General features: G+C 69.4%; 60 protein-coding genes and 1 pseudogene (2 of these 61 cut by a window edge). 21 read left to right on the top strand and 40 right to left on the bottom strand.

The window, feature by feature from the left end; all coding sequences use genetic code 11:
- From ACWGE0_RS16705 to ACWGE0_RS16695, 3 genes are all read left to right on the top strand, one after another.
- A protein-coding gene (locus tag ACWGE0_RS16705; protein ID WP_452261762.1) for a hypothetical protein crosses the window boundary here: on the top strand, positions 1-11 show its end. It extends 733 nt beyond the left edge of the window; 11 of the gene's 744 nt are visible here — the last part of the coding sequence; its start codon lies beyond the left edge, outside the window; it ends in the stop codon at positions 9-11.
- Positions 12-60: 49 nt separating this feature from the next.
- Positions 61-2,586: an AfsR/SARP family transcriptional regulator gene (locus ACWGE0_RS16700; protein ID WP_452261761.1), complete on the top strand. Its 2,526-nt coding sequence runs from the start codon at positions 61-63 to the stop codon at positions 2,584-2,586.
- A 66-nt stretch (positions 2,587-2,652) separates the two neighbouring features.
- Positions 2,653-3,150 carry a calcium-binding protein gene (locus tag ACWGE0_RS16695; protein ID WP_452261760.1) on the top strand — a complete coding sequence of 166 codons (498 nt, stop codon included), beginning with the start codon at positions 2,653-2,655 and terminating at the stop codon, positions 3,148-3,150.
- Here ACWGE0_RS16695 and ACWGE0_RS16690 read toward each other — a convergent pair.
- Together ACWGE0_RS16690 and ACWGE0_RS16685 are read right to left on the bottom strand one after the other, a co-directional pair.
- Complete coding sequence (locus ACWGE0_RS16690) at positions 3,140-6,037, bottom strand: hypothetical protein (RefSeq protein WP_452261759.1); 2,898 nt, start codon at positions 6,035-6,037, stop codon at positions 3,140-3,142. The genes ACWGE0_RS16695 and ACWGE0_RS16690 overlap by 11 nt on opposite strands.
- Positions 6,038-6,059: 22 nt before the next feature.
- Complete coding sequence (locus tag ACWGE0_RS16685; RefSeq protein ID WP_452261758.1) at positions 6,060-9,113, bottom strand: BTAD domain-containing putative transcriptional regulator; 3,054 nt, start codon at positions 9,111-9,113, stop codon at positions 6,060-6,062.
- Between the two features lie 102 nt (positions 9,114-9,215).
- Here ACWGE0_RS16685 and ACWGE0_RS16680 point away from each other — a divergent pair, with 102 nt between their 5' ends.
- Entirely contained in the window at positions 9,216-9,728 is a 513-nt protein-coding gene (locus tag ACWGE0_RS16680) for an RICIN domain-containing protein (RefSeq protein ID WP_452261757.1), read from the top strand.
- Positions 9,729-9,785: 57 nt separating this feature from the next.
- Here ACWGE0_RS16680 and metK read toward each other — a convergent pair whose 3' ends face one another.
- The 12 genes from metK to pyrR all read right to left on the bottom strand — a co-directional run bounded on the left by metK (position 9,786) and on the right by pyrR (position 22,262).
- Positions 9,786-10,988, bottom strand: coding sequence for a methionine adenosyltransferase (gene metK / locus ACWGE0_RS16675; protein ID WP_452261756.1), 1,203 nt, complete (start codon positions 10,986-10,988; stop codon positions 9,786-9,788).
- A gap of 37 nt (positions 10,989-11,025) precedes the next feature.
- Positions 11,026-12,276 (bottom strand): bifunctional phosphopantothenoylcysteine decarboxylase/phosphopantothenate--cysteine ligase CoaBC, encoded by a 1,251-nt coding sequence (coaBC, locus tag ACWGE0_RS16670; RefSeq protein WP_452261755.1) that lies wholly within the window; start codon positions 12,274-12,276, stop codon positions 11,026-11,028.
- A complete protein-coding gene (gene rpoZ / locus ACWGE0_RS16665) occupies positions 12,273-12,551 on the bottom strand; it encodes a DNA-directed RNA polymerase subunit omega (RefSeq protein ID WP_045313812.1) in 279 nt (92 codons plus the stop codon). Before rpoZ ends, coaBC begins: the two co-directional genes overlap by 4 nt.
- 3 nt (positions 12,552-12,554) lie before the next feature.
- Positions 12,555-13,151: a guanylate kinase gene (gene gmk / locus ACWGE0_RS16660; protein WP_319966607.1), complete on the bottom strand. Its 597-nt coding sequence runs from the start codon at positions 13,149-13,151 to the stop codon at positions 12,555-12,557.
- Positions 13,148-13,465 carry an integration host factor, actinobacterial type gene (mihF, locus tag ACWGE0_RS16655; protein ID WP_030471603.1) on the bottom strand — a complete coding sequence of 106 codons (318 nt, stop codon included), beginning with the start codon at positions 13,463-13,465 and terminating at the stop codon, positions 13,148-13,150. The genes gmk and mihF overlap by 4 nt, the downstream gene beginning before the upstream one ends.
- 293 nt (positions 13,466-13,758) lie before the next feature.
- Complete coding sequence (gene pyrF / locus ACWGE0_RS16650) at positions 13,759-14,571, bottom strand: orotidine-5'-phosphate decarboxylase (protein WP_452261754.1); 813 nt, start codon at positions 14,569-14,571, stop codon at positions 13,759-13,761.
- Entirely contained in the window at positions 14,568-17,870 is a 3,303-nt protein-coding gene (carB, locus tag ACWGE0_RS16645) for a carbamoyl-phosphate synthase large subunit (RefSeq protein WP_452261753.1), read from the bottom strand. The genes pyrF and carB overlap by 4 nt, the downstream gene beginning before the upstream one ends.
- 1 nt (position 17,871) lies before the next feature.
- Positions 17,872-19,032 carry a glutamine-hydrolyzing carbamoyl-phosphate synthase small subunit gene (gene carA / locus ACWGE0_RS16640; RefSeq protein ID WP_452261752.1) on the bottom strand — a complete coding sequence of 387 codons (1,161 nt, stop codon included), beginning with the start codon at positions 19,030-19,032 and terminating at the stop codon, positions 17,872-17,874.
- Positions 18,981-19,487, bottom strand: a complete 507-nt coding sequence (locus tag ACWGE0_RS16635) for a PH-like domain-containing protein (RefSeq protein ID WP_452261751.1) — start codon at positions 19,485-19,487, stop codon at positions 18,981-18,983. The genes carA and ACWGE0_RS16635 overlap by 52 nt, the downstream gene beginning before the upstream one ends.
- A complete protein-coding gene (locus ACWGE0_RS16630; protein WP_452261750.1) occupies positions 19,484-20,764 on the bottom strand; it encodes a dihydroorotase in 1,281 nt (426 codons plus the stop codon). The genes ACWGE0_RS16635 and ACWGE0_RS16630 overlap by 4 nt, the downstream gene beginning before the upstream one ends.
- Positions 20,761-21,693 carry an aspartate carbamoyltransferase catalytic subunit gene (locus tag ACWGE0_RS16625; RefSeq protein WP_452261749.1) on the bottom strand — a complete coding sequence of 311 codons (933 nt, stop codon included), beginning with the start codon at positions 21,691-21,693 and terminating at the stop codon, positions 20,761-20,763. Before ACWGE0_RS16625 ends, ACWGE0_RS16630 begins: the two co-directional genes overlap by 4 nt.
- Entirely contained in the window at positions 21,690-22,262 is a 573-nt protein-coding gene (gene pyrR, locus ACWGE0_RS16620) for a bifunctional pyr operon transcriptional regulator/uracil phosphoribosyltransferase PyrR (protein ID WP_452261748.1), read from the bottom strand. Before pyrR ends, ACWGE0_RS16625 begins: the two co-directional genes overlap by 4 nt.
- A gap of 258 nt (positions 22,263-22,520) precedes the next feature.
- Here pyrR and bldD point away from each other — a divergent pair, with 258 nt between their 5' ends.
- Positions 22,521-23,009 (top strand): transcriptional regulator BldD, encoded by a 489-nt coding sequence (gene bldD / locus ACWGE0_RS16615; protein WP_030471611.1) that lies wholly within the window; start codon positions 22,521-22,523, stop codon positions 23,007-23,009.
- Between the two features lie 367 nt (positions 23,010-23,376).
- On the opposite strand, the gene ACWGE0_RS16610 is transcribed toward bldD, so the two are convergent.
- Entirely contained in the window at positions 23,377-24,126 is a 750-nt protein-coding gene (locus tag ACWGE0_RS16610; protein ID WP_452261747.1) for an RNA polymerase subunit sigma-70, read from the bottom strand.
- An 83-nt stretch (positions 24,127-24,209) separates the two neighbouring features.
- Entirely contained in the window at positions 24,210-25,019 is an 810-nt protein-coding gene (locus ACWGE0_RS16605; RefSeq protein WP_452261746.1) for a sigma-70 family RNA polymerase sigma factor, read from the bottom strand.
- Between the two features lie 88 nt (positions 25,020-25,107).
- On the opposite strand from ACWGE0_RS16605, the gene ACWGE0_RS16600 reads away from it, so the two are divergent.
- On the top strand, positions 25,108-25,812 hold the full coding sequence (locus tag ACWGE0_RS16600; protein ID WP_452261745.1) for an SDR family oxidoreductase: 705 nt from the start codon (positions 25,108-25,110) through the stop codon (positions 25,810-25,812).
- Positions 25,813-25,825: 13 nt separating this feature from the next.
- Here ACWGE0_RS16600 and ACWGE0_RS16595 read toward each other — a convergent pair whose 3' ends face one another.
- Positions 25,826-26,611, bottom strand: coding sequence for an SDR family NAD(P)-dependent oxidoreductase (locus tag ACWGE0_RS16595; RefSeq protein WP_452261744.1), 786 nt, complete (start codon positions 26,609-26,611; stop codon positions 25,826-25,828).
- Between the two features lie 14 nt (positions 26,612-26,625).
- Between ACWGE0_RS16595 and ACWGE0_RS16590 the strand changes: the two genes are divergently transcribed.
- Positions 26,626-26,802: a hypothetical protein gene (locus ACWGE0_RS16590; protein WP_452261743.1), complete on the top strand. Its 177-nt coding sequence runs from the start codon at positions 26,626-26,628 to the stop codon at positions 26,800-26,802.
- On the opposite strand, the gene ACWGE0_RS16585 is transcribed toward ACWGE0_RS16590, so the two are convergent.
- Positions 26,795-27,352: a hypothetical protein gene (locus ACWGE0_RS16585; RefSeq protein WP_452261742.1), complete on the bottom strand. Its 558-nt coding sequence runs from the start codon at positions 27,350-27,352 to the stop codon at positions 26,795-26,797. The two genes, ACWGE0_RS16590 and ACWGE0_RS16585, sit on opposite strands and share 8 nt — an antisense overlap.
- Before the next feature lie 96 nt (positions 27,353-27,448).
- On the opposite strand from ACWGE0_RS16585, the gene ACWGE0_RS16580 reads away from it, so the two are divergent.
- Positions 27,449-28,093, top strand: coding sequence for an HD domain-containing protein (locus ACWGE0_RS16580; protein WP_452261741.1), 645 nt, complete (start codon positions 27,449-27,451; stop codon positions 28,091-28,093).
- A 49-nt stretch (positions 28,094-28,142) separates the two neighbouring features.
- Here the strand turns inward: ACWGE0_RS16580 and nusB are convergent, their stop codons facing one another.
- From nusB to ACWGE0_RS16565, 3 genes are read right to left on the bottom strand one after another with little or no spacing between them, the layout of a single operon-like run.
- Complete coding sequence (nusB, locus tag ACWGE0_RS16575) at positions 28,143-28,562, bottom strand: transcription antitermination factor NusB (RefSeq protein WP_452261740.1); 420 nt, start codon at positions 28,560-28,562, stop codon at positions 28,143-28,145.
- Positions 28,562-29,131: an elongation factor P gene (gene efp / locus ACWGE0_RS16570; protein ID WP_319966622.1), complete on the bottom strand. Its 570-nt coding sequence runs from the start codon at positions 29,129-29,131 to the stop codon at positions 28,562-28,564. Before efp ends, nusB begins: the two co-directional genes overlap by 1 nt.
- 31 nt (positions 29,132-29,162) lie before the next feature.
- A complete protein-coding gene (locus ACWGE0_RS16565) occupies positions 29,163-30,236 on the bottom strand; it encodes a M24 family metallopeptidase (RefSeq protein ID WP_452261739.1) in 1,074 nt (357 codons plus the stop codon).
- Between the two features lie 35 nt (positions 30,237-30,271).
- On the opposite strand from ACWGE0_RS16565, the gene ACWGE0_RS16560 reads away from it, so the two are divergent.
- Positions 30,272-30,670 (top strand): B-4DMT family transporter, encoded by a 399-nt coding sequence (locus ACWGE0_RS16560; protein ID WP_319966624.1) that lies wholly within the window; start codon positions 30,272-30,274, stop codon positions 30,668-30,670.
- On the opposite strand, the gene ACWGE0_RS16555 is transcribed toward ACWGE0_RS16560, so the two are convergent.
- On the bottom strand, positions 30,667-31,290 hold the full coding sequence (locus ACWGE0_RS16555) for a hypothetical protein (RefSeq protein ID WP_452261738.1): 624 nt from the start codon (positions 31,288-31,290) through the stop codon (positions 30,667-30,669). The two genes, ACWGE0_RS16560 and ACWGE0_RS16555, sit on opposite strands and share 4 nt — an antisense overlap.
- A gap of 19 nt (positions 31,291-31,309) precedes the next feature.
- Positions 31,310-31,687: a VOC family protein gene (locus ACWGE0_RS16550; RefSeq protein WP_452261737.1), complete on the bottom strand. Its 378-nt coding sequence runs from the start codon at positions 31,685-31,687 to the stop codon at positions 31,310-31,312.
- 69 nt (positions 31,688-31,756) lie between these two features.
- Between ACWGE0_RS16550 and ACWGE0_RS16545 the strand changes: the two genes are divergently transcribed.
- The gene (locus tag ACWGE0_RS16545) at positions 31,757-32,701 is read left to right on the top strand and encodes a hypothetical protein (protein WP_452261736.1); all 945 of its coding nucleotides are present in this window, start codon (positions 31,757-31,759) and stop codon (positions 32,699-32,701) included.
- Here the strand turns inward: ACWGE0_RS16545 and aroQ are convergent.
- The 7 genes from aroQ to ACWGE0_RS16510 all read right to left on the bottom strand — a co-directional run bounded on the left by aroQ (position 32,685) and on the right by ACWGE0_RS16510 (position 37,200).
- On the bottom strand, positions 32,685-33,119 hold the full coding sequence (aroQ, locus tag ACWGE0_RS16540; protein ID WP_452261735.1) for a type II 3-dehydroquinate dehydratase: 435 nt from the start codon (positions 33,117-33,119) through the stop codon (positions 32,685-32,687). The genes ACWGE0_RS16545 and aroQ overlap by 17 nt on opposite strands.
- Positions 33,116-34,225, bottom strand: coding sequence for a 3-dehydroquinate synthase (gene aroB, locus ACWGE0_RS16535; protein ID WP_452261734.1), 1,110 nt, complete (start codon positions 34,223-34,225; stop codon positions 33,116-33,118). The genes aroQ and aroB overlap by 4 nt, the downstream gene beginning before the upstream one ends.
- On the bottom strand, positions 34,222-34,728 hold the full coding sequence (locus ACWGE0_RS16530) for a shikimate kinase (RefSeq protein WP_452261733.1): 507 nt from the start codon (positions 34,726-34,728) through the stop codon (positions 34,222-34,224). The genes aroB and ACWGE0_RS16530 overlap by 4 nt, the downstream gene beginning before the upstream one ends.
- Positions 34,725-35,924, bottom strand: coding sequence for a chorismate synthase (gene aroC, locus ACWGE0_RS16525; RefSeq protein ID WP_319966631.1), 1,200 nt, complete (start codon positions 35,922-35,924; stop codon positions 34,725-34,727). Before aroC ends, ACWGE0_RS16530 begins: the two co-directional genes overlap by 4 nt.
- Positions 35,925-35,937: 13 nt before the next feature.
- On the bottom strand, positions 35,938-36,390 hold the full coding sequence (locus tag ACWGE0_RS16520) for a prepilin peptidase (RefSeq protein WP_452261732.1): 453 nt from the start codon (positions 36,388-36,390) through the stop codon (positions 35,938-35,940).
- A 121-nt stretch (positions 36,391-36,511) separates the two neighbouring features.
- Positions 36,512-36,967 carry a PTS sugar transporter subunit IIA gene (locus tag ACWGE0_RS16515; RefSeq protein ID WP_452261731.1) on the bottom strand — a complete coding sequence of 152 codons (456 nt, stop codon included), beginning with the start codon at positions 36,965-36,967 and terminating at the stop codon, positions 36,512-36,514.
- Complete coding sequence (locus tag ACWGE0_RS16510) at positions 36,964-37,200, bottom strand: PTS glucose/sucrose transporter subunit IIB (RefSeq protein ID WP_319966634.1); 237 nt, start codon at positions 37,198-37,200, stop codon at positions 36,964-36,966. The genes ACWGE0_RS16515 and ACWGE0_RS16510 overlap by 4 nt, the downstream gene beginning before the upstream one ends.
- Before the next feature lie 112 nt (positions 37,201-37,312).
- Here ACWGE0_RS16510 and ACWGE0_RS16505 point away from each other — a divergent pair, with 112 nt between their 5' ends.
- Genes ACWGE0_RS16505 through ACWGE0_RS16495 form a run of 3 tightly spaced genes read left to right on the top strand, consistent with a single transcriptional unit; the run spans position 37,313 to position 39,661 of the window.
- A complete protein-coding gene (locus ACWGE0_RS16505) occupies positions 37,313-38,068 on the top strand; it encodes a GntR family transcriptional regulator (protein WP_452261730.1) in 756 nt (251 codons plus the stop codon).
- Positions 38,065-39,357 (top strand): PTS transporter subunit EIIC, encoded by a 1,293-nt coding sequence (locus tag ACWGE0_RS16500; protein WP_452261729.1) that lies wholly within the window; start codon positions 38,065-38,067, stop codon positions 39,355-39,357. Before ACWGE0_RS16505 ends, ACWGE0_RS16500 begins: the two co-directional genes overlap by 4 nt.
- Before the next feature lie 37 nt (positions 39,358-39,394).
- Positions 39,395-39,661, top strand: a complete 267-nt coding sequence (locus ACWGE0_RS16495) for an HPr family phosphocarrier protein (RefSeq protein ID WP_452261889.1) — start codon at positions 39,395-39,397, stop codon at positions 39,659-39,661.
- Positions 39,662-39,880: 219 nt separating this feature from the next.
- On the opposite strand, the pseudogene ACWGE0_RS16490 reads toward ACWGE0_RS16495, so the two are convergent.
- Positions 39,881-40,243: pseudogene (locus ACWGE0_RS16490) on the bottom strand (phosphatase PAP2 family protein); the annotation flags it as partial.
- A gap of 231 nt (positions 40,244-40,474) precedes the next feature.
- On the opposite strand from ACWGE0_RS16490, the gene ACWGE0_RS16485 reads away from it, so the two are divergent.
- Genes ACWGE0_RS16485 through ACWGE0_RS16475 form a run of 3 tightly spaced genes read left to right on the top strand, consistent with a single transcriptional unit; the run spans position 40,475 to position 42,878 of the window.
- The gene (locus tag ACWGE0_RS16485) at positions 40,475-41,149 is read left to right on the top strand and encodes a response regulator (RefSeq protein ID WP_452261728.1); all 675 of its coding nucleotides are present in this window, start codon (positions 40,475-40,477) and stop codon (positions 41,147-41,149) included.
- 32 nt (positions 41,150-41,181) lie between these two features.
- A complete protein-coding gene (locus ACWGE0_RS16480; protein WP_452261727.1) occupies positions 41,182-42,492 on the top strand; it encodes an ATP-binding protein in 1,311 nt (436 codons plus the stop codon).
- Positions 42,489-42,878: a hypothetical protein gene (locus ACWGE0_RS16475; RefSeq protein ID WP_452261726.1), complete on the top strand. Its 390-nt coding sequence runs from the start codon at positions 42,489-42,491 to the stop codon at positions 42,876-42,878. The genes ACWGE0_RS16480 and ACWGE0_RS16475 overlap by 4 nt, the downstream gene beginning before the upstream one ends.
- Before the next feature lie 401 nt (positions 42,879-43,279).
- On the opposite strand, the gene ACWGE0_RS16470 is transcribed toward ACWGE0_RS16475, so the two are convergent.
- The 7 genes from ACWGE0_RS16470 to ACWGE0_RS16440 all read right to left on the bottom strand — a co-directional run bounded on the left by ACWGE0_RS16470 (position 43,280) and on the right by ACWGE0_RS16440 (position 49,777).
- Positions 43,280-44,098 carry a shikimate dehydrogenase gene (locus ACWGE0_RS16470; RefSeq protein ID WP_452261725.1) on the bottom strand — a complete coding sequence of 273 codons (819 nt, stop codon included), beginning with the start codon at positions 44,096-44,098 and terminating at the stop codon, positions 43,280-43,282.
- The gene (mltG, locus tag ACWGE0_RS16465; RefSeq protein ID WP_452261724.1) at positions 44,098-45,306 is read right to left on the bottom strand and encodes an endolytic transglycosylase MltG; all 1,209 of its coding nucleotides are present in this window, start codon (positions 45,304-45,306) and stop codon (positions 44,098-44,100) included. The genes ACWGE0_RS16470 and mltG overlap by 1 nt, the downstream gene beginning before the upstream one ends.
- Entirely contained in the window at positions 45,303-45,791 is a 489-nt protein-coding gene (gene ruvX / locus ACWGE0_RS16460) for a Holliday junction resolvase RuvX (RefSeq protein ID WP_452261723.1), read from the bottom strand. The genes mltG and ruvX overlap by 4 nt, the downstream gene beginning before the upstream one ends.
- Positions 45,778-48,447: an alanine--tRNA ligase gene (alaS, locus tag ACWGE0_RS16455; RefSeq protein WP_452261722.1), complete on the bottom strand. Its 2,670-nt coding sequence runs from the start codon at positions 48,445-48,447 to the stop codon at positions 45,778-45,780. Before alaS ends, ruvX begins: the two co-directional genes overlap by 14 nt.
- A gap of 71 nt (positions 48,448-48,518) precedes the next feature.
- Positions 48,519-48,788, bottom strand: a complete 270-nt coding sequence (locus ACWGE0_RS16450) for a hypothetical protein (protein ID WP_166046713.1) — start codon at positions 48,786-48,788, stop codon at positions 48,519-48,521.
- The gene (locus ACWGE0_RS16445) at positions 48,785-49,189 is read right to left on the bottom strand and encodes a DUF948 domain-containing protein (protein WP_452261721.1); all 405 of its coding nucleotides are present in this window, start codon (positions 49,187-49,189) and stop codon (positions 48,785-48,787) included. The genes ACWGE0_RS16450 and ACWGE0_RS16445 overlap by 4 nt, the downstream gene beginning before the upstream one ends.
- A gap of 93 nt (positions 49,190-49,282) precedes the next feature.
- The gene (locus tag ACWGE0_RS16440; protein WP_452261720.1) at positions 49,283-49,777 is read right to left on the bottom strand and encodes a DinB family protein; all 495 of its coding nucleotides are present in this window, start codon (positions 49,775-49,777) and stop codon (positions 49,283-49,285) included.
- A gap of 137 nt (positions 49,778-49,914) precedes the next feature.
- Here ACWGE0_RS16440 and ACWGE0_RS16435 point away from each other — a divergent pair, with 137 nt between their 5' ends.
- Positions 49,915-50,493, top strand: coding sequence for a GNAT family N-acetyltransferase (locus ACWGE0_RS16435; protein ID WP_452261719.1), 579 nt, complete (start codon positions 49,915-49,917; stop codon positions 50,491-50,493).
- A 9-nt stretch (positions 50,494-50,502) separates the two neighbouring features.
- On the opposite strand, the gene ACWGE0_RS16430 is transcribed toward ACWGE0_RS16435, so the two are convergent.
- Both ACWGE0_RS16430 and ACWGE0_RS16425 read right to left on the bottom strand, forming a co-directional pair.
- Entirely contained in the window at positions 50,503-51,138 is a 636-nt protein-coding gene (locus ACWGE0_RS16430; protein ID WP_452261718.1) for a maleylpyruvate isomerase N-terminal domain-containing protein, read from the bottom strand.
- A 49-nt stretch (positions 51,139-51,187) separates the two neighbouring features.
- A complete protein-coding gene (locus ACWGE0_RS16425) occupies positions 51,188-52,537 on the bottom strand; it encodes a replication-associated recombination protein A (protein ID WP_452261717.1) in 1,350 nt (449 codons plus the stop codon).
- Between the two features lie 43 nt (positions 52,538-52,580).
- Between ACWGE0_RS16425 and ACWGE0_RS16420 the strand changes: the two genes are divergently transcribed.
- The 4 genes from ACWGE0_RS16420 to ACWGE0_RS16405 form a co-directional block, all read left to right on the top strand.
- Positions 52,581-53,153, top strand: coding sequence for a uridine kinase family protein (locus ACWGE0_RS16420; protein ID WP_452261888.1), 573 nt, complete (start codon positions 52,581-52,583; stop codon positions 53,151-53,153).
- 70 nt (positions 53,154-53,223) lie between these two features.
- Positions 53,224-54,228 carry a hypothetical protein gene (locus ACWGE0_RS16415; protein WP_452261716.1) on the top strand — a complete coding sequence of 335 codons (1,005 nt, stop codon included), beginning with the start codon at positions 53,224-53,226 and terminating at the stop codon, positions 54,226-54,228.
- A complete protein-coding gene (locus tag ACWGE0_RS16410) occupies positions 54,215-54,814 on the top strand; it encodes a DUF4129 domain-containing protein (protein ID WP_452261715.1) in 600 nt (199 codons plus the stop codon). Before ACWGE0_RS16415 ends, ACWGE0_RS16410 begins: the two co-directional genes overlap by 14 nt.
- Positions 54,811-55,787, top strand: partial view of a DUF4350 domain-containing protein gene (locus tag ACWGE0_RS16405; protein ID WP_452261714.1) — the 5' portion only. The gene runs 55 nt beyond the window's last position; only the first 977 of its 1,032 coding nucleotides appear in the window; its start codon is at positions 54,811-54,813; its stop codon lies beyond the right edge, outside the window. Before ACWGE0_RS16410 ends, ACWGE0_RS16405 begins: the two co-directional genes overlap by 4 nt.

Below are 55,787 nucleotides of genomic sequence, written 5' to 3'. Positions count from 1 at the left end.
GCGTTCAGTGAGTTCGCCCGGTTGATGTATCAGGGTCGGTCATGAGAACTCCGCTCGTGCGTGGACCAACTGAACGTCCGCCTGCTCGGACCCCTTGAAGTCACCGGGCCAGGCGGCGTGCTGCGCCTCGCCGGCACGCGCCAGCGCTCCCTCCTGGCGCTGCTGGCGTTGCGCGCACCCTCGGTGCTCCCCGCAACGCGTCTCATCGACGCGTTGTGGGGCACCGAGCCGCCGGCCACCGCGTTGCGCACGCTCCACAGCCACATCGCACGCGTCCGCTCGGCACTGACCGCGATCGGGCTCACCGACGTCCTGGTCACCACCAGCGCCGGTTATGCCTTGCGAATCGATCCTTCACACGTAGACGTCACACGCTTCGAGCGCGCGCCCTCACCCCGTGCGGCACTGACGCTGTGGCGCGGCGATCCCCTCTCCGACTGCGACGTCTCCGAGTGGGCCTCCGCCGAAATCACCCGGCTGCACGAGGCACGTCTCGCGACCGAAGAAGCGCTGGCACAACAAGACATCGGCCGCGGCGCCTACGGAACCGCCGCCGCTCAACTCGAACGGCTCGTCGTCAGCCATCCGCTGCGAGAACGCTTCTGGGAGCTGCTCGCCGACGCACAACTACGTGGCGGCCGACGCGCGGACGCGTTGAGCACGGTCCGACGTGCCCGCAACGTGCTCGTCGAGGAGCTCGGCGTCGACCCCGGACCTGGCCTGCGCGCGATCGAGGCCGCGGCGCTCGCCTGTCCCCCGCCGGACGAGAAAGCCGGTCTGGTCGGACGGCAGCGCGAAACCCAGGACATCATGCGGCTGCTGGACAAGACGTGGCTCGTGACGCTCACCGGACCGGCCGGTTGCGGCAAGTCGCGGCTCGCCCAGCACGTCACGCCGTCGTCCACGGTGGTCGATCTGACCTCGGCGAACAGCGTGGAGGACGCGGTCGCCGCGGCGTTCGCCATCACCACCCGAGAACTCGGCACACTCGGCAACACCTTGGTGGTGCTGGACAACTGCGAACGCCTAAGGGCGAAGTGCGCCGCGTTCGTCACAGCACACCCGAGGCTGCGTGTGCTCGCCACGAGCCGTGAACCTCTCAACGTCCCTGGCGAGACCGTGTACCCGATCCCGCCGCTCGCCGTGCCCGATCCCGACGTCCCACGCTCGTTGACCGAACTGGCCGCGTACGACGCCGTGCAGCTGTTCCTGGACCGCGCGGCCCATTCGTACACCGACGCCGACGCACCGGCGATCGCCCAGCTCTGCGCGGCACTGGACGGGCTCCCGCTGGCGCTGGAACTGGCCGCCGCCCGCACGTCCGTCCTCACGCCCGCCCAGATCGTGCGCCGGTTGCGCGACAGGTTCGGCCTGCTGGGACCACTCAGGGCGGCCATCGCGTGGAGCCACGACCTGCTGACGGCCTCGGAGCGCACGCTGTTCGCCGATCTCGCGGTGTGCGCGGGCGGATTCCCGGCAGACCTGGTGGAAGCGCTGGCCAGCTCACTCGACGCACTGACGGGTTTGGTCGCGAAGTCTCTCGTGCGGGTCTCACGGGTGGCAGGCGAAACCCGTTTCTCGATGCTGGAAACCGTGCACGCGTTCGCACTGGAACAGCAGTCGTCCGCACACGCCGGTGCTGCGGACTTCTTCTTACGTCTGGCCGAACGCGCCGAAGCCGACTCGACCGGCACGTTGCTCAACGAGTTACGTGTGGAGCACGCGAACCTGCAACGCACCATGGACTGGTTCACCGCAGCAGGCGACACGGACAAGATCCTGCGTCTGGTGGTCGCGCTGAACCGCTACTGGCACCGCACCGGCAACTACCACGAGGGCCGACGGTGGCTGCACATCGCACTGAGAGGCTCAGGACCGTTGCGCGGCAAGGCTTTGGCGTCCGCGGCAACGCTGGCGATGCTCGAATGCGACTACGCCGAGGCCGTCCGCTACGCTCGGGACGGACTGGAGGCCGACCCGACGCTCGCCGGCCGGCTGCACCGGCTGCTCGGCTCGGTCGCGCGAGAACGCGGCCACTACGAAACCGCGCTGCACCACTATCAAGAGGCCGCACGCGCGTCGAACCCCGTCCACGCCGCCTATGCCCGCCAGCTCGCCGGGGCGACGTCCTGGCTGGCAGGTGACTTCGCGGTCGCGGAGGCCGATCTTCAGGCATCACTGAAGTCACTGCGAGATTTGGGTGATCAACGCGGTGCCACCTCCTCGCTCGCCTACCTGGGCGCGGTCGCCTGGTACCGGGGCGACGCGGCGGAGGCCCGCGAACTGCTGGACGAGGCGCTGGACACGTTCGGCGAGCTGGAGTTCAAGGAGGGCATCGCCTGGGCGCTCAACCTGCTCGGTGTCGTCGAACAGGGCACCGGCAACGTGGTGGCCGCACGGTCGTTGCTGGAACGCAGCCTCATGCTGCACCGCGAACTCGGTGACCGCTGGCGCCAGGCCAGCGTGCTGGAGGCCTTGGCCGACGTCACGCAGAACCGGTCGTTGCGGGCCGAGGCGGCGGCGATCCGAACCGAGATCGGAGCGCCCGTGCCGACCGTGGAACTGGACATGGCGCGCTCTGGTTAGCGTTCGGGCAACGCACGGTTGTGACTCTTCTTCCGTAGGCATCACACGGACAAGGGGAGGACAACCATGAAGCTTCGCATCGCCGCCGCAGCACTCACCATCGGCCTGTGCACCGCCGGTGTCGCGTCAGCCGATGAGGTTCCGCCGGAGTTCCAGAACAGACCCACGGTCGCGGACTGCTACAACGCCGTTCCCACGATCATCGTCCCTGCTCCTGGAATGGTCACCTTCGGCGGCGTCGGCCCGGACGTGATCCTCGGCACCAACGGTCCGGACGTCATCTTCGGCCTGGGCGGCAACGACATCGTCCTCGGGCTCGGTGCCGACGACACGATCTTCGGCGGCGACGGCAACGACCTGGTCTGCGCCGGCTGGGGCCCCGACCAGGTCCAGGGCGGCGCCGACCACGACACCGTCTACGGCGAGGCAGGTGACGACAGGCTGCGCGGCGGTGACGGGATGGACCTGCTGTCCGGCGACTCCGACGTGAACAACGACGCGGGCGACGGCGAGGCCGGCTTCGACTTCTGCACGGCGTCCACGGAGGTTCAGGTCAGCTGCTGACCGACTGCCGCAACAGGATCTCCGTGGCAGGGTCGGGTCGTACCCCGAGCTGCCGCAACGAGTCCAGCACGCGCGCACGGGTCCGCAGAGTCCTTTGTGGATTCCGTGCGCGCATTGCGGCGGCGAGCGCCAGGCGGTGACCACGCGGCTCGAACGGTTCCAGCGCCAGCGCGCGATCGGCCAGCTGCCCGGCCTGAGCCGGATCGGCGCTGACAAGCCGAAGTTCGCCCAGCGCCAGCAGGTTGTGCACGTGCCGGGCCCTGATCCGGGCGATCTCGGCCTCGCACAGGTCGGCCAGGTCGGTGAGCGGCTCCCCTCGCCACAACCCGACCGCCTGGTCGAGCTGATCCGTGTCGCTGAGCTCGTGGAACGACCACAGGTCCACGCTCAGCATCTCGCTGCGGACGAGACGGATCGACTCGCCGTCGCTGCGCACGCAGTAGGTGGCCTCACCACCGGCGCGCTCAGGTTCCAGAAGCCGCCGGAGATGAGTCATGGTCACCCGCAGGTTCCTCGCGGCACTGGCGGAATCGAGCTCCGGCCAGAGCAGGTCCATCGCCTGGTCCCGGTTGAGCACCGGACTCAGCACGAGCAGGCCCAGCAGCTGGCGGACCCGCGCGCGCCGCAGCCCTGGTGCGTCCACGGCAACACCGTTGCGGGTCACGCGCATCGGGCCGAGGACCTCGATGCCGATCGGGTGGTCCGGCGGTGTGGGCACGGTGGCGAGCAGCTTGGCGGCACCGGCGGCGAGGTCCGGATCGTGGGCGAGATCGCGGAGTTTCTGGTGCACCGCGGCATGATCGGCCAGCCAGGCACCCAGCTTCGTCTTGCCTGTGGCGGCCAGTCGCACGGCCAGTTCGACCGACCACGGCAACGGCAGGAAGCACAACGCGTGCGCTTCCGGCAGATATAACGAGAGATCGCCTTGTCTGGCCCGCACGAACGCACGCCCCGCCGCTCGTGCCTTCTGATGTGACGGACCCAAGTCCGTGTTGTCCCAACGCTCTCTCAGCTCGTCGCTCAACACGTACCCCAGCGTCAGGAACCGGCGCAGGTGCCGTTCGGCGACCTTGATGTCCGCCGGCCACTTCGCCAGATGCCGCTTGTAGACATCACGGGCCACCTCCTCCTCTCCGCGCGTGACCGCGACCGCCGCTTGTGCCGCACACGCCAGCACTGCGTCGCGCGGGTTGTCCTTGTCGGCGGGATCGCCACACGGCAGTTCGGTCGTGGTGTCACCGAACGATGCGGCGATGACGGTGTGAAGGGCACGCGCCACGAACTCGTCGCGTGCCGTGCTGTCCACGCTGTCCGGTGTTGTCGTGGGTTCGCCGTCGAACCAGCGCGCCACGGCGGCGTGATGGCAGGCGAGGTCGTCCTCCAGCATCCGTTCGGCGAGCTCGGCGGCTTCGCGCCCGCGGCCGCACATCGACAGGCAATGGACGTGGAACCGCGTGGTGGACACGGAAAGCGCTTTGGGCACTTCGCCGGCCGGCGCCTGGGCGAGGTGGACGAGTGCCTGCTCCGGGTCGCCCGCGAGTTCGGCGAGCACCGCGTTCGCGCTGTGCCGCAACAACCTCAGCACGGGTGTGGACGCGTCGAGGCGCTGGGCCCGATGCGCGATCTCGGCCAGCCTGACCAGGTCTCCCCTGGAGTGCGCGGTGATCACGGCCTGGCCCAGCGCCACCGCTGCCGAGTCCTGGTCGCCCTGCTCCAGCATCTGTGCGCACGCCCGGTCGACCAGGCAGTCGATGGACGGGTCGGTGAAGTCACGTGCGTGCATCACCGCTGCCTTGAGCAACAGGAACGCCGGTTCCTCGCAGTGGTGGGCAGGCACCGCTTTCAGCCACCGCTGAGCGGTCGCGGCCGGCAACACCGACAACGTGGTCCGCACGAGCTCGACCGCGAGACGCGCCAGCAACGGCCAGTCGTGTGCGCGGCAGGCGATTCGCCCGGCCCCGGCCAGCTCACCGCGGGCGGCCAGCACCTCGACCGCCTTGGCGCGCAGGTGATCGGCGGGCACGATGCCGGCCCACAGGTCGTGCGCCCGGTATCGGCCGTCGTCGAGCCGGACGACCAACGGCACTTCGCGAGCGAGGCGTTCGAGATCGACGGGCGCGTCGGCGACCGTCCTCACCTCTTCCTCGGTCGCACACCCGAGCGTCACCAACGCGGCCAACGCCGTTCGCACCGGCTCGGCGAGCCGCTGGAGCACCTCCTCCGCGGCGTAGCGCCAGGACGCGGCGGGGCCGGCGCACAGCGACAACCTGATGAGCGCGGGCCAGCCGTGCAGGTCCTGGGTGAGCTCGCGGCCGAACCTCGTGGCCAGGGCGGCGGTTTCGGCGTCGGTGAAGGCCAGGTCCTCGGTGCTGAGCGCGGCCAGCTCGCCCGCGGCCTCCCGGCGGGCCAGCGGGAGGTCCGGCGTGCGGCGCCCCGACAACACCAGGTGTGCGGTGCCGGGCAGGGCACGCGCGACGGCGGCGAGCAGGGTCGCGCCCGGTGAGTCGCCGGGGATCTCGTGGACGTCGTCCAGCAGGAGACAGATGTCCAGCGGGGCTCGGCGCCGGAGGGCCTCGAGCACTTCCGGCGCACCGGGTTCGGGGCTGGGGACCGTGTTGAGGGCGGCCAGGATCGTGCGGGCCAGGTGGCTCGCGTTCTCGTGGTCGGGGCCGCAGGTGACCCAGGCGTCGATGCCGCGGGGTTCGAGGAGGTTCGCGCGGACGGCCTGCGCCAGTGCGGTGGTCTTGCCGAAGCCGGGGCCCGCGACGACCAGTGTGATCGGGCTGGTCCAGCGCTGGCGAAGGCGGTCGACCAGCCGCAACCGCGGCAGCTCGACGTCCAGCGGCCGCGGCACCCCGTGCAACGGCAGAACCCTGTTGTCCCCCACGCACTACGGAGTCGTCCAGCACCTAGGAGATACCGCGGGCGCGCACACGGGCCACGAGCGGTCGCGCACCGAGGCCCTCGAAGATCGCGAGCGCCTCGGTCAAGTCGCCGGGGTCGTCGCTCTCGACGAGGGCGACGGCGTACCAGTGATCGCACCCGGCCTGCTGCCACCTCTTGGCGGCCTCACGCCATCGGCCCGCCGCCAGCAGCGCGTGGGGATGGCAGGAATCGTCCGTGGACACCGGACGGCCCGCGATGCCCAGCCAGTAGGCCAGTTCCGCGGCCAGCGCCCGCACACCGAGCCGGCGCGCCTCCGCGTGCAGGGGTTCGAGCTCCGCGGCCACGACCTCGTCACCGCCCAGCCACGCCGCCTCGGCCCGAGCGATGGCGGCCGGGCCGATGTTCTGCAGTTCCCCGGTTCCCTGCGCGAGATCCCAGGCTTCCGCGAGCGCGTCCTGCGCACCGGGCAGACCCCGGCGCGCCCGCACCCTGCCCAGGGCGATGAGGGCGTGGCATCGGGTCGGCGGGTTGGCCGGCGGCCGCACTCCAGCCACCAGCTCCGCGTCCGCCATCGCCCGATCCCAGTCGCCCGTCTCCACCGCGACCGTCGCCCGGCACGAGTACATGCGGTTCAGGTACCGAAGCTCCTCCGCACCGTCCGCCATCTCGAGCGCCGTCGTGACACAGCCCATGGCCTCGTCGAGGCGGTACTCCCAGAGCAGGATCTCGACGACGTTGACGGTGAACCTGCAGAAGTCGCTGACCGAGCCGAACGCCAGCGTCGCCTGCCTGGCCTCCGCCAGCGTGGTCCACGCCTCCTCCAGGCCCAGGTCGGCCTGCGCGGTGCCGACGCTCGTCAACGCGTGGGCGAGGATCTCCTGGTCGCCGGCCGCGCGGGCGAGTACGACGGCGCGCTCACCCAGCGCCAGGCTCTCCTCGGTGCGGTAGAGGATCGCCAGCAGGCCGCTCCGGTGGGTCAGCGCACGGGCGAGCGCCCTGTCGTCGCCCGCGCTCTCCAGCAGCGTGACGGCCTCCTCCGCACTGCTGCTGTAGGCGAGCTCCGGCATACCGGCCCGCCAGCAGATCAGCGACAGCCACATCAGGTCGCGACCGAGCGCGCGGACGTCACCGAGATTGCGGCGCAGTGCGACCGCCTCCCGCTGAGCCTCCACGGCAGAGTCCAAGTCCCCGATGACGCTGTTCTCGATCGCGTAGCGGCCCAGCAGGTCGGCCTGCTGGGCCGGATCGAGCAGTTCTCGCTGCTGCAGCACGAGACGCAGGTGCGCCGCCGCCTCCAGGTGCGAGCCGGCCTTGCTCGCGGCCTCGGCGGCCTCGGGGCCGTAGCGCACGATCGCGCCGGTGTCACCGGCCTCGGCGGCGTGGTGCACGACGCGCGCCAGGTCCACACCGTCTCGTGCCACGAGCGCGGCGAGGACGTGGCGGTTCAGCTCGACCCGCCGGGCCACCGGCAACGCGTCCGCGACGGTGCGCCGGATGAGCTCGTGCCGGAACCCGGTGCTGGCCGGTGTCACGGTGAGCAACCCGTGCCGTTCCGCGGCCACCACGGCGGCGACCCCGTCCGGCAGCAGCGCGTCGAGCAGCCATCGCTCCACAGTGGACGGTACGACCGCGAGCCGTGCCAACGCCTCCCGACCGGCGTCGTCCAGCCCGTGCAGCCGCGCGAGCACCGCGTCGGCGACCGTCGGCGGGACGCGGTCGAGGTGTCCGGCCGCGAGGATCTCGGTGACGAAGAACGGGTTTCCCCCGGTCACCGCAAACACCTCGCGCGGGTCGAGCCCGCTCGCCGTGACCAGCCGTTCGACCGCCACGGCCGACAGCGGCGCCAGCTCGAACCGCCGCACCCGAGGCACCGCGGCCACCTGTCCGAGCAGGCGCTGCAGCAACGGCCCGGCGGTGCGGTAGGTCAGCATCAGCAGCACGGGCAGGGACGCCACCCGTCTGACCAAAAAGGACAGTGCGTCCACTGTGGCCTCATCGGCCCAGTGCACGTCCTCGATGACGAGAACCGCCGGCCGGGTCAGCTCGGCGAGCAGCACCTCGAACACCTCCTCCCGGTCCCCCGCGGCACGCAGCCGTGGACCGAGGAGGTCGCGGAACGGGCCGAGCGCGCGGGGCGTGGCCAGGTCGTCGCAACACCCGACGAGCAGCCGGGCCTGTCGCGGCACCATCCCCCGCACCGCGTCCGCCAGCGCCGACTTGCCGACGCCGGGCTCGCCGGACACCAGCACCACCGAGCCGTTCCCCGCGACCGCCTCCCGTGCTGCGGCGGCAAGTTCGGAGAGCTCGTGCTCGCGCTCCAGCAGAACACCGGCCGGCGACATGAGCACGACTCCCGGCAGGTCGAGCGCGGGGTCCTGGCGCAGGACGGCCGCCTCCAGCTCACGCAGCGCCGGGTTCGGGTCGATCCCCAGTTCCTCGCCGAGCGCGTGCCGCAGCCGCTGGTACACCGAGAGCGCCTCGGCCTGACGTCCGCAGCGGTACAGCGCGAGCATCAGCTGCCCGTGCACGTGCTCGCGGAACGGCTGCTCGCGGCTGCGCCATTCCAGCTCCGGCACCAGCATCGCGTGCTCGCCGAGCGCCAGCCGCACCTCGGTGAGCGCGTCCTCGGCCTCGGTCCTGAGCGCGGCGATGCGCTCGGCCTGCTCGTCCAGCCACGCGTGGCCGGTCACGTCCACCAGTGGCCGGTCCCGCCAGCACTCGAGCGCCGCCCGCAGGTGCACCGCCCGGCCGGCCGGATCGGGCTCGCGTTTGCTCTGGTCCATCAACCGTTGGACCTCAAGGAGATCCGTGTCGGCGCCGAGCACGTACCCCGGCGCACGCACCAAGATCGCCGCACGGTCGCCGAGCACGCCACGCAGATAGGACACGTGGTGCTGCAGCGTGTTCGCGGCTGTGCGGGGTGCACGGTCGCCCCACACCACCTCGGTCAGCCGATCGGTGCTCACGATCTCGCCTGCCCGCAGCGCCAGCACGGCGAGCACCGCCTTGCGGCGCGGGCCTCGCACCTCCCTCCGCGTGCCGTCCACCGTCACATCGACCGGTCCCAGAATCCGCACCTGCACACCAGGTAGTCGTCCGGCGACCCGCTGATGTCAGCCAGGAACGCCGTTTCCGTCAGATTTCCGTTCCGCGCCAGGCACGGCGGCCATGGTTCGGCCATGAACATTCGCAGAAAGATGCTCGTCGTGCTGGCGGCGCTCGGGCTGGCGCTCACCGCGAGCGGCGGGGTCGCGAACGCCGCCGGTGTCTTCAAACCCATCAGGAACGCCTGGACCGGCATGTGCCTGCAGCCCGAGGGCGGCAGCACGTTCGACGCGTGGATCGTGCAGGTGCCCTGCGTTCCGGGCAGCGCCATCCAGAACTGGCACTTCGACAAGGTCTCCGGCGACAAATACCAGATCATCAACGAGGTCAGCGGTCGCTGCTTCTACATGAACGGCCCGGTCCGGCGCGGATCGGGCGTCGCCCAGGTGGCGTGCCTGCCGCGGGTCACCAACCACGTGTGGAAGACCGTCCCGACGCCGTCGACCGACGCCGAGATCGAGTCGATGGCAGGCGGCGACCACAACCTGTGCCTCGACGTACCGGGCGGCCAGTCCATCAGCGGACTGATCATGCAGATCTGGTCCTGCAACAACAGCCCCGCGCAGCGCTTCATCATCGGTTTCTGACCACGAGAACGGCCCGCCTCCCCTGACGGGGAAGCGGGCCGTTTCGGTGTACGACGATCAGGCGCCTGCGGCCTTGCGCAGGTCTTCGGCGCGGTCCGTCGACTCCCACGGCAGGTCGACGTCGGTGCGGCCGAAGTGGCCGTACGCGGCGGTCGGGGCGTAGATCGGGCGGAGCAGGTCGAGGTCGCGGATGATCGCGGCGGGCCGGAGGTCGAACACCTCGGTGATGGCCTGCTGGATCTTCTGCGGGTCGACGGTCTCGGTGCCGAACGTCTCGACGAACAGGCCGACCGGGGCCGCCTTGCCGATGGCATAGGCGACCTGGACCTCGACGCGCGACGCGAGGCCGGCGGCGACGGTGTTCTTGGCGACCCAGCGCATGGCGTAGGCGGCGGAACGGTCGACCTTCGACGGGTCCTTGCCGGAGAAGGCGCCGCCACCGTGACGGGCCATGCCGCCGTAGGTGTCGACGATGATCTTGCGGCCGGTCAGGCCCGCGTCACCCATCGGGCCGCCGATGACGAAGCGGCCGGTCGGGTTGGTCAGCAGGCGGACGCCCGCGGTGTCCAGCGACAGCGCGTCGATCTCCGGCTGGACGACGTGCTCGCGCAGGTCGACGCCGAGCAGCTTCTCCAGGTCGATGCCGTCGGCGTGCTGGGTGGAGATGACGACGGTGTCGAGCCGGACCGGCTGGTCGCCCGCGTACTCGATGGTGACCTGGGTCTTGCCGTCCGGGCGCAGGTACGGGACGGTGCCGTCCTTGCGGACCGCGGTCAGGCGGCGCGACAGGCGGTGGGCCAGCGCGATCGGCAGCGGCATGAGCTCGGGCGTGTCGGTGCACGCGTAGCCGAACATCAGGCCCTGGTCGCCGGCGCCCTGCTTGTCGATCTCGTCGTCGGCACCCTCGACCCGGTTCTCGAACGCGGTGTCGACGCCCTGCGCGATGTCCGGGGACTGCGCGCCGATGGCGACGTTCACGCCGCACGAGTTGCCGTCGAAGCCCTTCTGCGACGAGTCGTAGCCGATCTCCAGGATCTTCTCGCGGACGATCGTGGGGATGTCCGCATACGCCTCGGTGGTGACCTCACCCGCGACGTGGACCTGCCCGGTGGTGACCAGCGTCTCCACCGCAACCCGGGAGCGCGGGTCCTTCGCCAGCAGCGCGTCGAGGATCGAGTCGCTGATCGCGTCGCAGATCTTGTCGGGGTGTCCCTCGGTCACCGACTCACTGGTGAACAGCCTGCTGCTGTGCTGGCTCACGGACACTCCTTATTAGCGGGTTGGACTGGAGAAAAGTCTACTGAGACTCAGTCAAGCGAACGGTAACTGCGTCCCACACCACGGACGCCACTTGTGTCTTGGGCCCGTGCGGTATAGGGGTTTCCGCGCCTTCGCGGGTCAGCAGCCAGCCGGCGTTGTCCTCCTGCTCGAACGCCTTGCCGTCGCCGACCGCGTTCACCACCAGCAGGTCACAACCCTTGCGTCGCAGCTTGGCGCGGCCGTAGTCGAGCACCGACGTCGTCTCGTCGCCGGTCTCCGCGGCGAACCCGACGATGACCTGACCCTCACGACGTGCGGAAACGAGCTCCACGAGGATGTCGGGGTTCTTCGTCAGCGCGATCGGGTCGGGGTCGGCGGAGGTCTTCTTGATCTTGTGGCCGGTCAGCGACAACGGCCGGAAATCAGCCACCGCCGCGGCCATCACGACCACGTCCGCGTCCGCCGCGACCTTGTGCATCGCCTCGCGCAGTTCGACCGCCGACCCCACCCTGACCAGGTCGACCCCGGCCGGCGTGGTCAGGTCCGCGGTGTTGCCCGCGACCAACGTCACCCGTGCACCGCGCTGGGCCGCCACCCGTGCGAGTGCATAGCCCTGCTTGCCGGACGAGCGGTTGCCGATGAACCGGACCGGATCGAGTGGTTCTCGCGTGCCACCGGCGGAGATCGCGACGTGCACACCTTCGAGTGTCCGCTGCAACGCCTGCGATTGCACCAGCAGCAGCCGGGCCAGTTCGACGATCTCGGCGGGGTCGGGCAGCCGGCCCTTGCCGGTGTCCTTGCCGGTCAACCGGCCGGACGCGGGTTCGGCGACGACGACACCGCGCGACCGCAGCAGCGCCACGTTGTGCTGGGTGGCCGGGTGCTCCCACATCTCGGTGTGCATCGCCGGCACCAGCAGGACCGGGCAGCGCGCGGTCAGCAGGGTGTTCGTCAGAAGATCGTCCGCGAGGCCGTGCGCGGCCTTCGCGATGAGGTTCGCGGTCGCCGGGGCGACCACCACGAGGTCGGCGTTCTGCCCGAGCTTGACGTGCGGCACCTCGTGCACGTCGTCGAACGGGTCAGCGGTCACGACCTGGCCGGACAGCGCCTCGAACGTGGCGGCTCCCACGAACTTCAGCGCGCCCTCGGTGGGGATGACCCGCACGGAGTGGCCGGACTCGGTCAGCCGCCGCAGGACCTCACAGGCCTTGTACGCGGCGATGCCCCCGCCAACCCCAAGAACGATCTTGGGGCGAACAGGGGCATCAGCGTCAGATGACGCCGTCACTCGCCCTCGGTGTGCTCAAGCAGACCCGCGTGGATCTCGCGAAGAGCAATCGAGAGGGGCTTCTCACGCGGGCCCGGCTCGACGAGCGGGCCGACGTACTCGAGCAGGCCCTCGCCGAGCTGCGCGTAGTAGTCGTTGATCTGGCGGGCACGCTTCGCGGCGTAGATCACCAACGCGTACTTCGAGCTCACCTGCTCAAGCAGGTCGTCGATCGGCGGGTTGGTGATGCCCTCCGGGGAACCGGTCAGGTGACCGAGCTCGGTGTGGGTGATCACTCGTCAATCTCCTGAAATTCGTGGTCCGACCATCAAGGATAGCAAGTCGGCCGCCGCGGACTTCACGTCGGCGTTCATCACCACCTCGTCGAACTCCTTTTCGGCCGCGAGCTCCTCACGGGCGATGTCGAGCCTGCGCTCGACCACCGCCGGATCCTCGGTGCCACGGCCGGTCAAACGCCTCACCAGGTGCTCCCACGACGGGGGCATCAACATCACGAGCTGGGCGTTCGGCATCGCGACGCGGACCTGGCGCGCGCCCTGCAGTTCGATCTCGAGCAGGGCGGGACGGCCGGAGGCCAGAGCCTCCTCGACGGGCCTGCGAGGAGTTCCGTAGCAGTTTCCCGCGAACTCGGCGTGTTCCAGGAACTCGCCGGCCTCGATCATCTGCTGGAACTTCTCGCGGTCCACGAAGTGGTAGTGCACTCCGTCGACCTCGCCCGGCCTCGGCTTCCTGGTGGTCGCCGAGACGGAAAAGTAGATATCGGGTTGCTGCCTGCGCAGCTCCGCCAGAACGCTGGATTTCCCCACGCCTGACGGCCCGGACAAGACGGTGAGGCGGGAGCGGGCAGAACCCGCCCCCGCCTCGGTGCCAATCACTCTCCGCTGAACTCGGAGAGCAGGGCCTTGCGCTGGCGGTCACCAAGACCGCGCAGGCGACGGCTGGGAGCGATCTCGAGGCGCTCCATGATCTGCTGCGCGCGAACCTTGCCGACGCCCGGGAGGGCCTCGAGCAGCGCGGACACCTTCATCTTGCCCAGGACCTCGTCGCTCTCGGCGGCCTTGAGCACGTCCGTCAGGGTCGTGCCGCCGCGCTTGAGGCGCTCCTTGAGCTCAGCCCGAGCGCGACGAGCGGCAGCAGCCTTCTCCAGCGCTGCGGCTCGCTGCTCCTCGGTAAGCTGGGGAAGAGCCACGATTTCCTCCGTGGTGTGGATTCTTTTCGGATCGGTGCCGCGACCGTACCGACCGCAATTGCCTGAGTACAACGTGACCCAGTCAGGTAAATCTTCAGCGGCCATGATTGCGGCGGGTGGTAGTAGTACCAACACCCTCCGGCGGCCTGATCACCGCCCTCCGGCAACTCGTCGCCCACTCTAGGTGTGCTATGAGGCCGGTGACCAGCGGGGCAGCCGGTGGGCTGGACCCTACCAACACATGTTTCCCCAGGTGAGCGCGCCACACCCCAAAAGTTGCGGCGCGCCCCTCCTCAGAGGCTCTCCTGAACCCTTCGCACGGCGCTGACCAGCGACGATACGTCCGGGCCATGCCGGAGAACATCTCGTGAAGAAGTCGGAAAAACGTTGCGCATGTCGGGCCCGAAGAGCCGTTTCAGATCGGCCACCGAGCCTCCCTGAGCGCCGAAACCGGGCGCCAGGATCGGTCCGTTGAACCCGGAGAGGTCCACATCCGTTTCACCGATCGTGGCACCCACGACGAGACCAACATCGCCGCACGGGGAAATGCCGGAATTCCGAGCGGTGGCGAAATCGATGATCGTCCGGGCCACAGTTCGCCCGTCCGGAGCAACCGCGCGCTGGACCTCGGCACCCTCGGGGTTCGACGTCAGCGCGAGCACGAACACGCCACGGCCGGTCGCCCGTGCCGTGTCGAGGGCCGGTTGCAGCGATCCGAAGCCGAGGAACGGCGACACCGTCACCGCGTCACCGGCCAGCGGCGAACCGTCGCCCAGGTACGCCTCGGCGTAGGCGGCCATGGTCGAACCGATGTCGCCGCGCTTGGCGTCCACCAGCACCAGCGTGCCGGAGTCGCGCAGGTCCGCGATCACCCGTTCCAGCACGGCGACCCCACGCGACCCGTAGGCCTCGAAGAACGCCGCCTGCGGCTTCACCATCGACACCTTGCCGCCGAAGGCCTCCACGGCCGTCAGAGCGAACCGTTCGAGGCCCTCCGCGGTCCGGGAGAGGCCCCAGGAGTCCAGCAGGCTCGGGTGGGGGTCGATGCCGACGCACAGAGGTCCGTGCGCGGCAACGGCTTTCGCCAGCTTTTCGCCGAACGTCATTTGTCCCCCCGCAACGCGGCCTGGAGCGCCTGCAGCGGCTGCACCCCGATGTCACCCTGGATCAGCGCCTCGATGCCGTGCACGGCCGCGGCGGCGCCCTGGATCGTGGTGACGCAGGGGATGTCCTTCGCCACAGCGGCGGTGCGGATCTCGTAGCCGTCGATGCGCGGGCCGCTGTTGCCGTACGGCGTGTTGAAGATCATGTCGATCTCGCCGGCCAGGATCATGTCGACGACGTTGCCGTCGCCCTCGAAGTGCTTGCGCACCTCGGTGCACGCGATCCCGTTGCGCTTGAGCACCTCCGCGGTGCCGGAGGTCGCGAGGATCTGGAACCCGAGGTCGGCCAGCCGCTTGACCGGGAAGATCATCGCGCGCTTGTCGCGGTTCGCGAACGACACGAACACCTTCCCGGACGTCGGCAGCGAGCCGTAGGAGGCCGTCTGCGACTTCGCGAACGCCTTGCCGAACGACGAGTCGATGCCCATGACCTCGCCGGTGGACTTCATCTCCGGGCCCAGCAACGAGTCGACGCCGTGGCCTTCCGGCGTGCGGAAGCGGTGGAACTGCATGACCGCTTCCTTGACCGCGACCGGCGCGTGCTCAGGCAGCCGGGCGCCGTCACCGGTGGCCGGCAGGATGCCTTCCACGCGCAGCTCCGCGATCGTGGCGCCCAGCATGACCCGCGAGGCGGCCTTGGCCATCGAGACCGCAGTCGCCTTGGACACGAACGGCACCGTGCGCGACGCACGCGGGTTTGCCTCCAGGACGTACAGCACGTCGTCCTTGAGCGCGTACTGGACGTTCAGGAGCCCCTTCACGCCGATGCCCTTGGCGATGGCCTCGGTGGAGCGGCGGACGTTCTCGATGTCGGAGGCGCCGAGCGTGATCGGCGGCAGCGCGCACGACGAGTCGCCGGAGTGCACACCGGCTTCCTCGATGTGCTCCATCACGCCGCCGATGAACACCTCCTCGCCGTCGCACAGCGCGTCGACGTCGATCTCGATGGCGTCGTCGAGGAACCGGTCGACCAGCACCGGGTGCTCCGGCGTCACCTCGGTCGCGCGGGCGATGTAGCCCGACAGCGACTCCTCGTCGTACACGATCTCCATGCCGCGCCCGCCGAGCACGTAGGACGGCCGCACGAGCACCGGGTAGCCGATCTCGTCCGCGATCTCCTTGGCCTCTTCGAACGACGTGGCGGTGCCGAACTTCGGCGCGGGCAGCCCGGCGTGGTTCAGCACCTTGCCGAACTGGCCGCGGTCCTCGGCGAGGTGGATCGCCTCGGGCGTGGTGCCCACGATCGGCACACCGGCGTCGGCCAGGCGCTGCGCCAGACCCAGCGGCGTCTGGCCGCCCAGCTGCACGATGACGCCCGCGACGGTGCCGGAACGCTGCTCGGAGTGCACGACCTCCAGCACGTCCTCGAACGTCAGCGGCTCGAAGTACAGGCGGTCGGACGTGTCGTAGTCCGTCGACACCGTCTCCGGGTTGCAGTTGACCATGACGGTCTCGTACCCGGCCGCCCGCAGCGCCATCGCCGCGTGCACGCACGAGTAGTCGAACTCGATGCCCTGCCCGATGCGGTTCGGGCCGGAGCCCAGGATCAGCACCTTCGGCTTCTCCCGCTGCTCCGCGACCTCGGACTCGGCGTTCGGGTCGAGCTCGTACGCGGAGTAGTGGTACGGCGTCTCGGACTTGAACTCCGCCGCGCACGTGTCGACCGTCTTGTAGACCGGACGCACGCCCAGACGGTGCCGCAGCCTGCGCACGCCGTCCTCGCCGGCGAGCTCCGACCGCAGCACGGCGATCTGGCGGTCCGACAGACCAGCCCGCTTCGCCTTGCGCAGCAACGGTTCGTCCAGCACCGGCGCGTCGAGCAGCTCCTGGCGCAGGGTGCCGAGCCACGCGATCTGCTCGATGAACCACGGGTCGATCCCCGAGGCGTTGTAGACGTCCTCAATGGACGCACCGAGCCGCAGCGCGCGCTCAACGGTGTAGAGGCGTCCGTCGTGACCGCGCTCCAGCTGCTTGAGCGTGGACTCGAGGGTCGCGTCCTCCGGGTCGGGCTGGGTCCAGAAACCGACGGCCTTGGTCTCCAGCGACCGCAGCGCCTTGCCCAGCGCCTCAACGAAGTTGCGGCCGATCGACATCGCCTCGCCGACCGACTTCATCGTGGTCGTCAGCGTGGGGTCCGCACCGGGGAACTTCTCGAAGGCGAACCGCGGCGCCTTCACGACCACGTAGTCGAGCGTCGGCTCGAACGACGCCGGCGTCTCCCCCGTGATGTCGTTGGTGATCTCGTCCAGCGTGTAGCCGATGGCGAGCTTCGCCGCGATCTTGGCGATCGGGAAGCCGGTCGCCTTCGAGGCCAGCGCGGAGGAACGCGACACCCGCGGGTTCATCTCGATGACGACCATCCGCCCGGTCTGCGGCTGGATCGCGAACTGGATGTTGCAGCCACCGGTGTCGACGCCGACCTCGCGGATCACGTCGATGCCGACGTCGCGCATGTGCTGGTACTCGCGGTCGGTCAGCGTCATCGCGGGCGCGACCGTCACCGAGTCGCCGGTGTGCACGCCCATCGGGTCGATGTTCTCGATCGAGCAGATGACGACGACGTTGTCGTTGCGGTCGCGCATCAGCTCGAGCTCGTACTCCTTCCACCCGAGCACGCTCTCCTCGATGAGCACCTCGGTGACCGGCGACTCCTCGAGACCGATGGACGCGAGCCGCTCCAGCTCCTCCTCGGTGTACGCCATGCCGGAACCCAGGCCGCCCATGGTGAACGACGGCCGGATGACCACGGGCAGCCCGAGGTCGGCGACGGTCTCGCGCACCTCGTCCATCGACTTGCAGACCGCCGACCGCGGGACCTCGGCGCCGATCCTGCGCACCAGGTCCTTGAAGATCTGCCGGTCCTCGCCGCGCTGGATGGCGTCGATGTCCGCGCCGATCAGCTCGACGTTGTACTTCTCCAGCACACCGCGCTCGTGCAGCGCGATGGCCGTGTTGAGCGCCGTCTGCCCGCCCAGCGTCGCCAGGATCGCGTCCGGGCGTTCCTGCGCGATGACCTTCTCCACGAACTCGGCCGTGATCGGCTCGATGTAGGTGGCGTCGGCGAACTCGGGGTCGGTCATGATCGTCGCCGGGTTGGAGTTCACCAGGCTGACCCTGATGCCCTCCTCCCGCAGCACCCGGCACGCCTGCGTGCCGGAGTAGTCGAACTCGCAGGCCTGACCGATGACGATCGGACCAGACCCGATGACCAGGATGTGCTTCAAGTCTTCGCGTTTGGGCATGTCAGCGGCCTTCGTTCATCAGGGTCACGAACTCGTCGAACAGCGGCGCGGCGTCGTGCGGGCCCGCCGCGGCCTCGGGGTGGTACTGCACGGAGAACGCCGGCGCCTCGAGCAGCCGGACGCCCTCGACGGTGCCGTCGTTGGGGCAGTAGTGCGACAGCACGGCGCGGCCGAACTCGGAGGAGAACTCCTCACCCGGCGTGCCCTCCAGCGCGAACCCGTGGTTCTGCGAGGTGATGGCGACCTTGCCGGTGGCCACGTCGATCACCGGGATGTTGATGCCGCGGTGGCCGTAGCGCATCTTGTACGTCCCGCGGCCGACCGCGCGGCCCAGGATCTGGTTGCCGAAGCAGATGCCGAACAGCGGCAGCTTGCGGCCCAGCGCCTCCTTGGTGAGCGCGATCGCGTGGTCCTGCGTGGCCGGGTCGCCCGGGCCGTTGCTCAGGAACAACCCGTCCGGGCTGACCTTCAGGATGTCCTCGAACGAACTGGTGAGCGGCAGCACGTGCACCTCGATGCCGCGCGCCGCCATCATCCGCGGGGTGTTCGACTTGATGCCCAGGTCGAGCGCCGCGACGGTGAACTTCTTCTCGCCGATGGCTTCCACCACGTACGGCTTGTCCGTGGTGACGTCGACCGCGAGGTTCGCGCCGAGCATCTCGGCCGATGCCTTGACCTGCTCGACCATCGACGCGTCGTCGGTGAGCTCGGAGCCGGAGAAGACACCGGCGCGCATCGCGCCCTGCTCACGGATGTGGCGCGTGAGCGTGCGGGTGTCGAGGCCCGCGATGCCGACGATGCCCTGGTTCGTCAGTTCCTCGTCCAGGCCGCGCTTGGACCGCCAGTTCGACGGCGTGCGCGCGGGGTCGCGGACGACGTACCCGGCGACCCAGATCCTGCTCGACTCGTCGTCCTCGTCGTTCCAGCCGGTGTTGCCGATCTGCGGTGCGGTCTGCACCACGATCTGGCGGTGGTAGGACGGGTCCGTCAGGGTTTCCTGGTACCCGGTCATGGCCGTGGAGAACACGACCTCGCCGAGCGAGACGCCGGTCGCTCCGTACGCCTCACCGCGGAAGACGCGACCGTCTTCCAGCACCAATGCCGCGTTCGTCACGCCTTGCCTCCCATGTTCAACTCTCCTTGGCTGAGAGCCGCAACCCATTCGTCGTACACGTCTTTGTCGTCACCGCGGAAACCGGTGTCGAACAGGTGGCCGTCGTTCTCCCACTGGACCACCAGAAGTCCCTCTTCGCTGAACATGACCTTCCCGGCGAGCCCGCGGTCGGTGCGGGCGTCCCGGATGGACCCGGCGGGGATGAAGATCGGCGAAGCGCCGGTCCGTTCGATCGCGATGCCTTCCGGCACAAGGCTCAGCGTCGCCTCCGCGCGGTGACCGATGTCGCCGACCTGGATCCGGTCCTGCCAGTTGCCCGCGTTCGTCGTTCCGATGTAGACACCCGTGGTGGCGAGCTTCGGCGCACCCAGGGTGTCCGGCGTCGAGGGGAACGCGGGGAGGTCGGTCTGCTTGCGCTGACGTCGCTTCCAGCCGTGCCACATGCCGTAGACGCACAGCGCGAAGAAGACCAAAACCGCCACGGAGAGAAGTACGCGGGTCATTCCGCAATCCTTCCCGCCAGTGCCGTGACACGGCCACGCAAGATGGTGGCCGTCACCGCGCCGGGCAGTTCCATGCCCTCGAACGGGGTGTTGCCCGCGATGCTCGCGAGCTGCGCACCGTTCACCGTCCACGTCGTGTCCGGGTCGACCAGCACGAGGTTCGCGGGCTCACCGACGGCGATCGGGCGGCCCTGGTCGGTCAGGCCGGCGATCTCGGCGGGCTTCTCGCTCATCACCCGTGCGACACCGCGCCAGTCCAGCAGACCGGTCCTCACCATCGTCTCGACGACGATGCCGAGCGCGGTCTGCAGGCCGAGCATGCCGGGGCGCGCGGCCGACCACTCGCAGTCCTTGTCCTGGATCGCGTGCGGGGCGTGGTCCGTGGCGACGCAGTCGATGGTGCCGTCCGCCAGGGCCTGCCGCAGCGCGTCGACGTCGTCCTGCGTACGCAGCGGCGGGTTGACCTTGTTGACCGGGTCGTAGGTGCTCAGCCGGTCGTCGGTCAGGATCAGGTGGTGAGGGGTGACCTCGGCGCTGACCTTGGTACCGCGCGCCTTCGCCCACTTCAGGACGTCCGCCGTGCCGGTGGTGCTGACGTGGCAGACGTGCAGCTTCGCGTCGACCTGCTTCGCGAGGATGCAGTCGCGGGCGACGATCGACTCCTCGGCCGCCGCCGGCCAGCCCTGCAGACCGAGCCGGGACGCGTTCTCGCCCTCGTGCGCCTGGGCGCCGATGGTGAGGCGCGGTTCCTCGGCGTGCTGGGCGATCACGGCGTTGAGGGCCTTCGAGTACTCGAGGGCACGGCGCATGATCAACGGGTCGTGCACGCAGTGGCCGTCGTCGGAGAAGATCTTCACGTTGGCCTTGGAGTTGGCCATCGTGCCGAGTTCGGCGAGCTTCTCGCCCTTGAGCCCGACGGTGACGGCGCCGACCGGGTGGACGTCGACGAGGCCGACCTCCTGGCCGCGGCGGGCGACGTGCTCGACGATCACGGCGTTGTCGGCGACCGGGTCGGTGTTGGCCATGGCGAACACCGCCGTGTAGCCACCGAGTGCGGCCGCACGCGAGCCCGTTTCGATGGTCTCGGTGTCCTCGCGGCCGGGCTCACGCAGGTGGGTGTGGAGGTCCACGAAACCGGGCAGCAGCACTGCCCCGTTGCCTTCGATGACTTCGGCGTTCTCGTCCGTACCTTCTGCGATCACGCCATCGCGGATCAGCAGATCGATCGGGTCCCCCTCGCCATAGGGCCTAACTCCCTTGAGAAGCAAGGGTTTCACGCGTTTTCCTCCTCGTGGGCAAGCAGGTGGTACAGCACGGCCATGCGCACGTGGACACCGTTGCGGACCTGCTCGGTGATGGCGGCCTGCGGGCTGTCGGCGACCACGGAGGCGATCTCCATGCCGCGCAGCATCGGGCCGGGGTGCAGCACGACGGCGTGCTCCGGCAGCAGTTTCAGGCGGCGTTCGTTCAGGCCGTAGGCGATGGAGTACTCGCGGGCGCTCGGGAAGAACCCGCCGGTCATCCGTTCGGCCTGTACGCGCAGCAACATCACGGCGTCCTGCGACGCGAGCTCGGAGTCGATCTGGTGCGAGACCGTGACCGGCCACTTCTCCACGCCCGTCGGCAGGAGCGTGGGCGGCGCGACCAGCGTGACCTCGGCGCCGAGCGTGGTGAGCAGGTGCACGTTCGACCGGGCGACCCGGCTGTGCAGCACGTCGCCGACGATCGCGACGCGGCGGCCGTCGAGGCTGCCGAGCCGGTCGCGCAACGTGGCGGCGTCGAGCAGCGCCTGCGTCGGGTGCTCGTGCATGCCGTCACCGGCGTTCACGACCGAGGTGTTGGTGTGCTTGAGCCAGCCCGCGAGCCGGTGGGCCGCACCGGACGCCGGGTGCCGCACGATCACGCAGTCCGCACCGGCGGCCTGCAGGGTGAGCGCGGTGTCGCGAAGGGACTCGCCCTTGCTGACGCTGGAACCTGAGCTGCTGACGTTGATCACGTCGGCGGACATCCACTTGCCCGCGATCTCGAAGGAGACGCGGGTGCGGGTGCTGTTCTCGTAGAACATGGTGATCACGGTGCGTCCGCGCAACGTCGGCAGCTTGCGGACCTCGCGGCCGAGCAGCGCCTGCTTCAGGCGGTCGGCGGTGTCGAGGATCGCGATGGCCTGATCGCGGTCGAGGCCGTCGGTGGAGAGCAGGTGCTTCACTTCAGCACCACTCCGTCGCGGCCGTCGAACTCGTCCAGCATGACCACGACGTCCTCGGTCTTGGACGTCGGGAGGTTCTTGCCGACGTAGTCCGCGCGGATCGGCAGTTCGCGGTGCCCGCGGTCGACCAGCACGGCGAGCTGCACCGCGCGTGGACGGCCGTGGTCGCGCAGGGCGTCGAGCGCGGCGCGGATGGTGCGACCGGAGAACAACACGTCGTCCACCAGCACCACGAGCTTGTCGTCGATGCCGCCCTCGGGCAGCTTCGTCGCCTCCAGCGGCCGCGTGGGGCCACGGCGGAGATCGTCGCGGTAGAGGGTGATGTCGAGCGTTCCCTCGTGCACCCGGTGGCCGGAGAACTCGGCGATCTTGGCGGCCAGGCGGCGTGCGAGAGGGGCACCCCGGCTGGGGATACCCATCAAGACGACGTCGGGTGCGCTCGGTGCATCGAGTGCGGTCTTCTCGATGATCTGATGGGCCATTCGGGCGACAGTGCGCGCGACGTCTCCGGCCGACAGGATCTCGCGATCCCCGGCCGGATCCGTCGCGCCACGTTGACGTGACGCCACGGCTGGACCTCCTTCCCCGCCTCACTGGACGGGTCCTTAAAGGACGTCGGACACCTAGTAATAACTAGGCTGACCTGCACCGTATCACCTACGGACGGTCAACCATCCGAGTGGTGTCGCACGCGTGGCGCGCGTCTCTCCTTGAGATCAGCTTGACCTGTCGACCACGGCGAGTAATCATTACTCTGCGTATCGATCGAAGCCTCCCCCGCAGCACTGCCGTACTGCTGTCGGGGCGAATGAACGGAGAACCGCCACATGGGCGACTACGCCAAGGCGCTGGGGGCCAAGCTCCGCGCTATCCGCCAGCAGCAGGGTCTGTCCCTGCACGGCGTCGAGCAGAAGTCCGGCGGTCGCTGGAAGGCCGTGGTCGTCGGCTCCTACGAGCGTGGTGACCGCGCGGTGACCGTGCAGAAGCTGGCCGAGCTGGCCGACTTCTACGGGGTTCCCGTCGCCGAGCTTTTGCCTGAAGGCCGCGTGCCCTCCGGCGCCGAGCCGGCCACCAAGATCGTGATCAACCTGGAACGCCTCCAGCAGCTGCCGGTCGAGAAGGTGGGCCCGCTGGCCCGCTACGCCGCGACCATCCAGTCGCAGCGCGGCGACTACAACGGCAAGGTGCTCTCCATCCGCACCGAGGACCTGCGTTCGCTCGCGATCATCTACGACATGACCCCGGGCGAGCTCACCGAGCAGCTCATCGACTGGGGCGTGCTGCCTCCCGAGGCCCGCCCCGCGAAGGAAGACTGAGCTTCACTTCCTTCCCGGTTTTTCACTGCACGTAGTGGCTTCCCCGACGTCCAGACAGTCGCCCAGCGGACGTCGAGGAAGCCACTGCTGCATTCGTGGCGGATGTGCTCATTCGGGTGAGAAAAGCCGGTCGACGTGCTGCCGGTCCGTGATCGGCTTGCCGACCGGCGCCTGAGTGGAAGCCCCGCGGCCCCGTGCCGCGGTGAGCGCGGTGATCGATGCGCGCGCTCCTGGTCCGCGATCGGCCTCCATGGCCAACGGCTGTGTGGAGTCCCAGCCGGCTAACGCGCGATGAAGCGCGACGACCGAACGCGCGCGCTCCGCCCACACGGGCCGAACCGCCGCACCCGCCTCTCCTCGTCGCCCGTCACCCGGCCGTGCGGAACCCCGCCGGCTCGTCCAGCGCGAAAAGCCGGTCGACGTGCTGCCGGTCCGTGATCGCGTGGATCGCCGCGATCTTCCGCTCGCGCACCGTGAACGCCACCAGCGCGATCGGCTTGCCGTCCACCGTCGACACCAGCCCCGCCTCGCCGCCGACCACCGCGGGCTCCACGCACGGCGCCGCCTGCAGGACCGCGGCCCTCGGCGCCACCATGCCGGACCCGCGCAGCCAGATCTCCTCCGACCGCAGCGTCACGTCCGGGTCCAGCACGTCCTTGCCCGCCATGAACGCGTCGACCACGTCACGCTGCCCGTCGAGGTCCACATCGGACACCGGCCGGTTCGCCACCCGCTGCCGTGCCCGTGCCTCGACCTGCAGCGCACCGAGCGGCGTGCGGCCGATCAGCGGCGCGACCTGCTCGAACGGCTCCTCGAACATGTCGTGCAGCACGTACGCCACCCGTTCGTCCGGGGTCAGCGCGTCGAGCGCGGTCAGCACGCCCAGGCCCACCTCGTCGTTCGGGCCCTTGCTCACCACCGGGTCCGGCATCGCGAAGCCCTTTTCCCGCGCGCGCAGCATCGTGAGGCTCACCCGCGCCACCACCGTGCTCAGCCAGCTCGGCTCACCGGTCTTCTCGATCTTGCGACGTGCCTCGCGCACCGCGTCGGCGGCTTCGGCGAACCGGCCGAGCATGCGGTAGGCGAGTCTGTCCTCCTGGTCCAACTCCCCGATCATCGTTGGTCCCCTTCACGTCGAGCGCCCACTTGGACAGACATCGAGTGGGCGCCAAACGTGACCAGCGACAGCAGTGGTCTTGCTCACGGAATAATCGCGGCCAGTTGTTCTTTGTCCTGAATCACGTGAATTGCGACGATCTGTCCGTCGCGGACGGTGAAGGCCATCGCCGAGAACAGCACGCCGTCGACCCAGCTGATGAAGCCCGCCTCGCCACCGACGAGCGCGAACTGGACCTCGGCCATCGTCGCGAACTGGCGGAACGTGCTCGCCCGGCCGGCCACCTTCCGTCCGCCGATGACCTCCAGGGCGCCCGCGCGCAGCACGACGTCCGGATGCAGCACGGAGACCAGGCCCTCCAGATCGCCTTCCTTGGACGCCTTCAGGAACGCCTGCACCACTTCCCGCTGCTTCGGCAGGTCGACGTTGGGCTGCGGCCGGTCCTGCACGCGTTTGCGCGCGCGGGACGCGAGCTGCCGTGTGGTCGTGGGCGTCTTGTCGATCAACGGCGCGATGTCGTCGAACGGCACGGCGAACATGTCGTGCAGCACGAACGCGAGCCGCTCATCGGGCTTCAACGTGTCCAGCACGATCAGCATCGCGAGCCCGACCTCGTCCTTGGCGACGGCCTGCTGTTCCGGCTCGTCGCGGACGTCGATCACCGGGTCCGGCATCTCGAACGCGTGCTCCCGCCTGTCCCGCAACATGTTCAGGCACACCCGGCCGACCACGGTGGTGAGCCAGGCGGCGGGGTTCTCGACCGCGCTCGTGTCCGCGCGCTCGACCCGGAGCCACGCTTCCTGCAGCGCGTCGTCGGCCTCGGCGAACGACCCGAGCATCCGGTGGGCGACGGCGCGCAACCGTGCGCGCTCCTGCTCGAACTGCGCGATCAAAACTTCCCCCTGTGGCCTGGCACACACCGTGTCACGTTTCCGAGCGCCGCCGGGTCGACCGGGCAACGACTCACTTTGGAGAGTAGCCATGAAGATCCTGGTCACCGGCGGCACCGGCACCCTCGGCCGGCACGTCGTCCCGCGGCTCCGCGAGGCCGGCGCCGAGGTCACGACCCTCAGCAGGCACGGCGACATCGCCTGCGACCTGCTGGCAGGCGACGTCCCGCAGATCGACGCGGACGTCGTGGTGCACCTCGCCGGTGGGCAGAAGGGCGACGACATCGCGACCCGCAACCTGCTCGCGGCCTGCGCAAACGTTCGCCACCTCGTCTACATCTCGGTGATCGGCGCGGACACCGTGCCGCTCGCGTGGTTGCGCACCAAGCTCACCTGCGAGCAGGCGATCGCCGACTCGGGCATCCCGTTCACGATCCTGCGCGCGGCCCAGTTCCACGACCTGACGCTGACCATGGTGCGCGCCATGGCGAAGCTGCCGATCGTGCCGGTGCCGGGCATGCGACTGCAGCCGATCGACGCCCGCGACGTGGCCACGCGGATCACGGAACTGGCGCTCGGTTCGCCCGCCGGACGGGTCGCGGACATCGCCGGCCCCGCGGTCTACGAGATGAAGCAGCTCGTGCGGGACTACCTGACGACCGCGGGCAAGCGCCGGCTGACCGTGCCGGTGCGGCTGCCGGGCAAGGCCGGAAAGGCTTACCGGGGCGGGCAGAACCTGACGTTGGACGGCGACCACGGCACCCACACGTGGGAGGAGTTCCTGGCCGCCGCCTGACGCCGCCCAGGAGTTACCAGGGCACAGGCCCGTCCTGGTTGAAGAACCCGCCGGTGGGCCCGTCCGCCCCGAGCGTCGCCAGCCGCACGATGACCGCGGCACCCTGCGCTGTCGTCAGGAAGCCCGAGTGGTTGTTGATGTCCGTGTCCACGTAACCAGGGTCGGCGGCGTTGACGAGGATGCCGTCCTTTCGCAGTTCGTTGGCGTACTGGACGGTCAACGCGTTCAGCGCGGTCTTGGACGGCGTGTACGCGGCGGACGCGGGCAGCGCGGACAGAGGACCGTCCGGGGTGGCGCAGATGGTGAGCGAACCAGCCGCGGAACTGACGTTGACGATGCGCGGTGCCAGCGCGCGGCGCAGCAGCGGGAGCAGGGCGTTGGTCACCGTGATCACGCCGAAGACGTTGGTCTCGAACACTTTCCGGACCATGTCGACGTCGACGGTGCTCGGGATCTGGTCGACGGCGTCGGAAGGCGAGACCTGGCCGGAGCCACTGATGCCGGCGTTGTTCACCAGCACGTCGAGGTGCCCGAAGCACGATTCGACCTGCCGCGCGGCCTCCTCCACGCCCGCCGGATCGGTGACGTCCAGCACGAGTGCGTGCACGTCGCCGCCCAACGCCGCCGCGGCTTCCTCACCGCGCCGCCGGTCTCGGGCGCCGATCAGCACGGTCATGCCTCGCGCGGCCAGCTGTTCGGCGGTCGCGCGGCCGATGCCCTTGTTCGCTCCGGTGATCAAGGCGATCTTGTGCTGTGTCGTCTTTGTGGTGTGACCAGAGCTGGCTGCGCTACGCGGCATTTACGGCACAACCCTTGTCCGCCAAGTCGTTCCTGTCGGCCACGGTGTCCAGGATCGCGCTCGACGTCCACGACGGGCAGATCCAGGCCATCCGGGTGGTGATCAACCCCGACAAGCTCGGGCACCTGGGTCCGGTGGCCGACGCGCGGGTCGTGGTGCGGGAGACGAACCAGGCCCGCTCGATCAGGTGACTTTCGGGGTGTTCCAGCCGGAGGAGAACCACGTCACCTCGCCGGTCGCGGGGTCGTACCGCCGGCGTTCGATGGCACCGATGTCGGCTCCGTAGACGTGGATCCCCACGGTCGGTATGTCACCAACGGCTGCGACGGCGTGCACGTCGTCGTCGGTCGTGCAGCACACGGTGACGTCGCCCTGTTTCCACACCTGGTCGCCTAGTGGAACCAACGGCTCGTGTGCGTCGGCGGCGGGTTTGGCGTAGCGGAACTCGCGTTCGGAACCCGAGTAGATGCCGACCACGCCCCACGTCTCGTGGCCGTGCACGGGCGTGCGTTGGCCTGGGCTCCACACGACGGCGGCCAACGACCAGCGGCCGCCGGGAGCGATGTGCAGCGGGTAGTTGACGTGGTGTTCGGCCGACGGCTGGGTGAACTCGGGTGGAAGCTGGTAGTCGCCGGCCAGCAGGGAGGACAGCAGATCGGCGACCAGCTTGGTGATCTCGTGCTGGTCGTCGGTGGTGCTGAGGACGTGTTCCACGTCGTCGATGAAGGTCTGCAGCGTCATGAGTTGAGCGTGGAGCAGGAGCGGTATGACGTCCAATGCCAATACCCCAGCCAACTCATCGACATCGTTAATGTGTCCGGATGAGATCCTGGCGAGGTGACCACTTCTGACGCAGGGCTGCTCGCCGATCTCAACCCGCTCCCGTCCGGCCTGGACGCACGGCTGCGCGACCACCTCACGTTCCTGATCGAGGTCGACAAGCTGAAGACGATCCTGCGCCAGTCCCCGCTCGCCGCGGCGCAACGGCGGGAGAACGACGCCGAGCACTCGTGGCACCTCGCGCTGATGGTCATGGTCCTCGCGGAGTACGCCGACGAACCGATCGACGTCGGCCACACGATCAAGCTCGTGGTGGTGCACGACCTCGTCGAGATCTACGCGGGCGACACCCCGATCTACGACACCGAGGCGGGCGTGAGTCAGCAGGAACGCGAGGAGGCCGCCGCGGACCAGTTGTTCGGCATCCTGCCGGAGGACTCGGGCCGGGCACTTCGAACACTGTGGGACGAGTTCGAGACGCGCGCGACGCCGGAAGCGCGGTTCGCGAAGGCCATGGACCGGTTCCAGCCGCTGCTGCTCAACTGGATGGCCAAGGGCGGGACCTGGCGCACCCCCGGCGTCACCGCGGACGCCGTGCGCGGCCGCAAGGCAGTGATCGGCGAGGCCTCGAAGACGCTCTGGGACACCGCCAAGCACCTGATCGACGAGGGCGAGCGCCGGGGATGGGCGCGAACCGACTGAAACGACGAACGGCCCGTGCTCTGAGAAAGCACGGGCCGTTCAGCGAAAACTAGAGAACAGCGCGCAGCTGGTCCGCGATGACAGCGATCCGGCCCAGCACACCGTTCACGAACCGCGGCGAGTCGTCCGTGGACAGGCCCTTGGCGAGCTCCACGGCCTCGTCGATGGCCACCGCGTCCGGCACGTCGGCCGCCCACAGCAGCTCGTACAGGCCGAGGCGCAGGATCGCGCGGTCGACCGCCGGCATGCGCTGCAGGGTCCAGCCCTCGGCGTGCTCCGAGATGAGGTCGTCGATGCGCGTGCGGTGCGCGGTGACGCCTTCGACGAGCGTCACCGTGTAGTCGTTGATCGGCGGGACATCAGCAGACCCGATGCGCGAGGCCAGCAACGTCACGGCGTCGCCACCCAGCAGATCGGCTTCGTAGAGGAAGTCGACCGCGCGCTTGCGGGCCTTGCTCCGAGCACCCATCAGGACTTGTCGCTGATGCGGCCGAGGTAACGGCCATCGCGGGTGTCGACCTTGATCTTCTCACCGGTCGTGACGAACAGCGGGACCTGGATCTCGGCGCCGGTCTCCAGGCGGGCGGGCTTGGTGCCGCCGGTGGAGCGGTCGCCCTGCAGGCCGGGGTCGGTGTGCTCGATGACGAGCTCGACCGAGGTCGGGAGCTCGACGAACAGCGGGACGCCCTCGTGCGTGGCGACCATCGCCTCCTGGTTCTCCAGGAGGTAGTTCGCGGCGTCGCTGACCGTCTCGGCCGGAACCGGGATCTGGTCGTAGGTGTCGCCGTCCATGAAGATGAAGTCGGTGCCTTCCTTGTACAGGAAGGTCATGCCGCGCTTGTCCACGGTGGCGGTCTCGACCTTGGTGCCCGCGTTGAAGGTCTTGTCGACGACCTTCCCGGTCAGCACGTGCTTGAGGGTCGTGCGCACGAAGGCGCCACCCTTGCCGGGCTTGACGTGCTGGAACGCGGTGACGGTCCAGAGCTGGCCGTCGAGGTTCAGCACCAGGCCGTTCTTCAGGTCGTTCGTGGTGGCCACGGTGGAATTTCTCCTGTGTAGGACGGGGATGTCAGACGACCACGAGTTCCTTCGTGGTCAGGGTGAGGAGCTCCGGCCCGCTTTCGCGGACCACGAGGGTGTCCTCGATGCGGACTCCGCCCCGCCCCGACAAGTAGACGCCGGGCTCGACGGTGACCGCCATACCGGCCGAAAGTGTACCGTCACCCGCCTTCGACAACGCCGGTGCCTCGTGGATCTCCAGCCCGACCCCGTGGCCCAGGCCGTGCAGGAACTCGCTCCCGTGCCCGGCCTTCTCGATCACCTCGCGCGACGCGTGGTCGACGTCGCTCACGTTCACGCCCGGCTTCAGCGCGCCGCGTCCGGCCGCCTGCGACCGTGCGACCAGGTCGTACAGCTCGCGCTGCCAGTCCGCGGGCTTGCCGAGCACCAGCGTGCGGGTCATGTCCGAGTGGTAGCCGTCGACGAGTGCGCCGAAGTCGAGCTTGATCAGGTCACCCTGGTGCAGCGTCGCGTCGGTCGGCGAGTGGTGCGGGACCGCCGAGTTCGCCCCGAACGCCACGATCGACGAGAACGACGGCCCTTCCGCGCCGTGGTCGAGCATGCGGCTCTCCAGCTCGCGCGCGACCTCGCGTTCGGTCCGGCCCGCCCGCAGGCCGCCGTGCCCGATCAACGCCGCCAGCGCCCGGTCCGCCGCCGCGCACGCCATCCGCAGCGCCTCGATCTCGACCTCGTCCTTGACCAGCCGCAGCTTCTCGACCAGGCCGCTGGCCTTGGTGAGCTCCGCCTCCGCCGCCTGGGTCAGCGCCTCCAGACCGTCCACCGTGACGTGGTGGCTCTCGTACCCGAGCCTGCCCTTGGCACGCTTGGCCAGCGCGACGTCGCACGGCCGCTCGATCAGCCGCTCGAGGTCCGGCACCTGCTTCTTCGACTGCGTGAGATAGCGGCCGTCGGTGCAGAACACCGAGGAGTCGTCGCCGTTCACGTCGATCAGGACGGCGGCATTCGATCCGGTGAACCCGGTGAGGTACCGGACGTTCAACAGGTTCGTCACGAGGAGCGCGTCCAGGTTCGTGGCCTGGAGCTCCTGGCGCAATGCGATTCGGCGAGCGGCGTACGACGACATGTGTCGCAGCGTACGGCCAGTCCTAAGCTGTCCGCATGCGTCCTTGGTTCGTCCGTGCGTTGTGGATGGGGCTCCTGCACGGGGCCGTGCAGACGGGCGTGGCCGCGGTCGCCGTCCGCAGCCCCGAGGCGTCGTCGGTCGGCCCCATCGCCATCGGGTTGCTGATCGCCGCCGCCGTCATCTGGGGCGCGGTCGACACGCTGCGCGACCTGCCCTCACGCGGCATGCAGTGGTTCATCGCCGCGCTGATCGCCGGTCCGTTCGCCGGGGCGCTCGGGGTGATCGGCTCGGCCGTGCTCGTCGATCAGACCGGGCAGGAGGCGCTCTGGGTGGCGTTGACCGGCGGGGCGGCGTTCACGGCGTTGCTGGTGCTGGCGCCGGCCGGGCTCGGCATGCTGCTGGGCGGGTTCCTCGTGCAGAAGAACACCGTCTAGTCCGCGCCGGTGACCTTGAGCCGGTAGGTCACCGACGTCGAGAAGTCGCCCGACTCCCCCACGATCTTGAGTTCGTGCTCGCCCGCCCGCAACGGCGGCAGCCAGCCCCACAGCCCGCATGCCTGGGCCGTGTGCCGCCCCGCGCTCTCCCCGGTCGCGTTGTCCCGCGCGGCCTGGAAGGTGATCTCGACAGCGTCGACCCGCCGCACCTCCACGACCTGCCCGTCGAGCGTCATCGAGCCCTTCGCCGAGGCCATGAACGACTTGCAGCTGGACGTGTTGGCGCTGTACCGGTTGACGGCGGGCGCGGCGAGCGGACGGCCGGCGGGCACCTCACACTTCCGTTCCACCTCACCGCCGAACGTCCCGGCGAGGAACCACATGTCCTTCGGCTGGTTCTCGGCGCACCACTGCCCGGTGTCGTCGACCACGGGGTTGCGGTTCTCGGGGCTCGACAGCGCCCACGTCCACCACTTCGCCTGCAGGTCCGCGTCCGACGGCCGCTCGGCCGCGGCCGGTGTCACAGAGGTCGGTTCCCCGGAGTTCGGGGCGGATTGGGGCTTCGCGATCCCGCACCCGGCCAGGAGCAGGGCGAACGCGGCGATGAGCAGTCTCGGCACGAGCGGCATCGTCGCACGATCAAGCGGCTACCAGCTCTATTTCGAAGCCGTCCGTGTTCTCCAGGAACGCGGCGTAGTGATCCGGTCCTCCCGCGTGAGGATGCCTGTCCGCGAACATGAGCCGCCAGCCGTTCCGCTCGGCTTCCGCGGTCAGGCGGTCGACGTCTTCGCGCGTGCCGGCGTGGAGGGCGAGGTGGTTGAGTCCGGATTTCATCCGATCGTGTGGACCGGTCAGCGCCGGGGACTGCTCGACCACGACGTAGGTCTCGCCGAGCTTCCAGCTGACGCCGGCGGCCCAGCGCTGGAACTCGGTCCAGCCGAGTGCCGGGAAGAGCCAGCCGAAGGTTGCTTCGGCACGGGCGAGGTCCGGCACCCATAGCTCGATGTGGTGAAGCATCCCGTCTCCCCCTGCGGTGTCCACTTATTGGCAATTGATCGATGCCGGTGACCTGCCGAAGTCGAATACATGTGCAACGAGGTCTCGGGTGAGGTCCGTGGCGGCACTGTGCTGCAGGTTCACCAGGTCACCGGCGACATCCTGCTTCACCGCGAACCGGCCCGCCGCGACTGGATCACCCCGGCGAGGGTGCTGGCGGTACGAGTGCTCCTGGTACTGCTGCTGACCTGCGCCCAGCAGTACGCCGTGACCGCGCTCGGCGACAGCACCTTCCCCGGCGGCGCCGCCGTCTGGCCGCTCGGCGTCGACGAGGACGAGGTCGCCGAACTGGTCGCGGCGAGGATGCGGGACTGCGCGTCGGAGGTAGTCACGGCTCCCGTGAACTGCCCCCAGCGCGGCTCCGCCCAGCGCGTGCACTCCGTGAAGTGGGCGCTCATGGGGAACACGCGTGACGGCATGTGGGTGGTGTGGCACCGGGATCGGTTCTACGTGAGCGGCACCGCGGTCATGACCTTGGGCTACGTGACCAGTGGCAGCCACGGCTACGAGGTCGACGAGGTGCGGTTCACCGCCGAGGTCCGGTGGCGCGGCAGCCAGACCACGACCGCGGACGTGACCCTGGGACCGGGCATGTTCCCCGGTCTCATCCGCAAGGAGGGGTTCGAGCTCACCAGGGAGGAGATCGGTGCGGCGATCCGCCGCCGGTTCAACGCCTGCACGGCGACCACCGAGTCGCCGATGGGGATCGGCTGTCCCCTCGCCGGCGACACGCCGCGGGTCAGCGGCGTGCAGTGGAAGCTCAACAACTACCAGCTCGCCCACGCGCGCATCGAGCACGACGCCGAGTTCGGGGTCGTCCGGGTCACCGGGAGCTACTCGGTCACGGCGTCGTCCTGCGGCCCGCACGACGCCCAGCCGCACCCGCTGTACACGCAGAGCGGCACCTACCAGGCGACGCTGATCGGCGTCGCCAAAGGTGCCGCTCGCCTGCTGGAGATCAAGCACGTCCCTTGAGCGACAGCCAGCGCAGCGCCAGCAGGTAGCCCTCGACGCCCAGCCCCACGATCACGCCGCTCGCGATCGCCGAGATGACGCTGTGGTGCCGGAACTCCTCGCGCTGGTGGATGTTCGAGATGTGCACCTCGACCAGCGGCGCGGTGAGCTGCGAGCACGCGTCGCGCACCGCGATCGAGTAGTGCGTCCAGGCGGCGCCGTTGAGGACGACCGGGATCGAGGCGTCGGCGGCCTCGTGCAGCCACCCGACCATCTCGCCCTCGTAGTTGGTCTGGCGGACCTCGACGTCGAAGCCGAGTTCCTTGCCCTCGGCGACGCACATCTCGACGAGGTCGGCGTGGGTGGTGCTGCCGTAGATGAGCGGCTCGCGGGTGCCGAGGCGGTTCAGGTTGGGGCCGTTGAGGACGAGGACCTTCACAGCAGCACCGTCCCGCCGGAGGACTTCGGCTCGGCGGCGACCGCGGAGTAGGCGGCGGCGATCAGGGCCGGGTCGGGGCCTTCCAGGCGGCCCGGCTTGGCCAGGCCGTCGAGGACCACGAAGCGGAGCACGCCTGCCTTGTTCTTCTTGTCGACCTTCATGCCCTCCATGAGCTGCGGGAGGGCGTCCGGGTCGTAGGAGGTCGGCAGGCCGAGCAGTTCCAGCACGCGCTTGTGACGGTCGGCGGTGTCGTCGTCGAGGCGGCCGGCCAGGCGGGCCAGTTCGGCGGCGAACACCAGGCCCACGCTGATGGCGGCGCCGTGGCGCCAGCGGTAGCGCTCGCGGCGTTCGATGGCGTGGCCGAGCGTGTGGCCGTAGTTCAGGATTTCGCGCAGGGACGACTCGCGCAGGTCGTTCGTGACGACGTCGGCCTTGATCTGGATCTTGCGGCGGACCAGTTCGGCGAGCACCTCGCCGGTCGGGTCCAGGGCCAGCGCGGGGTCGGCCTCGATGAGGTCCAGGATCACCGGGTCGGCGATGAAGCCGCCCTTGACGATCTCCGCCATGCCGGCGATGAGTTCGTTGCGCGGCAACGTTTCCAGGGTGGCCAGGTCGACGAAGATGGCGTCCGGCTCGTAGAACGTGCCGACGAGGTTCTTGCCCGCGTCGGTGTTGATGCCGGTCTTGCCGCCGACCGCGGCGTCGACCATGCCGAGCAACGTCGTCGGGATGTTCACGAGGCGCACGCCGCGCATCCAGGTGGACGCGACGAACCCCGCGAGGTCGGTGACGGCGCCGCCGCCGAGGCCGACCACGACGTCCTGGCGGGACAGGCCGATCTTGCCGAGCACGTCCCAGCAGAAGCCGGCGACGGCGAGGTCCTTGCCGTCCTCGGCGTCGGGGATCTCGACGCGGTGGGCGTCGGCGCCGCCGGCCTTCAGCTCGTCGACCAGCACCTCGGCGGTCGCGGCGAGCGTCGGCTGGTGGATGATCGCGATCTTGGCGGTGCCGCGCAGGAACTCGACGATGTCGCCGAGCAGGCCGCGGCCGACCACCACGTCGTAGGGCTTCTCGGCGGCGACCCGGATGCGGGCGGGCTCGGTCATTGCACAGCTCCCTTGATCACCGCTTCGGCCACCTGCTCCGGATCGAGGGCGTCGGTCTGCACCTCGATCGTCGCGACCTCGCGGTACAGCGGCAGGCGCGCGTCCAGCAGCGCCTTGAACGTCGCGCGCGGGTTCATGCCGGTCAGCAACGGGCGCGCGGACGACAACCCGGTGCGGCGCACGCCCTCGGCCATGCCCACGTTGAGGAACACGACCGTGTGCGCTTTCAACCGCTCACGGGTGACGGCGGACAGCACCGCTCCCCCGCCGAGCGCGAGCACTCCGTCGTGCTCCGCCAGGCCACGAGCGACGGCTTCTTCTTCCATGGCACGGAAAACCGGCTCGCCGTCGTCGGTGAAGATGTCCGAGATCGGCTTGCCCGCGGTCTCGACGATGTCCGCGTCGACGTCGCGGAAGGCGAGGTCCAGGTGCTTGGCCAGCAGTTCGCTGACGGTGGTCTTCCCGGACCCGGGAGGACCGACCACCACGTATCGAGGGCTCACATGCCCTCCCAGCGGGCTTCCAGCGCCTTGAGGTACGCGTGGGCGTTGCGGCGCGTCTCGTCCAGCGAGTCGCCGCCGAACTTCTCCAGCGCGGCCTCGGCGAGCACCAGCGCCACCACGGACTCCAGCACCACACCGGCCCGCGGCACGGCGCACACGTCCGAGCGCTGGTGGATCGCGACGGCGGGCTCACCGGTGCGGACGTCCACCGTGGACAGTGCGCGCGGAACGGTCGAGATGGGCTTCATGGCAACGCGCGCACGGAGGATCTCGCCGTTGGTGATGCCGCCCTCGAGGCCACCAGCGCGGTTCGAGCGACGCGTGACGCCGACCGGGCCGCTGCCGCGGTCGATCTCGTCGTGGGCCTGCGAACCCCAGCGCTTGGCGGAGGTGAAGCCGTCGCCGATCTCCACGCCCTTCATCGCCTGCACGCCCATCAGGGCGGCGGCCAGGCGCGCGTCGAGGCGGCGGTCCCAGTGCACGTGCGAGCCGAGGCCCGGCGGCAACCCGTACGCGAGCACCTCGATCACGCCGCCGACGGTGTCACCGGCCTCCTTGACGGCCTCGACCTCGGCGACCATGGCCTCGGTGCCGCGCGCGTCGAAGCAGCGCACCGGCGACTCGTCGATCGCGGGCAGGTCGTCCGGGGTGGGCAGGGCGGCGTCCTCTGGCGTCTCGGCCTTGCCGATCGACACCACGTGGCTGACGATCCGCACGCCGAGCAACTGCTGCAGGAACTGCCGCGCGACCGTGCCCAGTGCCGTGCGGGCGGCCGTCTCACGGGCGGAGGCGCGTTCGAGCACGGGCCTGGCCTCGTCGAAGCCGAACTTCTGCATGCCCGGCAGGTCGGCGTGACCGGGCCGGGGCCGCGTCAGGGCCTCGTTGCGGCCGGTGGTCTTGAGCAGGCTCGGGTCGACGGGGTCCGGCGACATGACGGTCTGCCACTTGGGCCACTCGGAGTTGCCGATGGTGACCGCGACCGGGCCGCCCTGGGTCTTGCCGTGGCGCACGCCGCCGAGGATCTCGACCTCGTCCTGCTCGAACCCCATCCGGGGCGAGCGACCGAACCCGAGCCTGCGCCGCCCCAGCTGGGTGACGAGGTCCTCGGTGGTCACCTCGACTCCGGCGGGCATGCCCTCCAGGACGGCGACGAGGGCGGGGCCGTGTGACTCTCCAGCGGTGATCCAGCGCAGCACGTTCACAATCCTTTCACAGCGTTGTCAAAGCCCAGGTGGCGGCCAGCAACCCGGGCCCGTGCGGCACGCGCCTGCCGCGTTTGCCGATCGCGATGCACAGCGTGACCGCGCTGGACAGGATCGCCGCAGGTAGGAGCATCGGCAGCGCGAGCACGGAGCCGAGCCCGAACGCGAGCTTCACGTCGCCACCGCCCATGACGGGCGGTCTCCAGCGCCTGACCGCGAGATGCACGCCACCGAAGACCACCGCTCCGAGCACGGCGGCTCCCAGCCGGTGGAACTCGAGGAGCAGCAGCGCGGCGCCCATCGGGAGGGTCAGCGCGTCCGGCAACCGGTGGTGCCGCAGGTCGATCGACGCGAGCACGATGCCGAACCAGGCCAGCAGGTACGACGAAGGTGGTGCGTCCAGGACGTCGGCGACCGTCCACAACGAACCCAGCACAGACGCGAGCAGGACCGTGGTCATGGCACCACGGTCCTGCTCGGTACGACTCGGGCACAAATTCCGGGCCGTCGTGAACGGTCCATTCACGCACGGCACCACGGTGCCTCAACTCAGGCTGGGAGAACGCCCGGAAACAGCGGGTTCAGCGAGACCAGTCGAACAGGGCGTCGTTCGCCGCCACGTCCACGTCCAGCGCGAAGTCACCGAGCACCTCGGCGGACGCGTCCAGCGCGATCACCGGGCAGATCGGCGCGAACCCGGCCGCCTCGACCTCGGCCGGGTCCCACGTCACGATCCGCTGACCGGCCCGCACCTCCTCGCCCTTGACGACGTGGAGCTCGAAGCCCTCGCCCTTGCGCTTCACGGTGTCGATGCCGAGGTGAACCAGCACCGCGGCGCCGTCACCCGTGGCCACCACGAACGCGTGCGGGTGCAGCGTCACGACCTTGCCGTCGATCGGCGAGACCACGTCGGCCTTCGATCGAACCGGTTCGACCGCCACGCCGGGGCCGACCATCGCCTGCGAGAAGACCGGGTCCGGCACGGCGGAGAGCGCGACCACCCGGCCGGTCACGGGGCTGCCGACACGGAGGCTCACAGGATGTCCTCGATGTCGGACGCGATCGTGTCCGCCTCGGGGCCGACGACGACCTGGACGACGTTGCCGGAACGCATGACCCCGTGTGCTCCCAACGACTTCAGGGCCTTCTCGTCGACCAGCGAACCGTCTTCCAGCTCACACCGCAGGCGGGTGATGCACGGCTCGATCTCGACGATGTTGGACGCGCCACCCAGCGCCTCGATGATCTTCTGCGCCTTCTCGTCAGCCACGTTCGTACCTCTCGTTCCCGTAACAGCGGTTGACACCCGCTCAGTACGCGGAGCATTCTCCCCCGCACCAACTGGTCTAGACCGGAAAGTACCACTGCGAGGAGGTGAGCGAATGCACGAGATCGTGGAGGGGCCCAAGCCCAAGCACGCGCAGCTCCGCGAGATCCTGCGCCGGCTCGCCGAGCAGGACCTCGCGCCTGGCTCACCCATCCCGTCCGAACGCGACCTCGCCGAGCGGTACGGAGTCTCCCGCATCACGGTGCGGGCCGCAGTCGGCCAACTGGTCGCCGAAGGCCTGCTCACCAGGGCGAAGGGCCGTGGGACGTTCACCGCACGGCGGCGTTACGACCTGCAGCTCCTGCTGGCCTCGTTCACCTCGGACATGAAGGCGCGCGGGCTCGAGCCCAGCACCGAGGTGATCAGCTCAGGCCAGGCGGCTCCCGGTTCGAAGGCCTCACTGGGGCTGGACGCGGACGAGTACGCCTACCGCGTCGTGCGGCTGCGCAGGGCTGACGGGGCGCCGCTTGCCCTCGAAGCCGGCTGGTACAGCCCGCACCTGCTGCCGGAACTCGACCGGTGCGACCTCTCCGGGTCGCTCTACGAGCTCTTCGCGGCGAAGTACGGGGTGCAGCTGGACGAAGCGAGGCAGACCGTGTGGGCCGAGACCGCCGACGCCGACACGGCCAAGGCGCTCGACGTCCGCAAGGGCAGCCCGTTGCTCGTGTTCCGAAGGGTCGCCAGCGCGCAGGGGCGGCCTTGTGAAGACGTTACTTCCTGGTACCGGGGCGATCTCTACCAGGTGACCATGCAACTGGACCGGACCGTCCCGGGTTCCGGACCGAACTCCGCCAAGGGAGGAACCCGATGAGCACGGACGCCGCGACTGGTGGTCGTGAGATCAAGGGCCTCGCCACGTTGCAACGCTTCGGTCGCAGCCTCATGCTGCCGATCGCCGTGCTGCCCGCGGCAGGTCTGCTGCTCCGCTTCGGTCAGCCCGACATCCTGGGCAAGGACGGCCTGGGCTGGAACGCCGTCGCCTCGGTGATCGGTGCTGCGGGCGACGCGCTGTTCAGCAACCTCGCCCTGCTGTTCGCCGTCGGCATCGCCGTCGGTTTCGCCCGGCGTGGTGACGGTTCCACGGCGCTCGCCGGCGTCGTCGGCTACGTCGTGCTGACGAGTGTCTTCAAGGCGATGTCGCCGCTGGTCCTCGACCAGCCGACCGACCCGGCCGCGAAGCCCGAGGTGATCAACTACGGTGTCCTCGGCGGTATCGTCGTCGGCATCATGACCGCCTTGCTGTGGCAGAAGTACCACCGCATCAAGCTGCCCCCGTACCTGGCGTTCTTCGGTGGCCGCCGGTTCGTCCCGATCATCGTCGCCGGTGTCATGACGCTCGTCGGTGTCCTGCTCGGCCTGGTGTACCCGTGGTTCGACGCGGGCCTGACCGCAATCGGTGAGTGGGTCACCGGCAGCACGATCATCGGTGCCTTCATCTACGGTGTCGTGAACCGCCTGTTGATCCCGCTCGGCCTGCACCACATCGTCAACAACGTCGTGTGGTTCCAGTTCGGCGAGTTCGACGGCAAGACCGGTGACATCCCGCGCTTCCTCGCGGGTGACCCGTCGGCCGGAACGTTCCAGACCGGCTTCTTCCCGATCCTGATGTTCGCCCTTCCCGCTGCCGCGCTCGCGATCGTGCACACCGCGAAGCCCAGCCAGCGGAAGATCATCGGCGGCATCATGGGCTCCGCCGCGCTCACCGCGTTCATCACGGGTGTGACGGAGCCGCTCGAGTTCGCGTTCATGTTCGTGGCGTGGCCGCTGTACGTCATCCACGCGATCCTGACCGGTACGTCGCTGGCCATCTCGAACGCCCTCGGCATCCACGACGGCTTCTCGTTCTCGGCCGGTGCGATCGACTTCGTGCTGAACTGGAACATCGCCACCAAGCCGTGGATGCTGATCATCCTGGGCCTGATCTACGGTGCGATCTACTACTTCCTGTTCCGCTGGGTCATCACCAAGTGGAACCTGAAGACGCCGGGCCGCGAGGACGACGAGTCGCCGGAGGCGGACGAGAGCGTCGTCAGCACGTCCGAGCGCACCTCGGTGCGCGAGAAGCCCGCCACGAACGAAAAGCACGCCAAGAACGAATAGCAGTAAGCACAACCAAGTTCTACCGGGAGGAACCATCATGGCCGAGCGACGGGTCACCGTGGCCAGCAAGGTCGGACTGCACGCCCGACCGGCCGCACTGCTGGCGAAGGCCGCCGCCGACCAGCCGGTGACGGTCACCATCGCCAAGGACGGCGGCGAAGCCGTTGACGCGGCGAGTGTTCTGGGTCTGATGACCCTGGGCGCCATGCACGGTGACGAGGTGGTGCTCAGCGCCGATGGGGACGGAGCGGACGCTGCTCTGGACGCCATCGCCGAACTGATCGCCACCGACCACGACGACTGAGTCGTGCCCGGTCCGTGAGTGGTCCTGGTCGCCCCGACGACCGTCTCCCGACAGAAGGGGACCACTCACGGACCACCCGAAGTGCAGAACGACACCCGCGGTCACGACGCCGGCCAAGGTCGACGGCGTGGCCTGCGGGTACGTCACCATCAGCCACACCCCGCCCGCGGCGAGCGCGGGAGGCACGACCAGCCCCGCGGTCCAGTTGCGCAGCACCAGGAACGCGAACGTCGAGACCAGCAGCGCCGCGCCGAGCGTGTCGCTGAACCGGTGCCAGCCCAGCGACACCGTCTCCGCCGCCACCGCACCCGCCCCGATCGCGCCGGGCACAGCGACCAAAAGGGCAAAACGCTTCGGCACCGCCATGGTCACCGCGATCACCGCGGCCACCGCTGCCGTCGTGTGTCCACTCGGGAAGCTGTTGTGCACCAGCACCGCTTCCTCGTCCAGTTCGGGCCGCGTCAGCACGTAGAGCTTCAGCACCTGCGCGAGCAACACCGAACCGCCGAGCACGAGCAACGGCGGAAACGCCTTCTTGCGCGCTACCAGGATCACGATGATCGCGGCAACGATGATCACCATGTCCACGTTGGACGCCCACGAGCGTTGGAGTGAGAGCTCGGGCAACGCGGCGTTCTCCGCCTTCTGCCCGAACGACGTCCACACCAGCGCGAAGTACGTGAAGAGGAATCCCAGCAAGCTTCCGGCCATGCGATCGAGACTCCGCGAGCCGCTCAACGGGAACGTCCACGCCATGTCATGGTTCCGCTACAGAACCAGCACAGGTGCCGTTACCCACCGATAATGGATCTCGTGGCGATGGTCTTGCTGGTCGAGGACGACCCCTCTGTGCGCGAAGGGCTGGGGCTGGCGTTGCGCCGCCAGGGACACGACGTCCGAGCCGCCGGAACAGGCGAGGAAGGCGTCGAGAAGCTGCGCGAGTCACGCCCCGACATCGTGGTTCTGGACATCATGCTGCCGGGCATCGACGGGTTCGAGACGTGCCGGCGCATGCGCACCCAGGCCGAGGTGCCGATCATCATGCTGACCGCGCGCGGCGACGACTTCGACGTGGTCGCGGGCCTGGAGGCGGGCGCGGACGACTACGTGGTGAAGCCCGTCGAGCCACGCGTGCTGGAGGCCAGGATCCGCGCTGTGCTGCGGCGGACCGTCTCCGAACCGTCCTCCGTGGAACGCCACGGGTCGCTGGTGATCGATCGCGCCGGTCTGCAGGTGCTCAAGGACGACGTGAAGGTCGGGCTGACGCCGACCGAGCTGAAGCTGCTGCTGGAGCTGTCCCGCACGCCGGGCCGCGTGCTGACCCGCCAGCAGATCCTCGAAGCCGTGTGGGAGCACGACTACCTCGGTGACTCGCGCCTGGTCGACGCGTGCGTCCAGCGGCTGCGCGCCAAGATCGAGGACGTGCCCTCCGAACCCGGTTACGTCCACACCGTGCGTGGCTTCGGCTATCGCTTCGGCCCTCGATGAGGTCTGTTCTCCGCGGCCTCAGGCCCCGGCTGATGGCCGCTTTCCTGCTCCTGACCCTGCTGGGCGCGGTGGCCGCGGCGGGCGCTTCCTACGCCACGGCCAGGAACCTGCTGCTCGAGGACGCCCAGGACGGGTTCATGAACCCGTTGCTGGAGGACGTCCGCAACTACGCACCCCGCCTCACCGTGCCGCCCGCGCAACAGGATCTCGACGAGTTCGCGTCGTACCTGCGCGGCGCGGCGACCGTGATCTCCGGGGAGCTGCGGTCCCGCACCGGCCCCGATCTGGGGATCGTGCCCGCGGACATGCGGGAGATGGTGAAGTCCAGCAAGACCGTGATCTGGCAACGCCGCACCGACCGCGCCGAGCCGTACGTGGTGATCGGCATCCCGCTGGTCCGCGCCGACGGCAACGCGACCGGCGTCGAGGTGTGGGCGGTGTCGTCCCTCGGCGCCCCGCAACGCGCCATCGACAGCTTCTCGACCGCCGCGTGGGTCGGTGTCAGCCTGGTCCTGCCGCTGGCCCTCGGTCTGGCACTCTTCACCGCCAGAGGCGTCCTACGGCCAGTGCGCCGCCTGGGAGCCGCAGCGCGCGCACTCGGTTCCGGGCGCCTGGACACGCGTGTGGAGGTTCGGGGCTCCGACGAGCTCTCCGACCTGGCCCGCACGTTCAACCAGGCCGCGGAGCAACTGGAGGCCACCCATGCCGCCTCCCGCCGGTTCGTCGCCGACGTCTCACACGAACTCCGCACGCCTCTGACGGCCATGAGCGCCGTGACCGCCGTGCTGGACGAGGACGCCGACACGCTGCCACCGGACACGGCCGTGGCGGCCCGCCTGGTGTCGACCGAAACGCGCAAGCTCACCCGCCTGGTCAACGACCTGATGGAGATCTCACGCTTCGACGAGGGCCGCAACCTCCTGGAACTCGACGAGTGGGACATCAGCACGGCCGTGCGCGACTCTCTGGCAGCACGCGGCTGGACGTCGTCGGTCGACGCCACGCTCCCCGACGGCGTGACGGGCCGCGTGGACCGCCGCCGGCTGGACGTGATCGTCGCGAACCTCGTCGGCAACGCCCTGAAGCACGGCGGTGCACCCGTACGCCTCGTCGTGCGTCCTGGTGTCATCGAGGTGTCCGACCAGGGCCCAGGCATCCCACCCGATGCCCTCCCCCACATCTTCGACCGGTTCTACAAGGCAGACACAGCCCGCTCCCGTTCCGAGGGCAGCGGTCTGGGATTGGCGATCGCATGGGAGAACGCCCGCCTGCACGGCGGCACCATCGAAGCGGCCAACGCGCCCTCGGGCGGCGCGGTCTTCACCTTGCGCTTGCCCTGGTGACGCTCGCGGCCTGCGGAGTGCGCCCCACCCCGGTCCTGACCGGCGCCGAGGCCCCCACGGTCTCGTCCCACGAGCTGACCGTCTACCTGATCTCGGCCGAACAGAACGGCCTGGTCCGACGCACCCGCGCCTACTCCGGCACCGTCGAAACCGCCACGGCCATCAACCTGCTGGTGGCCGGCCTCACCGACGAGGAGAAGAAGCTGGGCCTGCAGACCGAGGTGCCCGCCACGACGTCGCGGATCTACGCGGTGTCCAACGTGATCCTGCTGCCCGAGGACATGCCGCCCCTGTCGAAGTGGGCGCAGTTCCAGCTCTACTGCACGGCCATCGCCAGCCGGGCGAAGGTGGAGGGCGTGCAGGGGTCGGACATCGACTGCCCCTAGCCGACGCAGCCTCTCAGCGGACGTAGACGACGTCCTCAAGCTCCTCACGCGCGGCGCACCCCGTGAGCACGCCCGTGCGCATCCGCCGATGGCTGCTCTGTCGGTATCGCCCCCATGGCGGCTCTGTCGGTATCACCACGCCGGGAACTCTGTCGGTATTGCCGCGCTGGGTGAGCCCGCGCAGTGGTGCCTCGATGGGTAGCGGTGCACCCCCCACGCCCCGCGATTGGGGCTTTATCTTGAGGGGGCGGGATGCTTCGCTGTTCGGGTTCGGCCGGGGCGCTTTAGTCCCCGGCTTTTGGAGGCCGTCCAGCATCCCGCCAGAGGCTCGAGGTCAAGCCCCAATCGCAATCGTCGCGAAGCGGCGATGGACTACAACGGGACCCGCTCGCCCACAACCGCTACGAACGCACAGCCAACTCAGCAGCCAGGGCCGACCGCATGACCTCCCGCGGCGCCGCCAACCCGGTGAACTGCTCCACCTGCCCAAAAGCCTGATGCAGCAACATGTCCAGCCCGGTGGCCAACCGAGCCCCAGAAGCCTCCACCGCCGAAGCCACCGGAGTAGGCCAAGGGTGGTAGATCACGTCCAGCACGTACGGCGCCCGAGCCAACGCCGCAGCCAACGGCACAGTGGCCTCAGCCGGCACCGTCGACACCAGCACGTCCGAAGAACCGGCCAGCACCGCGAGGTCCACAGAGGACAAAGCCAGCACCTCGACCGCGACCCCGACCCGAGCAGCCGTCGCCACAGCCTCGGCAGCGCGAGAAGGATCCCGCACCACAAGGGAAACCGAGGAAATCCCGAGCTCGGCGAACCCGGCGAGAACAGCCGTTGCCGTTCCACCGGCGCCGATCACGACACCGGCCGAGCCGCCGGAGAAACCCTTCTCCCGCAAGGCTCCCACGACGCCGTCCACGTCGGTGCAGTCCGCGTGCCACCCGGAATCGGTGCGCACCAGCGTGTTGGCCGCGCCGACGGCAGAGGCACGTGCGGTCACCGACGAGGCGACGGCCAGGGCCGCGCGCTTGGTCGGCATGGTGCACGAGAGGCCGACCCACTCCGGCCCCAGTGAGGCGACCAGAGCGGGAACGCCGGCCTCCGTGCACTCGAGCCGGGTGTACTCCCAGTCGAGGCCCAGCGCGGCATAGGCGGCGTTGTGCAGCACAGGGGAAAGAGAGTGCTCGATCGGCGAACCGATCACCGCTGCCTTGCGCACTAGTAGATGCCGTCCCTCTGGGCCTTCTGGTCGTTCGCGTTGTGCTCGTCGAACGTCTTGGCGAAGCACGAGGTGCCGTCCGTCTGGCACTTCACGAAGTACATGATGTCGCCACCCTCGGGCTTCAGCGCCGCGGCGATCGCCTGTTGCGAGGGCGAGCCGATCGGGGTCGGCGGCAGGCCCTGCGTCTCGTAGGTGTTGTACGGGCTCTCCGTGGCGCGGTCCGCGTCCGAGGTGCGGATGTGCGGCTGGTTCTTCAGGTAGTTCACGGTCGAGTCGAACTGCAGGATCATCGGCTTCTTCAGGCGGTTGTAGATGACCTGGGAGACCTTGCTGAAGTCCTTCTCGATGGCTTCCTTCTCGATCAGCGAGGCCATCACGAGGACTTCGTAGGGACGGAAGCCCGTGTTCATGGTGCCGCCGGGAATGCCCGCGCCCTGCATCTTCTGCCCGGACGACACGACGACGCTGCGGATCAGCTCCACCGCGGAGACGCCCGGCTTGACCTGGTAGACGCCGCGCATGATCAGGCCTTCGAGGCGGAACTGCGGTTCGGCGCGCTTCACGTCCTCGAGCGCCCAGTCCGGGACGCCCAGGGCGACCGGGTCGGTCTGCTCGGCCGCGGCCTTGATCTCCTCGACGCTCAGGCAGACCTTCTGGCCTTCCTTCTCCGTGCAGCTGGCGGCGGCGAGCTGGGAGTAGATGCCGGGGACGGTCTTGCCGTTGGCCTGGATGTCGGTGAGCTTCAGGCCGCCGACGATCTGGACGGCCGGCACCCTCGTCTTCGGGTCGACCATGCGGGCCACGGCCTGCTGGCCCGACATCTTCGTCTTCATCAGGTAGAAGCCCGGCTGGATCGACGTCACGCGGGCGTCGGTCTTGCTGGCCTCGGTGAAGGCGCGCGCGGAGGCGATGACGCCGTTCTCGTACAGGGTCGACGCGATCTTGCTGACCACGTCGCCGTCCTGGACCTCGACGATGGCGTCCGTCTCGCCGCTACCGGGGTAGTCGTCGAACGAACCGATGCCGCGCAACTCGCGGTAGCCGTAGTACGCGCCGCCCATGCCCACGGTGAGCACCAGCGCCACGACCAGCCACAACACCGTCTTCTTGCGCTTCTTCGCCTTGTCACGGGCGACGCGGTCGCGCTTGAGAGGACGTCGTTCGTCCACTTCGGGGTCGGTGAACAACCCGAGATCGTCGCTCACACCTCGTCCTTTCGGGCGGCCACAATCCGTGCCCGTGCGTCCAGCCAAGACTGCAGGATCTCGACAGCGGCCGCCTGATCCACCACAGCGCGCTGCTTCTTGCCCTTCACACCGCGTTGTGCCAGTACCCGGCTCACCACGACCGTCGTCAGGCGTTCGTCGCTGAACCGCACCGGCACGGGGGCGATCCGTTCGGCCAGGGCCGCAGCGTACGCGGTCGCCGCGTCCGCTGCGGGGCCGTGCCGACCGGCCAGTGTTTTGGGCAGACCGACCACGACCTCGACGACGTCATGCTCGGCCACGAGACGTACGAGCTCGGTGAGATCCGAGCCGCGCTTCTCGTCCCGCTGCAGGGTAACCAGCGGAGTCGCCAGAAATGCCGATGGATCGCTGAGGGAAATACCCACGCGAACCGATCCGACGTCGACGCCGAGCCTCCGTCCGAGGCCCGGATCGCCGACACCAGGTGAGTCAGTGCTGCTCAAGCACCTTGTCCAGTTCATTCGTCAGAGCCGTGATGGCTTCGGGGACACCAGCCGGGTTCGTGCCGCCGCCCTGGGCCAGGTCCGGCTTGCCGCCACCGCGGGCGGCGATGGCAGGGCCGAACACCGGGACCAGCTTGCCGGCGGCCAGGCCCAGGTCACGGGCGGCGGCCGTGGTGGCCACCACGAAGCTGACCTTGTCGCCGTCGACCGAGAACAGGGCCACCACACCGGGCTTGCTGCCCAGCCGGTTGCGGACCTCACCGCCGAGCGTGCGCAGGTCGTTGCCCGACACGCCCTCCAGGCCGAGGGCCACCAGCGACAGACCGCGGATGTCCAGGGCCTTGTCGGCGAGCGACCCGGCGTTGCCGAGCAGCTGGGCGGCGCGGACCTTCTCCAGCTCCTTCTCGGCGGACTTCAGCCGCTCGACCAGCGACTCGATCCGCTCGGGCAGGCCGTCGGAGCCGACCTTGAGCATGTCGGAGAGGTTCTGCACGATGGCGCGTTCCTTGGCCAGGAACCGCATGGCCTCGATGCCGACGTAGGCCTCCAGGCGGCGCACACCCGAGCCGACCGAAGATTCACCCAGCAGGGTGATCGGGCCGATCTGCGACGAGTGCTCGACGTGGGTGCCACCGCAGAGCTCACGCGACCACGGGCCACCGATCTCGATGACGCGCACGGTCTCGTCGTAGGTCTCGCCGAACAGGGCGACAGCACCCATGTCCTGGGCGCCGGCCATGTCGGTGTAGACGATGCTGACCGGCAGGTCCTTGCGCACGGCGAGGTTCGAGACCTCCTCGATCTCGCTCTTGGCCTCGGTGGACAGGCCACCGGTCCAGGCGAAGTCGAGCCGCAGGTAGCCGGGCTTGTTGTACGAACCGCTCTGCAGGGCCGACGGGCCGAGCACCTGACGCAGGGCGGCGTGCACGACGTGCGTGCCCGAGTGGCCCTGGCGGGCACCGACGCGCCACTCCGGGTCGACGCGGGCCTCGACGTGCTCGCCCTCGGCGACCTCGCCAGACTTGACGCGCACCTGGTGCACCCACAGCTTGCGGGCGACCTTCTGCACGTCGAGCACCTCGAGCTCGGCGTTGCCGGTCACGATGGTGCCGGCGTCGGACTCCTGGCCACCGGACTCGGCGTAGAGCGGCGTGCGGTCCAGCACGACCTCGACGATGTCGCCCTCGCGAGCCGACTTCACCCGCTGGCCGTTGAGCACGATGCCGCGCAGCGTGGCCTCGGAGGCCAGCTCGGTGTAGCCGGTGAACTCGGTCGGGCCCTGCTCCAGCAGCTCCCGGTACACCGACTGGTCGCCGTGGCCGGTCTTCTTGCCGGCGGCGTCGGCCTTGGCGCGAGCGCGCTGCTCGGCCATCAGCTTGCGGAACCCGTCCTCGTCGACCGAAAGGCCGGCCTCGGAGGCCATCTCCAGCGTGAGGTCGATCGGGAAGCCGTACGTGTCGTGCAGCTGGAAGGCCTTGTCACCGGGCAGCGTGGCGCGGCCGTCGGCCTTCACCTCGGCGGCGGCACCCTCGAAGATCCGCGAACCGGCGTCGAGCGTGCGCAGGAACGTGTCCTCCTCGGCCTTGAGCACCTGCTGGATGCGGGCGAACCCGCTGACCAGCTCGGGGTAGGCCTCGCCCATCGAGTCGCGGACAACCTCGGCGAACTGCTGCAGCACCGGCTCGTTGACGCCCAGCAGGCGCGACGAGCGCACGATGCGGCGCAGCAGGCGGCGCAGCACGTAGCCGCGGGCCTCGTTGCCGGGCGTGACGCCGTCGCCGACCAGCAGCACACCGCTGCGGGCGTGGTCGGCGATGACGCGGAAGCGGATGTCGTCGACCTCGTTGGCGCCGTACTTGCGGCCGGAGAGCTCCTCGGCCTTGTTGATGACGGCGCGGACCAGGTCGGTCTCGTAGACGTTGTCGACGCCCTGCAGCAGGTAGGCGACGCGCTCGACGCCCATGCCGGTGTCGATGTTCTTCGACGGCAGCTCACCGATGACCGGGTAGTCCTTCTTGGCACCACCCTCGCCGCGGATGTTCTGCATGAAGACGAGGTTCCAGATCTCCAGGTACCTGTCCTCGTCGACTACCGGGCCGCCCTCCTTGCCGTACTCGGGGCCGCGGTCGTAGTAGATCTCCGAACACGGGCCGCACGGGCCGGGGACGCCCATCGACCAGAAGTTGTCCTCGACGCCACGGCGCTGGATGCGCTCCAGCGGCATGCCGGCGACCTTCTGCCACAGCTCGATGGCCTCGTCGTCGTCCAGGTAGACCGTCACCCAGATGCGCTCGGGGTCGAAGCCGTAGCCGCCGTTCTCCTGGGAGTTGGTGATCAGCTCCCAGGCCAGCCGGATGGCGTCTTCCTTGAAGTAGTCGCCGAGCGAGAAGTTGCCGGCCATCTGGAAGAACGTGAGGTGGCGGGTGGTCTTGCCGACCTCGTCGATGTCGGGGGTGCGCACGCACTTCTGGATGCTCGTCATCCGCGGGGCGGGCGGCGGGGCCTCGCCGAGGAAGTACGGCTTGAACGGCACCATGCCGGCGTTGACGAACAGCAGGTTCGGGTCGTCGAGCAGCAGCGAGGCGCTGGGGATGTACTTGTGCCCGGCCTTCTCGAAGTGCTCGCGGAAACGCTTGATGATCTCGTGGGTCTGCACGGGAAGTTCCTTGCTGTGAAGAAAGAGTTGTCAGGGCCGCCCAGAAATGGGCACAGGTCCGAGGCGAACGACTAGTGCTTGCCGTTCGCCCTGGGCGCTCGACGCCCTGGCGTGAAGCCCGTCTGACGTTCCACGGTCTCCTGCAACTCCTGTTCCCGTTCGGCCATGCCCGCGCGCACCTCGGCCCCGAAGGAACCGATCGCGCCGGCGAGCTCTCGCAGGCCTTCACCCACGTTAGCGCCGATGCCGGCGGGAGTCGCCTGCTTAGTCACCTCGGCGGCCTTCTTGGCGGCGAACAGCCCGGCCGCGGCACCCAGCCCGAACCAGAAGAGGCGGCTCACTTGGCACCTCGCTTCGGGCGGCGCTTGGCGTGCTTGTTCGGCTGCTCGGCGGCCTTGCGGCGGGCCTTCACGGCCTTGCTCACGCCGTACGACAGCGCGGCGGCCTTGACCAGCGGCCCGCCGAGCGTGGCGGTGAACAGGCTGGTGAGCGCCGAGACGTTGCCGGTGACGGCGCGCGCGTTCGCGGTGATGCCGTCGACGCGTTCCAGCTGCGTGTTCACGTGCGTGAGCGTGGTGTTCGCCTCGGTGAACAACGGGTCCGTGTTCTCGTGCGCCTTGCGCATCGCGATCGTGGCCTCGTCGAAGAAGCGCGCTGCCTTGATGGCCACGATCGCCAGCACGAGCACGAGCAGCACGAACGCACCGGCGGCGACCAGCGCTGCGATCTGCCCTGGCGACACGGATCCTCCTGGTTACCGGACGTTTTGGCTTGAGTGCGAGTGAGATTACCGGGTGGGTCCGACACTCATCCGAGGGGCATCAGCAGTTGATCTTCAACGGCCGGTGACGCCGTCGATCTGCTCCCGGATGATGTCCGCGTGACCCGCGTGCCTGGCCGTCTCGGTGGTCATGTGCGCGAGGAGCCAGCGCAGCGACTTGCGGTGGCCGTCGATCGGGATCGCCAGCAGCGCCTCGGGGCCTCCGGCGGCCGTGATCGCCCTGTCGCTCGCCTCGATCGCCGCGCGGTACTCCGCGATCACCTCTTCGGCGGACCGGCCGGCGGGCACGGCCATGCCCAGTTCGGCCGCCTCGTCCCAGTCCGTGCCGCCGAGGTGGTGGCCGAACCAGCCGCGCTCGGCCTCGGCCAGGTGCTGGATGAGCCCCAGGATCGACGTGCCGCTGGCGACCGTCGACCGGCGAAGCTCGGCGTCGGTGAGCCCTTCCGCCTTCTTGAGCACGCAGTGCCTCTGGAACTTGAGGAACTCGTGCGCGACGTCGAGTTCGCCCGTGTCGACGCGCGGCACGGGTTCACGCTGGGTCTCCGGCATGACACAAGAACGTACGGGACCACTCATTGACGCAAGGTGGTCACCGCCTGTGAAATACCCGTCACACAGGGCTTGACACCGGCACCCCTGCGGTTATCAAGTTAGGCGACCCTAAGTTCGATGGCGCAGGAGGCCGAGTGAAGCCGGTATCGCACCTGGACTCCTACCGGAAGCACGCCCTGGCAGGCGCCCCGCCGATGCCGGAGCTCCCGGACCCGTGGGACGCGCGCCTGGCCCGTCCGGACGGCTACGACCTGCACCTCGTCCACCGCTGGAACCAGGCACCGCACGTGGCGGCGTTCTGGCGGCAGGCCTGGCCGTTGCCGCGCTGGGAGGAGGAGCTGCGGACCCACCTCGACGGCGACGACGTCCGCCCGTTGCTGATCAGCTGGCACGGCCGCCCGGTGATCTACACCGAGCTCTACCGCGCGGCCCGCAACGCCGTCGCCGGGTGCTACCAGGCGCGGCCGCACGACCTCGGGCTGACCGTGGCGGTCGGCGAGCTGGCGATGACCGACCGCGGCCTGGTGCGGTCGCTGCTCCCCCGCCTCACCGACGCGCTGTTCGAGGCCGACGCGCACTGCACGCGGATCGTCATGCAACCCGACGTGCGCAACAAACGCGCCATCAAGTCGTTCCAGGCCGGCGGGTTCATGGCCGCCGACGAGATAATGCTGCCGGGGAAGATCGCACTGCTGATGGTGTGCCCGCGCTAGTGGTGCGACTCAGAACGCGGTGATGTCCTGCGGTGCGCGCTCTTTGCGGCTGAGCGCGCGCACCACGTCGATCGCACGATGTTTGTTGAGCGACATCCGGGTCAGCAGGTCGATGACCGTTTCGTTGACGCGCCGCGGGAACTCTGGCGTCTCGGCGCCGACGCTCACCGCGAGGTCGTCGGAGTGCACGACGAACTCCATCATCCGGCTGACGAGGTACTCGTCCAGCGTCACCGCCCACGGACCCCAGTGCGGCATCCGCACGGGCCTGTTCTCACTGCCGGGCAACGACTTCTCGAGGTTCCGCAGCGTGTCCTCGAACTGACCGCAGAGCGCCTCCTGCCCCTCGGTGGCGATCTTCTCGCCGCCGGCGCGGATGCGGGTGTGGAACTCGGAGTCGACGTCCAGCTCGGTCCAGTTCGCCCGCGCGTAGTGCTCCATCAACGGCACGACCGGCTCGTCGCCGACGGGCGCCGCGATCATGTCCGGCAGCGGCAGGACCTGGTAGCCGATGTGACCGGCGAGCCCGCTGACGCCGAACTCGGGCAGGGCGCTCGGCCGGCCCCAGTTCTTCCCGACCTGCTGGTGACGCAGGAGGTCCAGGGTGATGCGGGCGGTGGTCAGAAAGTCTTCCCTGATCGTCACTTCGCCGAAGTTACGCGATAATTCCTGATCGCCCGACGGATTTCGCCGATCACTCGCCCCTGATCACCTTGCGCAGCCGGGGCAACCGCTCCGCCACCGCGCGTTCGGCACCACGGCCGGTCGGCTCGTAGTAGTCGCGCCCCACCAGGTCGTCCGGCGCGTACTGCTGCGTCAGCACACCCTCGGGAACGTCGTGCGGGTACCGATAACCCTGAGCGTTCCCCAGCTTCGCCGCCCCGGCGTAGTGCCCATCCCGCAGATGCGCGGGCACAGCACCGATCGCACCCTTCCGCACGTCCGACATCGCGGCGTTGATCGCGGTCGTCACGGCGTTCGACTTCGGTGCGGTGGCGAGGTGGATCGTGGCCTGCGCGAGGTTCAAAGCGCACTCCGGCAACCCGATGAGCTGCACGGCCTGTGCGGCGGCCACGCACGTCTGCAGGGCAGTCGGGTCCGCCATGCCGATGTCCTCGCTGGCGTGGATCACCAACCGCCGTGCGATGAACCGCGGATCCTCCCCCGCCTCGATCATCCGGGCGAGGTAGTGCAGCGCCGCGTCCACGTCCGAGCCGCGGATCGACTTGATGAACGCCGAGGTCACGTCGTAGTGCTGGTCGCCGTCACGGTCGTAGCGGACGGCCGCCTTGTCCACAGTGGACTCCAGCAGTGGCAGCGTGACCACGCCGTCGTTCGAGGCCAGCGCCGAGTCGGCCGCGGCTTCCAGAGCGGTCAGCGAACGACGTGCGTCGCCGCCCGCCAGCCGCACGAGGTGGTCCTCGGCGTCCTGCTCGACGACGACGGTGCCGCCCAGCCCGCGTTCGTCGGACACCGCGCGGCGGATCACGGCCCGCACGTCGTCGTCGGACAACGACTTGAGCTGCAGCACCAGGGAACGGGACAGCAGCGGCGAGACCACCGAGAAGAACGGGTTCTCCGTCGTGGCCGCGACCAGCAGCACGATCCGGTCCTCGACAGCGCCCAGCAGAGCGTCCTGCTGGGTCTTGGAGAACCGGTGCACCTCGTCGATGAACAGCACGGTCGACTCGCTGGTCCGCACCAGCCGCCGCCGGGCCTCGTCGATGACCGCCCGCACCTCTTTCACACCCGCGGACAGCGCCGACAGCGCGACGAACCGGCGTCCGGTCGCCTTCGACACGAGGGTCGCGAGGGTCGTCTTGCCGGTGCCGGGAGGGCCGTAGAGCATCACAGACGCCGGGGTGGCGCCCTCGACCAGGCGGCGCAGCGGCGCGCCGGGTCCGAGCAGGTGGTCCTGGCCGACGACCTCGTCCAGCGTGGCCGGGCGCATCCGCACGGCCAGCGGGGCGTTGGCCGCGATGCGCTCGGCCTTCTCCTCGTCGGTCGCGCCGAAGAGGCCCTCGTCGAACAGACCTTCGCTCATGCGTTCGAGCGTAGGTCATGTGCGAAAATCGCGTCTCGTGCCCATGCCCCGTGCCGTTCTCCTCGCCGGACCTTCCGGCTCCGGGAAGTCGACGCTCGCCGCCCACCTCGGCTGGCCCGTGCTGCGCCTGGACGACTTCTACCGCGACGGCGACGACCCTTTGCTGCCCCGCGACGAGCACGGGCGCGCGGACTGGGACGCGATCGGCTCGTGGAACGCGGACGCGGCGCTCAAAGCGATCATCGAGTTGTCGGAGACGGGCCGCACCGACGCGCCGGTCTACTCCATCAGCGAGGACCGCAAGGTAGGCACGCAGACGATCGAGCTCGGCGACGCGCCCGCGTTCATCGCGGAAGGACTGTTCGCGGATCTGCTGGTGGAGGGTGCCCGCGAGGCCGGTGTGCTCAGGGACGCCATCGTGCTCGCGCCGAGCCCTCCGGTCACGTTCGTGCGCAGGTTCGCCAGGGACGTGGCCGAGGCCCGCAAGCCGGTTCCGACGCTGCTCCGGCGCGGTCTTCGGCTCATGCGCGAGCAACCGCAGGTGGTCAAGAGGTGCGTCAACGCGGGTATGCGACGCACGACACCCACGAGGGCGAGGACCGAGCTCGTTTCGTGATCGGCTTGCCCTGTGGGGGCGGCTCTGGTCTGGCAGGATGCCGCTCACACACGACCCGGGGGTAGCCGCGATGTCCGAAACGCCTGGCTGGTCCTCACCCGACCAGCAACCCAACCAGCCGCAGCAGCCGAACGGGCCGCAGCAGCCGCCGCAGCCCCCGCCGGGCTACTACGCCCCGCCGCCTCCCGGTCCGGGCCCGACGATCAAGCCCGGTGTGATCCCGCTGCGCCCGCTCGCCGTCGGTGAGATCGTCGACGGCGCGATCACCACGATGCGCCGGTACCCGAAGCTGCTCATCGGCGCGGCCGCGGTGGTCGCGGCGATCACGCAGATCGTCGGCCTGCTGGTGCAGCTGCCGTTCCTGGACGACCTCACCGCGGTCGTGGCGCTCGACCCGAACACGATGACGCAGGAACAGGCCGTCAACCAGTTCACGGACGCGATCGTCGGTTTCCTCACCGGCACGTTGCTCAGCGTCCTGCTGGTGCTGCTCGGCACGGTGTTCCTGTCCGGCTTCATCACCGTCATCGTGGGTCACGCGGTGCTGGGCAAGCCCGTCTCGTTCGCGCAGGCGTGGGAAGAGTTCAAGCCGCGTCTGCTGCCGCTGCTCGGCGCGACGCTGCTGTCCGGTCTGGTGATCGCCGTCGGCCTGCTGTTCTGCATCGTGCCCGGCATCTACCTGTGGGTGCTGTTCGCGCTCGTCACGCCGGCGCTGGTGCTGGAGCGCTGCGGCGTCGGCGCCGCGTTCGGCCGCTCCAAGAACCTCGTGAACGGCGCGTGGTGGCGGACGTTCGGCATCCTGCTGCTCACCGTCGTGATCGGCTGGGTCATCAGCTGGATCATCAGCCTGCCGTTCGGCCTGCTGGGCGCGGCGACCACTGGTTTCAGCAGCGACCCGACCGCGGCGCTGAGCATCGGATCGCTGATCCTGTCCACGATCGGCGCGATCATCGCGTCCACGATCACGCTGCCGTTCAGCTCCGCGGTGACCGTGCTGGTCTACGTCGACCGCCGGATGCGCTCCGAGGGCATGGACATCGAACTCCAGCGGGCCGCAGGGCATGGCGGTATCTGACGTACCGGTAGATCTCGACCGCGACGACGCCAGGGACGCTGCTGTCCGGGAGCTCAGCGACCCGGCGTACGTCTCGGACGACCCGAACCCGATCGAGCGCGCGTTCGAGTGGGTGCTGGAGAAGCTGGGTGAGTTCTTCGCGGGCGCCGGCGGCATGAGCGGCATCACCGCGATCACGATCCTCGTCGTGGTCGCGGTGATCGTCGTGATCGTCATCAGGCTGCGGGTGGGGCGCACCGGTCGTGCGCTGCGTTCGGGTGACAAGGTGTTCGGCTCGTCGGTCATGACGGCTGCCGAACACCGTGCCGCGGCCGAACGTGCCGCGGCGGCCGGTGATCTGGCCGAGGCCGTGCGCGAACGCTTCCGCGCGGTGGTGCGGGAACTGGAGCAGCGCGGCGTCCTCGACCCGCGCGCCGGACGTACTGTCGACGAGGTGGCACTCGAAGCGGGCAGGGCACTTCCGGTGCTCGCGGACGACCTGCGCGGCGCGGCGGTGCAGTTCGACGACGTCTGGTACGGCGGCAGGCCCGCCACCCCCGAGGGCTATCAGCAGCTCGTGACGGTGGACGGCAGGGTGCGCGGATGACGGCGGTCTCCCCCGACGCCGGGCGGATCTGGACGGCCGCGCGCGGCCCGTTGCTGATCGGCGTGATCATCCTGTTCGCGGCCGTCGTGATCACCTTGCTGCGCGGCGGCGGTGAGGGCGGTTCGCTCGACCCGCGCTCGTTCCGCCCGGAAGGCAGCCACGCGGTCGCGAAGTTGCTGGAACAGAACGGCGTGCGCGTCGAACTCACCGACAACGCGTCCGCTGTGGACGGTGCGACGCTGTTCGTGACGCAGCCGAACCTCCTCGATCCGGAGCGGTTGCAGGACCTGAGCAAGCGCGCGGCGGCCACGGTGCTGCTGGCCCCCGCGACCGGGACGAGCCGGGTCGAGGTCGAGACGCGGCAGCCGGGCTGCCCGCTGGCGTCGAAGGCGGGCGCGGCGACCACCGGCGGGTTCGTCTACGAGGGCGAACAACGTTGCTACGACTCGACGTTGGTGCGCACCGGCACGGTGACGATGATCGGGTACGGCGGCATCTTCACGAACCGCGACATCGACGAGGAAGGCAACGCGGCGCTCGCGTTGTCGTTGCTGGGTCAGCACGACCGGCTGGTCTGGTACGTGCCGTCCGCGGCGGACAAGTCGCAGCAGAAGTCGTTCACGGATCTCATCCCGGGCGGCTGGAAGTTCGCCGCCCTGCAACTCGGCCTCGCGGCCGTGGTGATCGCGCTGTGGCGGGCCCGCAGGCTCGGCCGGGTGGTGCCGGAACCGCTGCCGGTGGTCGTGCGCGCCGCCGAGACCGTGGAGGGCAGGGCGCGGCTGTACCGCCGGTCGCGCGCCGCCGGGCACGCGGCTTCGGTGCTGCGGCAGGCGACCCGCGAACGGCTGGCGCCGCTGCTGGGGCTGCCGGCGGGCGAGGACCCGTCGGTCGAGATCGCTCACCGGACGTCGCGCCCCGTCGCCGACGTCCGGACTTTGCTCTATTCCCAGGAGCCGGTGGACGACCGGGGGTT

Source organism: Lentzea sp. NPDC054927, assembly GCF_053610285.1.
Note: the sequence above shows the minus strand (reverse complement) of the source record. Positions and strands in the feature narration are given on the sequence as shown.

Excerpts from the sequence above, each read along its gene's own strand:
- ACWGE0_RS16695 (WP_452261760.1), top strand. The coding sequence starts at position 2,653 with ATGAAGCTTCGCATCGCCGCCGCAGCACTCACCATCGGCCTGTGCACC.
- ACWGE0_RS16680 (WP_452261757.1), top strand. The coding sequence starts at position 9,216 with ATGAACATTCGCAGAAAGATGCTCGTCGTGCTGGCGGCGCTCGGGCTG.
- pyrF (WP_452261754.1), bottom strand. The coding sequence starts at position 14,571 with ATGACGTTCGGCGAAAAGCTGGCGAAAGCCGTTGCCGCGCACGGACCT.
- carB (WP_452261753.1), bottom strand. The coding sequence starts at position 17,870 with ATGCCCAAACGCGAAGACTTGAAGCACATCCTGGTCATCGGGTCTGGT.
- carA (WP_452261752.1), bottom strand. The coding sequence starts at position 19,032 with ATGGGTTGCGGCTCTCAGCCAAGGAGAGTTGAACATGGGAGGCAAGGC.
- ACWGE0_RS16635 (WP_452261751.1), bottom strand. The coding sequence starts at position 19,487 with ATGACCCGCGTACTTCTCTCCGTGGCGGTTTTGGTCTTCTTCGCGCTG.
- bldD (WP_030471611.1), top strand. The coding sequence starts at position 22,521 with ATGGGCGACTACGCCAAGGCGCTGGGGGCCAAGCTCCGCGCTATCCGC.
- ACWGE0_RS16610 (WP_452261747.1), bottom strand. The coding sequence starts at position 24,126 with ATGATCGGGGAGTTGGACCAGGAGGACAGACTCGCCTACCGCATGCTC.
- ACWGE0_RS16600 (WP_452261745.1), top strand. The coding sequence starts at position 25,108 with ATGAAGATCCTGGTCACCGGCGGCACCGGCACCCTCGGCCGGCACGTC.
- ACWGE0_RS16595 (WP_452261744.1), bottom strand. The coding sequence starts at position 26,611 with ATGCCGCGTAGCGCAGCCAGCTCTGGTCACACCACAAAGACGACACAG.
- ACWGE0_RS16585 (WP_452261742.1), bottom strand. The coding sequence starts at position 27,352 with ATGACGCTGCAGACCTTCATCGACGACGTGGAACACGTCCTCAGCACC.
- nusB (WP_452261740.1), bottom strand. The coding sequence starts at position 28,562 with ATGGGTGCTCGGAGCAAGGCCCGCAAGCGCGCGGTCGACTTCCTCTAC.
- ACWGE0_RS16565 (WP_452261739.1), bottom strand. The coding sequence starts at position 30,236 with ATGTCGTCGTACGCCGCTCGCCGAATCGCATTGCGCCAGGAGCTCCAG.
- ACWGE0_RS16560 (WP_319966624.1), top strand. The coding sequence starts at position 30,272 with ATGCGTCCTTGGTTCGTCCGTGCGTTGTGGATGGGGCTCCTGCACGGG.
- ACWGE0_RS16550 (WP_452261737.1), bottom strand. The coding sequence starts at position 31,687 with ATGCTTCACCACATCGAGCTATGGGTGCCGGACCTCGCCCGTGCCGAA.
- ACWGE0_RS16545 (WP_452261736.1), top strand. The coding sequence starts at position 31,757 with ATGTGCAACGAGGTCTCGGGTGAGGTCCGTGGCGGCACTGTGCTGCAG.
- aroB (WP_452261734.1), bottom strand. The coding sequence starts at position 34,225 with ATGACCGAGCCCGCCCGCATCCGGGTCGCCGCCGAGAAGCCCTACGAC.
- ACWGE0_RS16520 (WP_452261732.1), bottom strand. The coding sequence starts at position 36,390 with ATGACCACGGTCCTGCTCGCGTCTGTGCTGGGTTCGTTGTGGACGGTC.
- ACWGE0_RS16505 (WP_452261730.1), top strand. The coding sequence starts at position 37,313 with ATGCACGAGATCGTGGAGGGGCCCAAGCCCAAGCACGCGCAGCTCCGC.
- ACWGE0_RS16500 (WP_452261729.1), top strand. The coding sequence starts at position 38,065 with ATGAGCACGGACGCCGCGACTGGTGGTCGTGAGATCAAGGGCCTCGCC.
- ACWGE0_RS16495 (WP_452261889.1), top strand. The coding sequence starts at position 39,395 with ATGGCCGAGCGACGGGTCACCGTGGCCAGCAAGGTCGGACTGCACGCC.
- ACWGE0_RS16480 (WP_452261727.1), top strand. The coding sequence starts at position 41,182 with ATGGCCGCTTTCCTGCTCCTGACCCTGCTGGGCGCGGTGGCCGCGGCG.
- ACWGE0_RS16440 (WP_452261720.1), bottom strand. The coding sequence starts at position 49,777 with ATGCCGGAGACCCAGCGTGAACCCGTGCCGCGCGTCGACACGGGCGAA.
- ACWGE0_RS16425 (WP_452261717.1), bottom strand. The coding sequence starts at position 52,537 with ATGAGCGAAGGTCTGTTCGACGAGGGCCTCTTCGGCGCGACCGACGAG.
- ACWGE0_RS16420 (WP_452261888.1), top strand. The coding sequence starts at position 52,581 with ATGCCCCGTGCCGTTCTCCTCGCCGGACCTTCCGGCTCCGGGAAGTCG.
- ACWGE0_RS16415 (WP_452261716.1), top strand. The coding sequence starts at position 53,224 with ATGTCCGAAACGCCTGGCTGGTCCTCACCCGACCAGCAACCCAACCAG.
- ACWGE0_RS16410 (WP_452261715.1), top strand. The coding sequence starts at position 54,215 with ATGGCGGTATCTGACGTACCGGTAGATCTCGACCGCGACGACGCCAGG.